At 38.8% G+C, this 57,671-nt stretch carries 52 protein-coding genes, 1 rRNA gene and 1 pseudogene (1 of these 54 running past the window's edge); 33 read left to right on the top strand and 21 right to left on the bottom strand.

Annotation, left to right across the window (positions count from 1 at the left end):
* Positions 1 to 42: 42 nt before the first annotated feature.
* Positions 43 to 158: ribosomal RNA gene (gene rrf / locus E0709_RS10525) — 5S ribosomal RNA — on the top strand.
* Between the two features lie 668 nt (positions 159 to 826).
* Here the strand turns inward: rrf and rhaM are convergent.
* Genes rhaM through rhaB form a run of 6 tightly spaced genes read right to left on the bottom strand, consistent with a single transcriptional unit; the run spans position 827 to position 6,970 of the window.
* The gene (rhaM, locus tag E0709_RS10530) at positions 827 to 1,141 is read right to left on the bottom strand and encodes an L-rhamnose mutarotase (protein ID WP_132302820.1); all 315 of its coding nucleotides are present in this window, start codon (positions 1,139 to 1,141) and stop codon (positions 827 to 829) included.
* Positions 1,142 to 1,150: 9 nt separating this feature from the next.
* Positions 1,151 to 2,302 (bottom strand): lactaldehyde reductase, encoded by a 1,152-nt coding sequence (fucO, locus tag E0709_RS10535; RefSeq protein WP_132302821.1) that lies wholly within the window; start codon positions 2,300 to 2,302, stop codon positions 1,151 to 1,153.
* A 34-nt stretch (positions 2,303 to 2,336) separates the two neighbouring features.
* Positions 2,337 to 3,371, bottom strand: a complete 1,035-nt coding sequence (rhaT, locus tag E0709_RS10540) for an L-rhamnose/proton symporter RhaT (protein WP_132302822.1) — start codon at positions 3,369 to 3,371, stop codon at positions 2,337 to 2,339.
* A 59-nt stretch (positions 3,372 to 3,430) separates the two neighbouring features.
* On the bottom strand, positions 3,431 to 4,249 hold the full coding sequence (gene rhaD, locus E0709_RS10545; RefSeq protein WP_132302823.1) for a rhamnulose-1-phosphate aldolase: 819 nt from the start codon (positions 4,247 to 4,249) through the stop codon (positions 3,431 to 3,433).
* A 10-nt stretch (positions 4,250 to 4,259) separates the two neighbouring features.
* Positions 4,260 to 5,510, bottom strand: a complete 1,251-nt coding sequence (locus E0709_RS10550; protein WP_132302824.1) for an L-rhamnose isomerase — start codon at positions 5,508 to 5,510, stop codon at positions 4,260 to 4,262.
* A gap of 11 nt (positions 5,511 to 5,521) precedes the next feature.
* On the bottom strand, positions 5,522 to 6,970 hold the full coding sequence (rhaB, locus tag E0709_RS10555) for a rhamnulokinase (protein WP_132302825.1): 1,449 nt from the start codon (positions 6,968 to 6,970) through the stop codon (positions 5,522 to 5,524).
* Between the two features lie 204 nt (positions 6,971 to 7,174).
* Between rhaB and E0709_RS10560 the strand changes: the two genes are divergently transcribed.
* On the top strand, positions 7,175 to 7,987 hold the full coding sequence (locus E0709_RS10560) for a helix-turn-helix domain-containing protein (RefSeq protein WP_132302826.1): 813 nt from the start codon (positions 7,175 to 7,177) through the stop codon (positions 7,985 to 7,987).
* Positions 7,988 to 8,041: 54 nt separating this feature from the next.
* Here the strand turns inward: E0709_RS10560 and E0709_RS10565 are convergent, their stop codons facing one another.
* The 5 genes from E0709_RS10565 to E0709_RS10585 all read right to left on the bottom strand — a co-directional run bounded on the left by E0709_RS10565 (position 8,042) and on the right by E0709_RS10585 (position 11,079).
* Complete coding sequence (locus tag E0709_RS10565) at positions 8,042 to 8,476, bottom strand: SoxR reducing system RseC family protein (RefSeq protein WP_132302827.1); 435 nt, start codon at positions 8,474 to 8,476, stop codon at positions 8,042 to 8,044.
* An 11-nt stretch (positions 8,477 to 8,487) separates the two neighbouring features.
* Positions 8,488 to 9,447 (bottom strand): sigma-E factor regulatory protein RseB, encoded by a 960-nt coding sequence (gene rseB / locus E0709_RS10570; protein WP_132302828.1) that lies wholly within the window; start codon positions 9,445 to 9,447, stop codon positions 8,488 to 8,490.
* An 89-nt stretch (positions 9,448 to 9,536) separates the two neighbouring features.
* Positions 9,537 to 10,103: a sigma-E factor negative regulatory protein gene (locus E0709_RS10575; protein ID WP_132302829.1), complete on the bottom strand. Its 567-nt coding sequence runs from the start codon at positions 10,101 to 10,103 to the stop codon at positions 9,537 to 9,539.
* Between the two features lie 44 nt (positions 10,104 to 10,147).
* Positions 10,148 to 10,723: an RNA polymerase sigma factor RpoE gene (gene rpoE, locus E0709_RS10580; RefSeq protein WP_132302830.1), complete on the bottom strand. Its 576-nt coding sequence runs from the start codon at positions 10,721 to 10,723 to the stop codon at positions 10,148 to 10,150.
* Positions 10,724 to 10,824: 101 nt separating this feature from the next.
* A complete protein-coding gene (locus tag E0709_RS10585; protein WP_132302831.1) occupies positions 10,825 to 11,079 on the bottom strand; it encodes an FAD assembly factor SdhE in 255 nt (84 codons plus the stop codon).
* Positions 11,080 to 11,257: 178 nt separating this feature from the next.
* Between E0709_RS10585 and E0709_RS10590 the strand changes: the two genes are divergently transcribed.
* Positions 11,258 to 11,830, top strand: coding sequence for a YggT family protein (locus E0709_RS10590; protein WP_132302832.1), 573 nt, complete (start codon positions 11,258 to 11,260; stop codon positions 11,828 to 11,830).
* A gap of 27 nt (positions 11,831 to 11,857) precedes the next feature.
* Positions 11,858 to 12,145 carry a DUF167 family protein YggU gene (gene yggU, locus E0709_RS10595; RefSeq protein ID WP_132302833.1) on the top strand — a complete coding sequence of 96 codons (288 nt, stop codon included), beginning with the start codon at positions 11,858 to 11,860 and terminating at the stop codon, positions 12,143 to 12,145.
* Here the strand turns inward: yggU and E0709_RS10600 are convergent.
* Entirely contained in the window at positions 12,137 to 12,574 is a 438-nt protein-coding gene (locus tag E0709_RS10600; RefSeq protein WP_132302834.1) for a GNAT family N-acetyltransferase, read from the bottom strand. The genes yggU and E0709_RS10600 overlap by 9 nt on opposite strands.
* A 182-nt stretch (positions 12,575 to 12,756) precedes the next feature.
* Between E0709_RS10600 and tpiA the strand changes: the two genes are divergently transcribed.
* The 7 genes from tpiA (at position 12,757) to galU (ending at position 21,025) form a co-directional block, all read left to right on the top strand.
* Complete coding sequence (tpiA, locus tag E0709_RS10605) at positions 12,757 to 13,527, top strand: triose-phosphate isomerase (RefSeq protein ID WP_132302835.1); 771 nt, start codon at positions 12,757 to 12,759, stop codon at positions 13,525 to 13,527.
* A gap of 124 nt (positions 13,528 to 13,651) precedes the next feature.
* Complete coding sequence (gene waaA, locus E0709_RS10610) at positions 13,652 to 14,944, top strand: lipid IV(A) 3-deoxy-D-manno-octulosonic acid transferase (RefSeq protein ID WP_132302836.1); 1,293 nt, start codon at positions 13,652 to 13,654, stop codon at positions 14,942 to 14,944.
* A gap of 3 nt (positions 14,945 to 14,947) precedes the next feature.
* Positions 14,948 to 15,427, top strand: a complete 480-nt coding sequence (gene coaD / locus E0709_RS10615) for a pantetheine-phosphate adenylyltransferase (RefSeq protein WP_132302837.1) — start codon at positions 14,948 to 14,950, stop codon at positions 15,425 to 15,427.
* 80 nt (positions 15,428 to 15,507) lie between these two features.
* Positions 15,508 to 18,132, top strand: a complete 2,625-nt coding sequence (gene alaS, locus E0709_RS10620) for an alanine--tRNA ligase (RefSeq protein WP_132302838.1) — start codon at positions 15,508 to 15,510, stop codon at positions 18,130 to 18,132.
* Positions 18,133 to 18,295: 163 nt separating this feature from the next.
* The gene (gene csrA, locus E0709_RS10625; protein ID WP_132302839.1) at positions 18,296 to 18,487 is read left to right on the top strand and encodes a carbon storage regulator CsrA; all 192 of its coding nucleotides are present in this window, start codon (positions 18,296 to 18,298) and stop codon (positions 18,485 to 18,487) included.
* 9 nt (positions 18,488 to 18,496) lie between these two features.
* Positions 18,497 to 19,861 carry a phosphohexomutase domain-containing protein gene (locus E0709_RS10630; RefSeq protein WP_132302840.1) on the top strand — a complete coding sequence of 455 codons (1,365 nt, stop codon included), beginning with the start codon at positions 18,497 to 18,499 and terminating at the stop codon, positions 19,859 to 19,861.
* A 276-nt stretch (positions 19,862 to 20,137) separates the two neighbouring features.
* The gene (gene galU, locus E0709_RS10640; protein ID WP_132302841.1) at positions 20,138 to 21,025 is read left to right on the top strand and encodes a UTP--glucose-1-phosphate uridylyltransferase GalU; all 888 of its coding nucleotides are present in this window, start codon (positions 20,138 to 20,140) and stop codon (positions 21,023 to 21,025) included.
* Positions 21,026 to 21,077: 52 nt separating this feature from the next.
* On the opposite strand, the gene E0709_RS10645 is transcribed toward galU, so the two are convergent.
* Positions 21,078 to 22,136: a glycosyltransferase family 9 protein gene (locus E0709_RS10645; RefSeq protein WP_132302885.1), complete on the bottom strand. Its 1,059-nt coding sequence runs from the start codon at positions 22,134 to 22,136 to the stop codon at positions 21,078 to 21,080.
* Positions 22,137 to 22,320: 184 nt separating this feature from the next.
* On the opposite strand from E0709_RS10645, the gene E0709_RS10650 reads away from it, so the two are divergent.
* Complete coding sequence (locus E0709_RS10650; RefSeq protein WP_132302842.1) at positions 22,321 to 23,058, top strand: 3-deoxy-D-manno-octulosonic acid kinase; 738 nt, start codon at positions 22,321 to 22,323, stop codon at positions 23,056 to 23,058.
* A gap of 52 nt (positions 23,059 to 23,110) precedes the next feature.
* Positions 23,111 to 24,826 (top strand): proline--tRNA ligase, encoded by a 1,716-nt coding sequence (gene proS, locus E0709_RS10655; RefSeq protein WP_132302843.1) that lies wholly within the window; start codon positions 23,111 to 23,113, stop codon positions 24,824 to 24,826.
* 56 nt (positions 24,827 to 24,882) lie between these two features.
* On the opposite strand, the pseudogene modC reads toward proS, so the two are convergent.
* The 3 genes and pseudogenes from modC to gpt form a co-directional block, all read right to left on the bottom strand.
* Positions 24,883 to 25,569: pseudogene (gene modC / locus E0709_RS10660) on the bottom strand (molybdenum ABC transporter ATP-binding protein); the annotation flags it as partial.
* On the bottom strand, positions 25,556 to 26,272 hold the full coding sequence (gene modB, locus E0709_RS10665) for a molybdate ABC transporter permease subunit (protein ID WP_132302845.1): 717 nt from the start codon (positions 26,270 to 26,272) through the stop codon (positions 25,556 to 25,558). The pseudogene modC and the gene modB, both read right to left, overlap by 14 nt.
* Before the next feature lie 61 nt (positions 26,273 to 26,333).
* Entirely contained in the window at positions 26,334 to 26,792 is a 459-nt protein-coding gene (gpt, locus tag E0709_RS10670) for a xanthine phosphoribosyltransferase (RefSeq protein WP_132302846.1), read from the bottom strand.
* Between the two features lie 193 nt (positions 26,793 to 26,985).
* Here gpt and E0709_RS10675 point away from each other — a divergent pair, with 193 nt between their 5' ends.
* The 12 genes from E0709_RS10675 to E0709_RS10730 all read left to right on the top strand — a co-directional run bounded on the left by E0709_RS10675 (position 26,986) and on the right by E0709_RS10730 (position 44,281).
* Complete coding sequence (locus E0709_RS10675; RefSeq protein WP_132302847.1) at positions 26,986 to 28,443, top strand: aminoacyl-histidine dipeptidase; 1,458 nt, start codon at positions 26,986 to 26,988, stop codon at positions 28,441 to 28,443.
* A 127-nt stretch (positions 28,444 to 28,570) separates the two neighbouring features.
* Entirely contained in the window at positions 28,571 to 28,984 is a 414-nt protein-coding gene (gene secE, locus E0709_RS10680) for a preprotein translocase subunit SecE (protein ID WP_132302848.1), read from the top strand.
* A 4-nt stretch (positions 28,985 to 28,988) separates the two neighbouring features.
* Positions 28,989 to 29,543 carry a transcription termination/antitermination protein NusG gene (gene nusG, locus E0709_RS10685; RefSeq protein WP_132302849.1) on the top strand — a complete coding sequence of 185 codons (555 nt, stop codon included), beginning with the start codon at positions 28,989 to 28,991 and terminating at the stop codon, positions 29,541 to 29,543.
* Positions 29,544 to 29,734: 191 nt separating this feature from the next.
* Complete coding sequence (rplK, locus tag E0709_RS10690) at positions 29,735 to 30,163, top strand: 50S ribosomal protein L11 (protein WP_132302850.1); 429 nt, start codon at positions 29,735 to 29,737, stop codon at positions 30,161 to 30,163.
* 4 nt (positions 30,164 to 30,167) lie between these two features.
* Entirely contained in the window at positions 30,168 to 30,857 is a 690-nt protein-coding gene (gene rplA, locus E0709_RS10695; protein ID WP_132302851.1) for a 50S ribosomal protein L1, read from the top strand.
* 347 nt (positions 30,858 to 31,204) lie between these two features.
* Entirely contained in the window at positions 31,205 to 31,696 is a 492-nt protein-coding gene (gene rplJ / locus E0709_RS10700; protein WP_132302852.1) for a 50S ribosomal protein L10, read from the top strand.
* Between the two features lie 57 nt (positions 31,697 to 31,753).
* Positions 31,754 to 32,122, top strand: coding sequence for a 50S ribosomal protein L7/L12 (gene rplL, locus E0709_RS10705; RefSeq protein WP_132302853.1), 369 nt, complete (start codon positions 31,754 to 31,756; stop codon positions 32,120 to 32,122).
* A 304-nt stretch (positions 32,123 to 32,426) separates the two neighbouring features.
* Positions 32,427 to 36,455 (top strand): DNA-directed RNA polymerase subunit beta, encoded by a 4,029-nt coding sequence (gene rpoB, locus E0709_RS10710; RefSeq protein WP_132302854.1) that lies wholly within the window; start codon positions 32,427 to 32,429, stop codon positions 36,453 to 36,455.
* Positions 36,456 to 36,550: 95 nt separating this feature from the next.
* Complete coding sequence (rpoC, locus tag E0709_RS10715) at positions 36,551 to 40,816, top strand: DNA-directed RNA polymerase subunit beta' (RefSeq protein WP_132302855.1); 4,266 nt, start codon at positions 36,551 to 36,553, stop codon at positions 40,814 to 40,816.
* 83 nt (positions 40,817 to 40,899) lie between these two features.
* Complete coding sequence (locus E0709_RS10720) at positions 40,900 to 42,096, top strand: phosphoenolpyruvate hydrolase family protein (RefSeq protein ID WP_132302856.1); 1,197 nt, start codon at positions 40,900 to 40,902, stop codon at positions 42,094 to 42,096.
* 113 nt (positions 42,097 to 42,209) lie between these two features.
* Positions 42,210 to 43,433, top strand: a complete 1,224-nt coding sequence (locus tag E0709_RS10725) for a Tm-1-like ATP-binding domain-containing protein (protein ID WP_132302857.1) — start codon at positions 42,210 to 42,212, stop codon at positions 43,431 to 43,433.
* A 17-nt stretch (positions 43,434 to 43,450) separates the two neighbouring features.
* The gene (locus E0709_RS10730; RefSeq protein WP_132302858.1) at positions 43,451 to 44,281 is read left to right on the top strand and encodes a phosphoenolpyruvate hydrolase family protein; all 831 of its coding nucleotides are present in this window, start codon (positions 43,451 to 43,453) and stop codon (positions 44,279 to 44,281) included.
* Positions 44,282 to 44,542: 261 nt separating this feature from the next.
* On the opposite strand, the gene E0709_RS10735 is transcribed toward E0709_RS10730, so the two are convergent.
* The 5 genes from E0709_RS10735 to E0709_RS10755 form a co-directional block, all read right to left on the bottom strand.
* On the bottom strand, positions 44,543 to 45,592 hold the full coding sequence (locus E0709_RS10735; protein ID WP_132302859.1) for a TRAP transporter substrate-binding protein: 1,050 nt from the start codon (positions 45,590 to 45,592) through the stop codon (positions 44,543 to 44,545).
* 66 nt (positions 45,593 to 45,658) lie between these two features.
* On the bottom strand, positions 45,659 to 46,948 hold the full coding sequence (locus E0709_RS10740; protein WP_132302860.1) for a TRAP transporter large permease: 1,290 nt from the start codon (positions 46,946 to 46,948) through the stop codon (positions 45,659 to 45,661).
* Between the two features lie 14 nt (positions 46,949 to 46,962).
* Positions 46,963 to 47,475 carry a TRAP transporter small permease gene (locus tag E0709_RS10745; RefSeq protein WP_207905263.1) on the bottom strand — a complete coding sequence of 171 codons (513 nt, stop codon included), beginning with the start codon at positions 47,473 to 47,475 and terminating at the stop codon, positions 46,963 to 46,965.
* 492 nt (positions 47,476 to 47,967) lie between these two features.
* A complete protein-coding gene (locus E0709_RS10750; protein ID WP_207905264.1) occupies positions 47,968 to 48,768 on the bottom strand; it encodes a DeoR/GlpR family DNA-binding transcription regulator in 801 nt (266 codons plus the stop codon).
* 3 nt (positions 48,769 to 48,771) lie between these two features.
* The gene (locus tag E0709_RS10755) at positions 48,772 to 49,680 is read right to left on the bottom strand and encodes a sugar kinase (RefSeq protein WP_132302861.1); all 909 of its coding nucleotides are present in this window, start codon (positions 49,678 to 49,680) and stop codon (positions 48,772 to 48,774) included.
* 146 nt (positions 49,681 to 49,826) lie between these two features.
* Between E0709_RS10755 and yihU the strand changes: the two genes are divergently transcribed.
* The 8 genes from yihU to rplX all read left to right on the top strand — a co-directional run.
* Positions 49,827 to 50,714 carry a sulfolactaldehyde 3-reductase gene (gene yihU, locus E0709_RS10760; RefSeq protein ID WP_132302862.1) on the top strand — a complete coding sequence of 296 codons (888 nt, stop codon included), beginning with the start codon at positions 49,827 to 49,829 and terminating at the stop codon, positions 50,712 to 50,714.
* Between the two features lie 10 nt (positions 50,715 to 50,724).
* The gene (locus tag E0709_RS10765) at positions 50,725 to 51,600 is read left to right on the top strand and encodes an aldolase (protein WP_132302863.1); all 876 of its coding nucleotides are present in this window, start codon (positions 50,725 to 50,727) and stop codon (positions 51,598 to 51,600) included.
* 54 nt (positions 51,601 to 51,654) lie between these two features.
* Complete coding sequence (locus E0709_RS10770; protein ID WP_132302864.1) at positions 51,655 to 53,670, top strand: alpha-glucosidase; 2,016 nt, start codon at positions 51,655 to 51,657, stop codon at positions 53,668 to 53,670.
* Between the two features lie 78 nt (positions 53,671 to 53,748).
* Positions 53,749 to 54,993, top strand: coding sequence for an AGE family epimerase/isomerase (locus E0709_RS10775; RefSeq protein WP_132302865.1), 1,245 nt, complete (start codon positions 53,749 to 53,751; stop codon positions 54,991 to 54,993).
* A gap of 83 nt (positions 54,994 to 55,076) precedes the next feature.
* The gene (locus E0709_RS10780) at positions 55,077 to 56,144 is read left to right on the top strand and encodes an aldose epimerase family protein (RefSeq protein WP_132302866.1); all 1,068 of its coding nucleotides are present in this window, start codon (positions 55,077 to 55,079) and stop codon (positions 56,142 to 56,144) included.
* Positions 56,145 to 56,150: 6 nt separating this feature from the next.
* Positions 56,151 to 56,882 (top strand): sulfite exporter TauE/SafE family protein, encoded by a 732-nt coding sequence (locus E0709_RS10785; protein WP_132302867.1) that lies wholly within the window; start codon positions 56,151 to 56,153, stop codon positions 56,880 to 56,882.
* Positions 56,883 to 57,121: 239 nt separating this feature from the next.
* Positions 57,122 to 57,493 (top strand): 50S ribosomal protein L14, encoded by a 372-nt coding sequence (gene rplN / locus E0709_RS10790; protein WP_132302868.1) that lies wholly within the window; start codon positions 57,122 to 57,124, stop codon positions 57,491 to 57,493.
* Between the two features lie 13 nt (positions 57,494 to 57,506).
* A protein-coding gene (gene rplX / locus E0709_RS10795) for a 50S ribosomal protein L24 (protein WP_132302869.1) crosses the window boundary here: on the top strand, positions 57,507 to 57,671 show its 5' portion. 147 nt of this gene lie beyond the right edge of the window; only the first 165 of its 312 coding nucleotides appear in the window; its start codon is at positions 57,507 to 57,509; the stop codon falls past the right edge of the window.

Consider the following 57,671-nt stretch of genomic DNA (forward strand, 5'->3'; position numbering starts at 1 on the left):
GCACGGCACTGCCGTCTGAAACCTGTCATCTGAACCCTGATTTCTGATGGTCATAATGCAGTAGCGCCACCTGATTCCATGCCGAACTCAGAAGTGAAATGCTGTGATGCCGATGGTAGTGTTGGGTCTCCCAATGTGAGAGTAGGTCACCATCAGGTTTTAATTTAAAGCGAACCCCAGTTACGAGAGTGACTGGGGTTTTGTCTTTTTATATTTCCTTCAACATCTTCAAAAAATAGGTTGCACGAACAAGATGAGTAGGGGCGTATTGCATACGCCCTAAAACGTGATATTTCCATGATTTGAGAAAAAATAGATCGAGTATGGGCGTATGTAATACGCCCATACGGCAGCTTAATTAGAAGATTAAAAGGCGTTTATGCTAATTAAATTATTTTACAATCCTTTGTTATTTATTATATTGATGCTTGGTGTGAATAGCTTTGTTGTAGCTGAGATGGTTGAAGTAAAGGAAAATTGGATTTCGTCTGAGATAAAAGATATGATTGGCAAGTCATTTACAGGTTCGGGAAAATGTATCTGTAGAGCAGGAAAGAGATAATATATTACTTTTTCGGTATGACGGATATTTGGCGGTAGTTAAGAGTAGAGATAGCGAAATTAATTGGCTACTAACAATAAACTATAAGTCAACGTTATCGGAATTTAATAAGTTCTATCATCAGGCTACACTAGATGATGACGGATGTGTATTGTTTAGTAGCTATATTCTTTGTTTGGGAGATAATTCGTTGTCAGTCTTTGATGTTTCAGTGTTGGAGGATGAGAGCATCTTACAGATGTTCTCATCCTAAACGTATCAGATTTACTCCAAATAAAACACCTGTGCCAATTCTTCAGAAATTGGGCTGTTATCAGGATTAGATGGCATAATATCTTTCATAAAAGCCCACCATTTTTGGCAAGCCGCCGTTTTGGAAACGGCGTTCCAACGATCTTCATCTTCAATTTCTACATACGCAAATAATAAATTGCGTTGTTTATCCAGAAAAATCGAATAATGGTGTGCACCGTGTGATTTTAATTCTTCCACTAATTCAGGAAAAATCTCATCGTGGCGTTTTTTATATTCAGCATGGCAGTCTGGATTGACTTGCATAACAAAACCTTTTCTGAGCATGACTTCCTCCTAATAAATAGCACGATATAAATTTTCGATTTCAGCTAATGTTGCTTTACGAGGATTGCCACCTGTACAAACATCATCCAAGGCAGCTTGTGCCAACGCTGGAATATCATCTTCTTTCACATTTAGCTCACGTAATGTTGCTGGAATATGCACATCTTTGCTCAATTGTCTGACGGCTTCAATGGCAGCCACTCTTGCTTGTTCAATTGTCATATTCTCTGTATTTTTTACCCCCATTGCTTTTGCAATATCACGATATTTATCGCCGGTAAATTCAGCATTGTATTGCATAATATGTGGTAATAATACTGCATTGGCTACGCCGTGAGGTGTGTTATAAAACGCACCTAATGGGTGAGCCATACCATGCACTAAACCCAGCCCAACATTAGAAAATCCCATACCAGCCACATATTGTCCTAATGCCATATCTTCAACCCCTTGCTGCTCACCGTTAACCGAAGCACGCAAAGAACGGGCAATAATTTCAATGGCTTTTAAATGGAACATATCCGAAAGCTCCCACGCTCCCAAAGTGATATAACCTTCAATAGCATGAGTTAACGCATCCACGCCAGTCGCTGCTTTTAGTGACGGTGGCATACTCGCCATCATATCGCTATCAATAATCGCTACTTGTGGAATCGAATGAGGATCGACACAAACGAATTTGCGTTTATTTTCTTCATCAGTAATCACATAGTTAATGGTGACTTCTGCAGCAGTACCTGCCGTGGTGGCTATTGCAATGGTTGGTACCGCTGGTTTTTTAGTCGGAGCAACACCTTCAAGGCTACGAATATCGGCAAATTCAGGATTGTTGATAATAATACCAATCGCCTTTGCCGTATCTTGTGGAGAACCGCCACCGATAGAAATCAAGTAATCTGCCCCACTGGCTTTAAATTTTGCTACACCAAGTTCTACAACCGTCATAGTTGGATTGGGTAATACTTCATCAAAGATTTCATAAACTAAATTAGCTTGATCTAAAAGTGCGGTCACTTTTTCCACAACTTTGAATTGTACTAAAGGTTTATCTGTCACAATTAATGCTTTTTTAAAACCACGTTTTTGTACTTCTGTTACCACGTTAATAATAGAGCCAGCGCCGAAATAAGAGGTTTCGTTTAAAATAAATCTATGAGACATAATGAACTCCTTATTTTGAAAAAATAATGGTAATTTAATTCGCCATACCTAAACCCACGATATTCGCTGCAAGTACAATAATCAAGCAACCAATAACAAGCACTCGAGTTGGTTTTGTGCCTGTGTTGTTCCATTCTTTTAACACTAAGCCCACGATGCCACCGCACAATACATAGAAGCTCATGTGTAACATCCAGCTCATAAAGCCGTATTCCGCTGGCACGTTAGCATGTCCCCAAGCGTAGAAGAAGAATTGGAGATACCACATGATGCCCCCGATAGCGGAGAACAAAATGTTGCTGAACAGTAAACTTTTTACGACACTCATATCAGCTTTGAAAGACAATTCTGGACGAGTTTTTAAGCGGATAATACAGAAACTTAAGTTGATAATCGCACCACCGCCCATAATCACCACATAACTTGGTAAGGCGACATATAGTGGATCAACGCCAAGGCTGGCGGCAGCTTCGTGCATTGGTGTGGCGGCACTCATAGCAAAAGACATACCTGCGGAGAAAATACCGCACATGATGGCAAGGGCTAAACCTTTTTTCAAGTTAAATTCTTCCGTGGTCACACCCAACACTTTTTCTTTGAGCAAGCCTGCGTAAGACACGATAGCCACCCCAATCACGGCAACGACCACGCCGATTAAGGTCATTTGACCGCCACTACTGGCTAATAATTCACCAAAACGACCTTGTAAAATTGGGGTCATTAATGTGCCGATGATTAAGGTGATGCCAATGGCAACACCGATCCCCATGGACATACCAAGATAACGCATGGTTAAACCATAACCCACATTACCGATCCCCCACATTGCCCCAAATAGGAACACAGGCAGTAAAATACTGCTGGAGAACGATCCATAATATGCCCAGAAATCAGGTAATAACCAGTAAGAAATGCTCCATGGTAATAAGATCCAAGAGAAAATCCCTGCCACTGCCCACATGGTTTCCCATGACCAGTTGGTGACTTTTTTCATGGGTGCATAAAAGCACGCCGCAGATGTGGCACCGATAAAGTGCCAGAAGATACCTAATAAAATTGAGCTACCCATAATGAACTCCTTGATAATTGATTTTTGTTAAAAATTGGTTAGATCAGAACTGCACTTTTTCACAACACACCTTGAATCGGCACGACCCCAAAACGTTTCGCTAAGGCATGGAAATTTTCCGTGGTAATGGTTTGTTTTTTGCCTCCCATAGAAATGACTTTGACTGAAATTTCCGATGATTTTTCCACCACGTCGATTAAGCCAAAGGCTTCGTCAAGGCTGGGTCCTGTAGCAAAAACGCCATGGAATGGCCAAATCACCACGGTGTGTTTTGCCATTTTTTCTGCGGTGGCATAGCCGATTTCGTCAATGCCTGGCACCATCCAAGGCAATACGCCCACGCCGTCTGGGAACACCACTAAGGATTCCGTACTCATTTCCCATAATTCACGGGTAAAGGTCACTTCATCGAGCGGTAACACATAGGTTAAGGCGATTAAATTGGTGGGGTGGCAGTGCATAATAACTCTGTCTTGCCCGTTGGATTTTTTGATCCGCACGATATGGGATTGCAAATGGGACGCCAGCTCTGACGTGGCAACGCCACCATTTTTTAATCCCCAAAGAACATAGTAGCCTTTGCCTTGTTCATCTACTTGAATCAAAGCAAGGGTATCTTCAGGATCTAAAATCACGTTACGGAAAAATTTACCTGATCCCGTGACGATAAAATATTGCCCTGCCACTTCTGCAACATCTTGTGTGATCAATTCATGACGTGGATTCGGAGCAAATTGGTTTTTAAACGGCTCCACATCTGAATCCAACAAACGGAAACTCACATTGCCGCCATTGCGTTCGTCCCAACCTTTTAACCACAGGTCATGGGTGGCTTTTACCATACCTTTTACAAACCAAGACTCTAAAATTGCGGTCATTTTTTTCTCCTTAACGTTGACTTAATACGGTTTTTTCATAGCCACGCACATCATCTAACCAACGGCGACCCACTGGCACGTTATGGCGTTCGCAATACATATCCCACACAGCTTGCCATGGTAAGGATTTTTGCTCTTCCAATAAGGCAAGACGAGCCGTGAAATCTCGGGCATTTTCTAATTGGCGTAATTGTGCTGTCGGTTCAAGCAAGGCTTTGAGCAAGGCTTTTTGCATATTACGAGTGCCGATTACCCAAGCGGCAATGCGGTTAATGGACGCATCAAAGAAATCCAAGCCGATATGCACTCGGTCGAATAATTGATTGCGGATAATTTCATTGGCGATGGCTTGGGTTTCATCATCTAACAACACCACATGATCGCTGTCCCAACGCACAGGGCGGCTGACGTGGAGCAATAAATGTTGAATAAAGGGCATCACCGCGGAGATTTTGTCGGCAATGGATTCCGTTGGGTGGAAATGCCCTGCATCTAAGCAAAGTGCCGTGCCACGAGTGGCGGCGTAAGTGGCGTAAAATTCATTTGAACCCACGGTGTAAGATTCCACCCCGATACCGAATAATTTACTTTCGACCGCATCAATGTGGTATTGGGGATCGATTTTTTCGCTAATAATGGCATCTAAGGATTCCACTAAACGTTGGCGTGGGGCGAATTTGTCCACCACGAGATCTTTGCTGCCGTCTGGAATCCAAATATTCATCACCGATGCCGTGCCTAATTCTTTACCAAAATATTTGGAAATCTTGCGACAGGCTTTGCCGTGTTCGATCCAGAAATCCCGAATTTCTTTATTGGCATGGGTGAGCGTGGCTTCTTCACTTAAAGGGTGAGAAAAATAGGTGGGGTTAAAATCTAAACCAAGCTGATTTTGTTTCGCCCAGTCCACCCAGTTGGCAAAATGTTCGGGTTTAATTTCATTGCGTTCAACTTTGTGTTCAGATTCCAAATAAGACGCATGCAAATTCAAGCGTTTTTTACCCGGAATTAAAGACATGGCTTTGTCTAAATCTGCCCGCAATTCCACCGCGGTTCTGGCTTTGCCAGGATAATTCCCTGTGGCTTGAATCCCGCCAGTCAAGCTTCCAGCCCCTTTTTCAAAACCGCCTACATCATCACCTTGCCAACAGTGCATAGAAATAGGCAATTTATCTAATAAATTAAGTGCAGTTTCAGTGTCAACACCAATATCGGCAAATTGTTGTTGAGCGAGTTGATAGGTTTGTTGTACGTTACTCATAGTAATACTCCTTAATTTAATGCACAAAATTCTTGCCATTTTTTCTCAATAAGAGAATCAGACAAAAAGTGCGGTTGTTTTTGGAAATGTTTTAATGGAAAGTTTTTCGCCACAATGTGACGGAATTCTGCTTGGTTTTTAATTTGATCGAGTGCCATTAGTTGACAACCTACATTGCCTAATACTGATGCTTCAATAGGACCAGCCCATACATCAATATCGCATAAATCGGCACAAAGTTGATTTAACAAGGTATTTTGGCTACCACCGCCAACAATGTGCAAGCTACTGATAGGTTTACCTTGTAAGTCAGCCAGTTGTAATGCCACTTGGCGATATAACATGGCAAGACTGTCAAAAATACAACGAGCTAATTGTGCGGTAGTTTCTGGCACAATTTGATTGTGGCTTGCACAATACTGTTGAATGGTTTGCACCATAGACGGTGGGTTTAAGAAACACTCTGCATTCGGGTTAATTAGGCTCGCAAATGCAGGAAGTTGTTCGGCATCATTCACAAGGGCAGCAATATCTTTTACGTCACGCTCAGCACAAAGGCGGTTAAACAACCACAAGCCCATGATGTTTTTGAGAATACGATAATGCCCGTCTACACCGCCTTCGTTGGTAATATTGTTATTCATTGCGGTATCATTGGTACAAGGGGTTAAGCGATCTAAGCCCATTAATGACCAAGTGCCAGAACAAAGATAGGCGGCATTTTCATCAGCAAGCGGCGATGCAATCACCGCACTAGCGGTGTCATGGCTTGCCACGGACATCACAGGAATATGGTTTTGCCAATATCCTACTTGATGCCCTGGATGACGAATTTGTCCAAACCAACTTGGTGGTAAACCAAGATAATCAATTAATTCCAGATCCCAACTGTCGGTATTGACATTGACTAATTGCGTGGTGGTGGCATTGGTATATTCACGATTCATTACGCCAGTCAAGCGGTAGTTTAAATAATCGGGAATCATCAAAAAATCGGTGACTTGATTAAGCCAATCAGGGTTTTCATCCACCGTGGCTTTGAGTTGATAAAGGGTATTGAACGGTAAAAATTGGATGCCTGTTTTATGGTAAATGGTTTCTTTGCCTAGTTCTTGTTGTACTTTTGGCATCACCAAATCAGTGCGGTGATCACGATAAGCATAGGTTGGAGCAATAACATTACCGTTTTTATCTAACAATACGTAGTCCACACCCCAAGTGTCGATACCGATACTATGTAATGCTTTCCCGCTGTTAAGAATTTTATCAAGTCCAGTTTGGATTTCTTTTTCAAGGTAATTTAGATCCCAACAATCGTGGCCATTTTGATGAATAAATTGATTTTTGAAACGATGAATTTCATTGAGTGTAATCTGTTGACTATTTGTGGTATAAGTTGCCAACATCACACGTCCGCTGGATGCGCCAAGATCCACGGCTGCAATATTTAAATTCGTCATAGAACCCCCTTTAGAACAGTAAGTGAAAGGGAGTGTAAGCCGTTTTGTTTGAAGATTCTTTAAGTTAAGCGACAGGAAAAGAAGAGATTTTGGCGGAAAATTAATAGTCGATGTGATCTGTGTCACAAATCGAAAAAATAGTGAGAAAAGAAATTATCACCAACTTGTTAAAGTTTTATACTAGCTTTAAAGAGAGGGCAAAAAATGTTCACTAGACTATCCTATAAAGATTTCTTCCGCTCAAGTCAGCAATTATTAGCCATTGAGCCACGCTTACCACAAGAAAATTACCCTGAACATACCCATGATTTTAATGAGCTTGTGTTGGTAACAAAGGGAAGTGGACGGCATATTCTCAACGGTTATCCCCATGAATTACATCAAGGCATGGTGCTGTATATTAATGCCGATGACCATCATTTATATGAAAATGTAGATAATCTTCATCTCACGAATATTTTACTCAAACCTAAAAATGATTTTAAATTTATTCATAATGTTGATGCAATTTTACAAGATCTTGCTCCCAATCAATCTCAATATAAAATGGTGAAACACCAAGTATTGAGCAACATCAATCAACAAATAGCATTGTTACAGCAAGATCCTTTAAACGCCTTACAGCAAGAAAGCAGTTTTTTACAAATTCTGAATTTAGTACAGCAAAATCAATACTGCGTCAATGTAAATCAAGATTCAAGAGGAGGGAGAGATGAAAATTTATATCAGCTCTTGCGTTATTTAAGTTTTAATTTTAAACAAGAGATTAATTGGCAACAGTTAAGCCAAGATTTTCAACTACCGTTAAGATCATTGCAACGTATGGTAAAGGAGAAATTAGGTATCACGCCACAACAATATGTGAATAAGCTGAGACTATCCTACGCCTATTACCAATTAAAATTCAGTGAGAAAGCGATTATTGATATTGCCTTAGAGAGTGGATATAGTGATAGTAGTTACTTTGCAAGTTGTTTTAAACATGAATTTGGTTTTTGCCCCAGAGAGTTGAGATAAATTTTGGCAGAACTGTTTGTTAACTTATTTCATCATTTTTTTCCATTGCGACTATTATGCTAGTATTCTCAACAAAATCGGCTTAAATGCCGATTTTTTTTGTACGTTTTTTGCATAATAACGCACTGCTACAAAGGAAATTGCGGTACAAAAAAAGATAAAAATCGCATTGATTAATTCGTGTTGGAACAATTTTTCACCAATAAAGGCGGTGACTAAAATCGTTAATAATGGTAAAAAATAAAGCAATAATGCGGAAAATAGGAGTGATCTTTCTTCTAAGCCAATTTCAATGGTTTGCCCTATTTTTAGCGGTGTAATGGTTTCTAAGATAAAAATATGTTCACCGGGTTCGCCCGTTAATTCGGACAGTGCTGATGTGCCACAAACAGATTTCGCAGTGCAACTGCCACATGCTGATTGTGATTGGCATTTCACTGTTGCCACACCTGGTTGATAATCAATTACTACAGCACTTTCTTTAATCATTACTTAATCCTTTATTTAAATTGTAAATCTTGCACAATACGTTTTGCGGTAGCAGATGGAATTTGACCAATTAATGTCACTTCTTTATCTCCGATATTTTCACTATAGATGGTATTCATTCCCTGTCGCCAGAGATTATCTTGATTTCCATTGATAATTTTATCTGCTACATAAATAGTAAAGGAAAATAATCCGTCGCTATATAAGCGGCTTTCAATAATATTGTTACCATCAATATCTTCTGGATCAGCATTTTCACTCACTAAAGTAAAGCCTTTAGGCAACCATTTTGTCTGCCAACTGGTAATCGACGGTTTTTCATTTGATTCATCGGTGAGTAACGGCGGAAAATGAAGCGCATTTAATTGTTCCACTAATGACTTGATTTCATCACCAATATACAAATTCACCACATGGAAACTTTCCAGTAAATTATCATTGCGATCAATCAGATCACTACGTAATAATAAATGGGTTTCTTCATCAATGAACAGTACATATTGATAGCGGAAATCATCTTTTGGCATAATTCTAATCACTTGTACTAAACGATCTGCCACACGATTACGTCCCAAGGCAGAAAAATCATAGTTTTCTGCGAGTTTTTCGATGTTAGCCGATAAGATATTTGGTAAATAATCGATAATATGATTAGATTGAATAGTAAACGGGGTGAAATTGCTTTGGAAATAGCTGACCAAGTTGTCGCGACGAATAATATCTTGTTGACTACTTTCTAAAGTGGTTAATTGAGCGTAGCTTTTATTGTCTAAATTAACGTGTTTATAACGAAAAGCTTGCAAATCTGTTAGATTAGTTTGCACAAAAGAAATTTGATAGTTTAATTCGGTTTGAGCTTTAGTCATTGATGTCACTAATTGCTGTGGGGTAAGATTTTCTTGCGCCAATACGGCACTAGGCAAACTGAATAGTAGTGAAAGTGCGGTTAGATTTTTGATAATTTTTAACATTGAACAACTCCACCGTTTATTTTTATATTATCATTCATTTAAAACAAAATCACCACCGCAAACGGTGGTGATCAGAGAACAAATATAAATTATTTTTGATGTTGACCTAAATTTACACCGTCAGCATGTAAACGGCGTTGCAATTCGTAATTTTGTAACATTGCGCCCATCCGTTTATTTTTCTGTTCGATTTGTTCATTAGTAATGACATCTTTACTTGGTGCATTATAGCTCACTTGTTGCACGCCATTATTAAATGGTAAAGTTTGTAATACGGGGGTATCAGCAGATTTCTCCGTTTGGCTGGCGTTAAAGGTTTGCACACCTAATACGGCGACTAAACACACCCCAGCTGCCACGGCAACTTGTGTTAACGGCACAAACATGGCTTTTAATTTTTGCATAAACGGTGAGGTTTCTACTTCGTCTGGTGTTGGCTGTGACATTTGTAACGGTGCTTCTGCTGCAATTAAGGCATCCATTTTTGCCGTAAAATCAGCCCCTAAGAAGACCGCACTTTCTTCACGAATTACAGAACGGATAGTATGGAAGTTTGCCCAACTTTGTTGTAATTCGCCATCACGACACAATGTAGCAGTGAATTCGTTACTTACTTGTTCACCGTCCATATAGGCGGAAAGTAACTCTTTTTGCATAATAATACCCCAATTAATTGTTTAGTTTGCCGTTGTTACGGATGTTATCGCTGTAACAGCGGATTAATTTTATTTTCAATAATTTCTCTTGCTCGGAAGATTCGAGAACGTACAGTACCCACTGGACAATCCATAATATCGGCAATTTCTTCGTAACTCAACCCTTCTAGCTCACGTAATGTAATGGCGGTTTTCAGTTCTTCTTGCATACTCTCGATCGTATCAAAAACAATCTTTTTTAATTCCGCTGAGAGTAACTCATTCTCTGGCGTATCCACATCACGTAAATTCGTGCCTGAATCGTAACTTTCAGCATCTTCTGCTAAAATATCTTCGTTCGGCGGACGGCGACCTTGTGCCGTCAAATAATTCTTTGCAGTATTCACTGCGATTCGGTAAAGCCAAGTATAAAAAGCACTGTCACCACGAAAAGAATCCATTGAGCGATATGCCTTGATAAAGGATTCTTGCACCACATCGGGAATATCATTGCGTGGTACATAACGTGTTAATAAGCCTGCTACCTTGTTTTGATAACGAGAAACCAACAAATTAAAGGCTTTCTTATCCCCTTGCTGTACTCTTTCTACTAAAGCCTGATCGGTAATCTGTTCAGTCATATTATCTCTTGTGGCTTGCGATAAAACAACAAGCACTGTATTTGGTTAGAGCAACCGTTTTCTAAAAAGTTCAAATATTTTAAAAAAGGTACGAAAAAAAGCTAATTGCTTAACTGCAATGTTTGATGAATATAGTCAACCATTGCTTGCAACTCCGTATCTATCGCTGGTGTGCGATTGAAAAACCAAGAAAAAAGCTGCAAGTCTGTACAAGCCAATAAACGAATAAAACTCTGTTTTTGGCACTCACTTAGTCCATCAAAATGTTGTTGATAAAAGGGCATAATCACCTTGTCTAATTCCAACATCCCACGGCGACAATCCCACTCAATACGAAGTTTATTGTATTTTGTCATAATTTGTTCCTATTTATTATCGAGGTATTATAACGAAAAATAAAAAATAAAGAAAAATAAACCGCACTTTAGTGATCATGAGAGTGGTTAGATTGTAAGGAAAATGTCTTTTCCCTTGATTTTCCTTTAGTTAACCTTTATCTTTAGCTTTAATTAAACGTTATTTCGGGGTCAATCAATGAATTCAATTCAATATTTAGTGAACAGTATTTTAGGCGTGTATCTGCTGGTCGTCATGTTTCGCATGTGGTTACAATATTGTCAAGCAGATTTTTATAATCCCATTTCACAAGCCGTAGTGAAATTGACGGATCCGGTGTTAAATCCAATACGTAAGACTTTTAAACCACGTAAAAATATGGATATTGCAGCGTTGATTTTTGTCTTTGTAGTAGGCTTAGTTAAATATCCTTTATTGGCTATCTTAGGGGGAAAATGGTCATTTGACGGCGTGGTGGAAAATCTCGGTTTATTTACCGTTGTTGGTATATTGACTGTCATAAAAATTTGGGGTGAGATGATTTTATATGTAATTTTTATCGGCGCAATTTTAAGTTGGTTTAGACGGGGCAATGATCCTTTGTCTTATTTATTGTATCAATTAGGCGAGCCGGTTTTACGTCCAATTCGCCGGCTATTACCGAAAACGGGCATGATTGATTTTTCCCCCATGATATTGGCGTTTGTGCTGTTTTGGTTAGATAAAGTGATGTATGACATTATTCCTTATGGTATTTGGAAAATTGTGTAAAGTGCGGCGTAATTTGATGAGATTTTTATGTCCGCAATAGAACAAACAGCAAATGGCTTGCGGTTGCGGATTTTATTGCAACCTAAAGCCAGTCGTGATGCGATCATAGGATTACATGCTGATGAATTAAAAATCAGCATTACAGCACCACCTATTGATGGGGCGGCGAATGTGCATTTGTTGAAATATTTGAGTAAATTATTTAAAGTGCCAAAAAGTATGATTCAGTTAGAAAAAGGCGAATTGAATCGACATAAGCAGGTATTTATTTCTGAACCGAAGACTATTCCGTCTGAGATTATTTCGTTAATTTAAACTTAATTCAAACACTGCCTTTTGCGGATTGCGTTTAAATCCTTCCATTTCTAAAATATATTGCGGGTGTTGATCCTGTTCTACGGTGAGCATTTTTGCTTGAGTAAAACACACAAATTCTTTCGCTTTTTCAATAAGTGCGGTGTAAATTTCGGTTTTTTGAGGATTATTTTGTACAAAAATATCGGTTAATTGCCAGTAGCGTTGTAATTGTAGGGATGATAAACGGGGATAGAGTTGAATAAAGCCGACCGCTTTTTGTTGGTTATCAAGGGCTAAGAAGAAAATACTTTCACTAAAACGAATCCGGTTATTAAGAAATTGATGGGTTCTTTCCGGATTTTCTGCCATGCCGTGTGACAAACGGTATTCTTCAAATAGTGGAAGTAATACGGCGAGATTCCATTGTTCAGCTTTGAAAATACGCATAATGTTAGATGCTTATAGGTTAGGATTGATTAAAAAATAACAAATTTATACAGTAGATTGTACCTTGTAATTTGAGAATAATCACCTGTTAGATCAAAAAAAGATGAAAAAAAACAAAAATTGGGCTAAAAATTTGTTATATTAAGTTTATTCATTTTGATTAATTTATATGGAGAATTCAAATGGCAGTTCGTAAACCACTCGTTATGGGTAACTGGAAATTAAATGGTAGTAAAGCATTTACCAAAGAATTAATTGAAGGTTTGAAAAAAGAACTTCAAGGTGTAACAGGTTGTGGCGTGGCGATTGCACCACCAGTCATGTATTTAGCCGAAGCGGAAGCTGCATTGGCCGGTAGTGAAATTGCGTTAGGTTCACAAAATGTGGATATTAATCTGCAAGGGGCGTTTACCGGTGATATTTCTACTGCGATGTTAAAAGATTTTGGGGCGAAATATATTATTATTGGTCACTCGGAGCGTCGTACATATCACAAAGAAAGTGATGAATTTATTGCGAAAAAATTTGGTGTGTTGAAAGAAGCTGGATTAGTTCCAGTATTATGTATCGGTGAATCCGAAGCCGAAAATGAAGCCGGCAAAACCCAAGAAGTTTGCGCAAGACAAATTGATGCGGTTATTAATGCATTAGGTGTAGAAGCCTTTAATGGTGCGGTGATTGCATATGAACCAATTTGGGCAATTGGAACAGGTAAATCTGCAACCCCAGCTCAAGCTCAAGCAGTGCATAAATTTATTCGTGATCATATTGCAGCAAAATCTCAAGCTGTAGCCGATCAAGTGATTATTCAATACGGTGGTTCTGTAAATGATGCCAATGCAGCAGAGTTATTTACTCAACCAGATATTGATGGTGCATTAGTTGGTGGAGCATCATTAAAAGCACCTGCGTTTGCCGTCATTGTGAAAGCAGCAGCTGTGGCTAAGGCGTAATTGGTCATAAAATATAAATGATAAAAAGCGCTCAGATCGTTGCTCTGAGCGCTTTTTTACTTTCGGTTTATGTTTAAAATCGCTATAATGTCATATTCGTTATATTGAATATTAGGCATTCTTTATGCTAGGTTTTTTTTATACGTTTGTCATGTATTTGTTGCAACCATTTTTGTTGCTCTTTATGTTAGGACGTAGTATTAAATCCCCAGATTACCGTAGGCGTATTAGTGAACGTTACGGTTTGTTCTATGCGGAGTTAGAACGACCACAACCGAATGGGATTATTATTCATGCGGCATCTGTCGGTGAAGTTATTGCAGCCACGCCTTTAGTTCGTCAAATTCAAACGGAATACCCTAATTTACCGATTACGGTGACAACGGTGACGCCAACAGGATCAGCTCGTGTCAAAGCCGCTTTTGGCGATTCTGTTAGCCATTTTTATTTACCCTATGATTTACCTGATGCGATCACTCGGTTTATTAATTTTATTCAGCCCAAAGCCTGTATTGTGATTGAAACGGAAATTTGGCCAACGCTTATCCATCAACTAAAATTGCGTAATATTCCGTTTATTGTGGCGAATGCTCGTTTATCCGCTCGTTCTGCCAAACGTTATGCATGGGCAAAGAATCATATTAAAACGGTGTTAAATGAGATTAGTTTAATTGCCCCGCAAGATAGTATTAGTGGTAAGCGCTACATAGATTTGGGTTATCAAGGTCGGTTAGTGTTAACTGGAAATATTAAATATGATTTAGAAATTTCCGATGAATTATTAAATGATATAATAAGTTTAGAGCAACAATGGATTGGTAATAGACCCGTTTGGATTGCTGGAAGTACCCATGAAGGGGAAGAAGAAATTATACTACAAACGCACCGCACTTTATTGCAGCAATTTCCAAATTTATTGTTGATTTTGGCACCTCGTCATCCGGAGCGTTTTAATTCAGTGGCAAATTTAATTGAAAAAGAGAATTTTAGTTATTGTCGCCGAAGTGAGGATATTGCGCCTAGTGCACAAACTCAAATTTTGTTGGGTGATACTATGGGAGAACTCATGTTAATGTACGGTGTTTCCGATGTGGCTTTTGTGGGAGGAAGTTTAGTGAAACATGGCGGACATAATCCCCTTGAACCACTAGCATTTAAATTGCCTGTTATTAGTGGTAAGTATGTATTTAATTTCCCAGAAGTTTTTTTGAAATTAAGATATGTGCTCGGTGTTTTAACAGTAAAATCCGATGCCAATGCATTGGCGGAGGCAGTGAGCAGATTTTTACATTCAAAAGCATTACGTCAGCGTTTTGGACAGGCTGGTTATGAAGTATTAGTTGAAAATCGTGGAGCATTAAAACGATTAATTGGTTTATTGCGTCCCTATTTAGAAAACGAGCAAGTAGAGAAATAATTTATGACAACGGTGATTTATCCCGGCACATTTGATCCAATTACCAATGGACATTTAGATATTATTACACGAAGTGCGGTGCTTTTTCCCAACGTTATTGTAGCAGTCGCTTCTAGTCCAAGTAAGAAACCTTTATTTGAACTCGCACAACGTGTTGAGTTAATCGGGCAATCGGTTGCTCACTTGGCAAATGTGCGCGTGATTGGCTTTACGGATTTATTAGCAAACGTAATTCAACAGTTTGATGTTAAAGCGATTATTCGCGGGGTACGCACTACCACAGATTTTGAATATGAATTACAATTAGCTCATTTAAATAGAGTGTTAACAGGAGGAGTAGAGAGTCTATTTTTACCGCCGACGGAACAATGGGCTTATGTTTCTTCAACCATTGTTCGTGAAGTTTATTTGCATGGTGGTGATGTCGCAAAATTTGTGCCACCACCGGTATTGGAAGCCTTGTTAAAAAGAGCGAAAAAATAAGCAAGAAAGCCATTCAATAAAAGTGAAATTTGTGTAACAATAGCAGTAATTTATTTACATTAAACAATAATGAATTATTTATGAAAACAACAGCAGAAATTAGACAATCTTTTTTGAATTTTTTCCATAGTAAAGGTCATCAGATTGTGGAAAGTAGTTCTCTTGTGCCTGAAAACGATCCCACTTTACTTTTTACTAACGCAGGGATGAACCAATTTAAAGATGTTTTTCTTGGTTTAGATAAACGAGCTTATACTCGAGCTACCACCGCACAACGTTGTGTGCGAGCAGGGGGAAAACATAACGATTTAGAAAATGTGGGCTATACCGCACGTCATCATACATTCTTTGAAATGATGGGGAATTTCAGTTTCGGTGATTATTTTAAACAAGATGCTATTGCTTTTGGTTGGGAATATTTAACCTCTCCACAATGGTTAGGTTTACCGAAAGAAAAACTGTATGTTACCGTATATGAAACCGATGACGAAGCCTATAATATTTGGCATCAACAAATGGGTGTGCCAGCAGAACATATTATTCGCATTGGCGATAACAAAGGTGGTGCATACAATTCCGATAATTTCTGGGCAATGGGCGATACTGGACCTTGCGGACCTTGTACCGAGATTTTCTACGATCATGGTGAGCAACATTGGGGTGGTTTACCAGGTTCGCCTGAAGAAGACGGCGACCGTTATATTGAAGTGTGGAATATTGTATTTATGCAATTTAACCGTTTGGCTGATGGGACATTAGAAAAATTGCCAAGACCGTCTGTGGATACAGGTATGGGCTTGGAACGCATGACAGCGGTAATGCAGCATGTGAACTCCAACTATGAAATTGATATTTTCCAAACCTTAATTGCCAAAGTAGCAGAAATTGTCGGTACTCAAGATTTAACCAATAAATCTTTACGTGTGATTGCCGATCATATTCGTTCTTGTGCTTATTTAATTGCTGACGGCGTGATTCCGTCTAACGAAGGGCGTGGGTATGTATTACGCCGTATTATTCGCCGTGCAGTTCGTCATGGACATTTGTTAGGTGCGAAAGAAACGTTCTTTTATAAATTGGTGCCTACTTTAATTGAGGTCATGGCTGCTGCAGCGAAAATTGTCAAAGAAAAACAAGCCAACGTAGAAAAACTGTTACGTTTGGAGGAAGAACAATTTGCTCGTACGTTAGCGCGTGGTTTGACTTTATTAGATGATGCCTTGGCAGAGGTTAAAGACGGCGTATTGTCTGGTGAAGTGGCATTTAAATTATATGATACTTACGGTTTCCCATTGGATTTAACCGCTGATGTATGTCGTGAACGTAATATTCAAATTGATGAAGCAGGCTTTGATAAAGAAATGGAAGCGCAACGTTTAAGAGCGCAGTCTGCCAGCCAGTTTGGTATGGATTATAACAATGTTATTCGTGTCGATGGTACAACCCAATTTGAAGGTTATAACAAAGCAGAAAGTCAGGCAAAAGTTACCGCACTTTTCCATGACGGCAAATCAGTGGATAGCATTACCGCAGGACAAAGTGCGGTGGTTATTTTAGAAAATACGCCATTCTATGCGGAGATGGGGGGGCAGATTGGTGATAGCGGAGAGTTGGTCAATAATAATTGTCAATTTGATGTGAAAGATACGCAAAAATATGGTCAAGTGTTTGGACATATTGGTGAATTGACGGTAGGTTCATTGTCGGTAGGTGATAGCGTGGATGCGATTGTGGATAATGAACGTCGTCAGCATACTAGATTAAACCATAGTGCAACTCACTTATTACATTCCGCTCTACGTCAAGTATTAGGCGAACATGTCGCACAGAAAGGATCGTTAGTGTCTGATGTGGGTTTACGTTTTGACTTTGTGCAACCTGAAGCAATCGGTAAACAACAGCTTGCGGAAGTAGAACGTATCGTCAATTTTCATATTCGTGCGAATCACCCTGTATTAACCGAAGAAATGGGGATTGAACAAGCCAAAGCAAAAGGTGCGATGGCGTTATTCGGGGAGAAATATGGTGATGTGGTTCGTGTCGTTACCATGAGTCCATTCTCGATCGAGCTTTGTGGTGGATTACACGTACAACGCACGGGAGATATTGGTTTATTTAAATTAGTGTCAGAAAGTGCGATCGCTGCGGGCATTCGTCGAGTGGAAGCCGTTACAGGTGAGGGTGCGATGGCTTGGCTACATAATCAACAAGCTATTTTAGCGCAAGTCGCGGATGCGTTAAAATCTGATGTCACATCATTACCAGAGAAAATTGATCAGTTGCAAGAAAAAGCCAAGAAAACAGAAAAAGAATTACAACAATTAAAACAAAAAGCTGCCGTACAAGCAGGGGCGAATTTAGTGCAAAGTGCGGTAAAAATTAATGGAATTTCGGTAATCGTACAACAATTGGATGGTGTCGATACCAAAGTATTGCGTGTGATGGTAGATGATTTGAAAAATCAACTTGGTTCTGCTGTGATTGCTTTTGCTTCTGTTGTAGATGAAAAAGTCAATCTCATTGTGGGTATAACAGCAGACATCACAAGTAAAGTAAAAGCAGGTGAATTAGTCAATCTAATGGCTCAACAAGTGGGAGGCAAAGGAGGCGGTCGTCCAGATATGGCGATGGCAGGCGGATCTCAGCCTGAAAATGTAGTTGAAGCATTACATGTTGCTTCAGATTGGTTAAAAGTAAATTTGTAAGTGTTGCATTATGAATGTCTTGTTTTAATGTATAAGACTGGTTATCAATAAGGATGTTGATAGGTCTGTGAATGTTTTATTTTTTCTTTATTGCAAGGCGAAATGAAACATTCACAGACCAATAGCACAAGACAGATATAATCATATAAATAGGGAGAAGTATATGCTGGTTTTGACAAGAAAACTAGGTGAAAGCTTACTCATTGGCGATGATATTGAAATCACAGTGTTAAATGTCCGTGGTAATCAAGTAAAAATCGGTGTGAAAGCACCAAAAAACGTTTCCGTACATCGGGAAGAAATCTATCAACGTATCAAACAATCTCAAGATGACGAACATTTAGAGATTGAATAAGGAGAATCTATGAGTAAATTAACTTGCTTTAAAGCCTATGATATTCGTGGTCGTTTGGGGGATGAACTAAATGTTGATATTGCGTACCGCATTGGTCGTGCATTTGGTCAATACCTAAAACCAAAAAATATTGTGGTGGGGGGGGACGTGCGTTTAACCAGTAAAGAATTGAAAAGTGCCGTAACCAACGGGCTATTAGATTCTGGCGTTGATGTGATTGATCTCGGGGAGGTGGGTACAGAAGAAGTTTACTTTGCTACATCTTTCTTAAACGCTGATGGAGGTATTGAAGTCACTGCAAGCCATAACCCAATGGATTACAATGGCTTAAAACTTGTCCGTGAAGGCTCACGCCCAATTAGTTCTGAAACAGGTTTAGCGGATATTCAACGCTTAGCGGAGGAAAATAATTTCCCAGCGGTAACGCAGCGCGGTCAATATAAACAACAATCGGTAATTGGTGATTATGTTGAACGTTTACTTTCTTATGTAAACTTAGACAATATCAAACCATTAAAATTAGTGATTAACTCAGGTAATGGTGCGGCAGGTCATGTGGTTGATGCCATTGAGGCTCAATTTAAAGCGCGCCGAGTGCCAGTGGAATTTATTAAAGTGCATAATAATCCAGACGGTACATTCCCACACGGAATTCCTAATCCAATTTTACATGAAAACCGTCAAGACACCATTGATGCGGTATTAAAACACAAAGCGGATATGGGAATTGCCTTTGATGGCGACTTCGACCGTTGTTTCTTCTTTGATGAAAACGGTGGCTTTATTGAGGGGTATTATGTGGTTGGTCTGTTAGGTCAAGCCTTTACCCAAAAACAAAAAGGGGCGAAGATTATCTACGATCCACGTTTAATCTGGAATACTGAAAAATTAGTCGCTGAAAATGGTGGTGAAGCCGTGATGTCAAAATCCGGTCACTCATTTATTAAAGAAAAAATGCGTGAAGTGGATGCGGTTTATGGCGGTGAAATGTCGGCTCACCATTATTTCCGTGATTTCTACTATTGCGATAGCGGTATGGTGCCTTGGTTATTAGTGATGGAATTAGTGAGCACAACAGGTAAATCCTTAGGTCAATTAGTGACAGAAAGTATTAACACGTATCCATCACCGGGTGAAATCAACAGCAAATTAACCGATGCCAAAGCGTCCATTGCTCGTGTACGTGCTGCCTATGAAAAAGATGCGGTGAGCGTAAATGAAATTGACGGTATTAGCATTGAATATCCAAACTGGCGTTTCAATTTACGTAGTTCAAATACGGAACCAGTGGTGCGTTTGAACCTTGAAACCCGTGGCGATAAGCAGTTGATGCAAGAGAAGACTGATGAGATTTTGGCGTTATTGCGTCAATAAAAAATCTTGTTAATATTGACCGTACTTTAAAAAAGTGCGGTTATTTTATAATTAATATCGTGTTTCGCCGATGGCGACTTACTTTTTCTTTGCTCGTGCAAAGCAAAAGTAAGCAAAAAGAAACACGCCCCGATTTTGCCTTGTTTCCTGAAAATCATTCAATTTGCTTAACGGAAAAATTGTAAACTCGCTACGCTCAAACAGTACAATTTTTCCTACAAATTAAATGATTTTCAGGCGGCAAAGACGGGGACTACCTTTAGAAAAGGACAAAAAATGAAAGTTATTATTCCTGTAGCAGGTTTAGGGACTCGCATGTTGCCAGCCACGAAAGCCATTCCGAAAGAAATGTTGACTTTGGTGGATAAACCGCTGATTCAATATGTGGTGAATGAATGTGTGAATGCGGGCGTGAAAGAAATTGTGCTGGTCACTCATTCTTCTAAAAATGCCATTGAAAACCATTTCGACACCTCTTTTGAATTAGAAACGATGTTAGAGAAGCGTGTAAAACGCCAGTTATTGGAAGAGGTGCGATCTATTTGTCCGAAAGATGTCACTATTATGCACGTCCGTCAAGGTAACGCCAAAGGGTTGGGGCACGCCGTGTTATGTGGTCGTCCTGTGGTGGGGAATGAACCTTTTGCGGTGGTGTTGCCTGATGTACTATTAGCGGATTTTACCGCTAATCAAAAAACCGAAAATCTTGCTGCCATGATCAAACGCTTTGAACAAACAGGCAATAGCCAAATTATGGTTGCTCCAGTGGATCCAAAAGACGTGAGTAGTTACGGTATCGCAGACTGTGACGGTGTGGATTTTGCGGGTGGTGAAAGTGCCAAAATTGCGCGTATGGTGGAAAAACCGAGTGTAGAAAAAGCACCGTCTAATCTTGCCGTTGTGGGGCGTTATGTATTTTCAGCGGGAATTTGGCGTTTATTAGAAAAAACTCCAGTTGGTGTCGGTGATGAAATTCAATTAACCGATGCCATTGATATGCTGATCGAAAAAGAAACCGTAGAAGCTTTCCACATGACCGGAGAGTCTTTCGACTGCGGTGATAAAATTGGTTATATGCAAGCCTTTGTGGAATATGGGTTACAACATGAAAAATTAGGCAAACCATTTAAAGACTATTTGAAAAAATTAGCTAAAACCTTGTAATAGGCGAGATAAAAACAGGATTAGGGTACGTTCAAACGAACCCTAACTTGCTTTAAAATCCCAGTTTCCGCATTTCATTCACCACATCTTTCACTTCAATTTCTGCCATCAAATTTTTACCCGATAATTTGGTTGCCCATGGTAATTCACTAGATGGCTTATGGAATTCTTTTAACGCATTTTGCTCATAGACCGAAATCACATTATCTAAATTATGGTAAGGACCTGTTCGCCAAGGATTATGATAAGCATACAGACCAATAACAGGCGTTCCCACCATGGTGGCAATATGAGCAGGACCGCTATCAGGGGCGATCACTAAATCCGCTTGTTGAATTAAAGCGGTCAATTCAGCCAAATTGGTTTTTCCACAGGCATTGGTTATCTGATTATCACAAAGTGCGGTGATTTTTTGGCAAATTTCCATTTCTCGTGAAGCAGAAGAACCACATAAAATCACGTTAATGCCTTGTTGAGTAGCAACATTGGCGAGCTCCGCATAGCGTTCAATCAGCCAATCTTTTTCCGCTTTGCTGGAACAAGGGGAAATAATCAGATTGCGTTGGTTTGGCTGAATAAAGGTTTTTGCCTTTTGTTGTGCTGGCAAAGAAAGGTTTAATTGCCAATGAGGGGTAAATTTTGCTACGCCAATTTTTTCGGCAAATACGATGAAACCGTCTAACACATGGGGATTGTCAGGATCATTCACCCGTTGATTAACAAAAAAACATTGTCCTTCTCTTGAGCGTTTTTTACCAAAACCGATTTTATATTTGGCTTTAATACCTAAAGATAAAATAGATGCACGGAAAGCGGTTTGCATATTTAATAAGGCATCAAATGGTTGATTTTTTAGCTGTTTCCATAAAGCAAAAACGCCTTGCCAACCTGTTTTTTTATCAAATATAACTAAATCAATAGGCGAATTTTCAGGCATCACCTGCGATAATAAAGCATACTCCACCTTTCCCACAATCCAAGTGATTTGACAAGCAGGATAAAACCGAGCAATTTCTTGTACCACCGCTAAAGCGTGAGTAATATCACCAATGGCGGAAAGGCGGAGAATACAAAGGGATTTGGGCGGATGCTTTGGGCTAAACAGGGACATAATGGATCCTTTAATTGCTAAATTCATTAACACAGGGGCGTATTGCATACGCCCTTATGCTCGATTGTAGGGTTTTAACAATTTTTGATTATTACATTTATTGGGCGTATGCAATACGCCCCTACAATTGCGAAATACCCCTATTTTAAAGTAGAATGATGCGAACGCCAACAAGGAATATAAAATGATTGAACGACAACATCAAAACCAGTTTTTTTTACTTTCTGATGAACGTTATAGTGAATTGGATTATACCCAATTTTTCCAACCTGACTATTGGCAAAAGCAAGGGCGAGTTTCAGGCACGGCCAAAGGACGTGGTACCACTTATTTTTTACAAACCGCTGATCTATTCGGTGTTAATGCCAGCTTACGTCATTATTATCGTGGCGGTTTGTGGGGTAAAATTATTCGAGATCGCTACCGTTTTACCGTACTTTCACAAACCCGCAGTTTTGCCGAATTACGTTTGTTGCAAAAATTATACTTAGCGGGTTTGCCTGTGCCGAAGCCAATTATGGCGGTCGTTGAAAAAGGTAAGTTAGGTATTTGTTATCGTGCCGATATTTTGATGGAAAAGATCGAAAATGCACAGGATTTAACCGCGGTTTTACAACATCAAACCTTGCCCCCAGAAATTTGGCAACAGATTGGTAGCTTAATTCGTCAGTTACACGATTTGCAAATTTGCCATACGGATTTAAACGCCCATAATATTTTGCTCCAACAGACAGCAACAGGGCAAAAATGTTGGTTGTTAGATTTTGATAAGTGCGGTGAAAAATCAGGGGATTTTTGGAAACAAGGTAATCTTGAACGATTACAGCGTTCTTTTCATAAGGAAATTGAACGGATGAAAATTCAATTTAGCACGCAAAATTGGCAAGATTTATTAACCGGTTATCACAATCACCAGATTTAATGATAGAATACCGCAAATTTTTTTTGAATAGATAAAATAATTAGGAATACCAATGCGTACAAGTCAATATTTATTTTCAACGCTAAAAGAAACCCCGAATGATGCTCAAGTGGTGAGCCATCAGTTAATGCTTCGATCTGGTATGATTCGCCCGATGGCATCTGGCTTATATAACTGGTTGCCAACAGGTGTTAAAGTATTGAAAAAAGTTGAAAATATTATTCGTGAAGAAATGAACAAAGGCGGTGCCATTGAAGTGCTGATGCCTGTGGTACAACCTGCCGAACTTTGGCAAGAATCAGGGCGTTGGCAGGATTATGGTGCAGAGTTATTGCGTTTTACCGATCGTGGCAAACGCGATTTTGTGTTAGGACCGACGCACGAAGAAGTGATCACAGATCTTATTCGCCGTGAAATCAGTTCTTACAAACAGTTACCGCTGAATTTATATCAAATTCAAACTAAATTCCGTGACGAAGTTCGACCACGTTTTGGCGTAATGCGTTCCCGTGAATTTGTGATGAAAGACGCTTATTCTTTCCACACCACGAAAGAAAGTTTACAACAAACCTATGATGTGATGTATCAGGTTTATAGCAATATTTTCAATCGGTTAAACTTAGATTTCCGTGCAGTACAAGCGGATACAGGTTCAATCGGTGGCTCCGCATCACATGAGTTTCAAGTGCTGGCTCAAAGCGGTGAAGATGATGTGGTATTTTCTACCGAAAGTGATTTTGCCGCCAATATTGAATTAGCGGAAGCGGTGGCGGTAGGTGAACGTTCACAACCAACTAAAGCGATGGAATTAGTGGATACGCCAAATGCCAAAACCATTGCAGAGTTAGTAGAACAGTTTAATCTGCCAATTGAGAAAACCGCCAAAACCTTGATTGTAAAAGGGGCAACAGAAGAACAGCCGTTAATCGCCTTAATCTTACGTGGTGATCATGAATTAAATGAAGTGAAAGCTCAAAAACACCCGTTAGTCGCTGATCCATTAGAATTTGCTGATGAAGCCACAATTAAAGCCAAAATTGGGGCGGGTGTGGGATCATTAGGTGTGGTGAATTTACCGATTCCAGCGGTGATTGATCGCTCCGTGGCATTAATGTCTGATTTTACGGTGGGAGCCAATATTGACGGCAAACATTATTTCAATGTGAACTGGGAACGTGATGTGGCGTTGCCTGAAATTTTTGATTTGCGTAACGTCGTCGATGGTGATCCAAGTCCAGACGGAAAAGGCACATTGCAAATTAAACGGGGCATTGAAGTGGGGCATATTTTCCAGTTGGGGACGAAATATTCCGAAGCCATGAAAGCCACCGTGCAAGGCGAAGACGGTAAACCGTTGGTGATCACAATGGGTTGCTATGGTGTTGGTGTCACCCGTGTGGTGGCAGCGGCGATTGAGCAAAATCATGATGAGCGTGGGATTATTTGGTCAAGCGATGAAATTGCCCCATTTACCGTGGCGATTGTGCCAATGAATATGTACAAGTCCGAAAGCGTACAACAATTTGCTGAAGAGTTATACCACACTTTGCAATCGCAAGGTGTCGATGTGATTTTTGATGATCGCAAAGAACGCCCCGGTGTCATGTTTGCGGATATGGAATTGATCGGCGTACCACATATGGTGGTGATCGGTGAGAAAAATCTGGCTAACGGTGAAATTGAATACAAAAACCGCCGTACAGGGGAAAGGCAGATGATTGCAAAAGATGAATTGTTAGCGTTTTTAAAAGAGAATGTGAAAGCTTAAGAACCTAAAAATTGAAATGACCGTCAAAGTGCGGTCATTTTTTTGCCTGTTTATCCTTTCCATCTCTCAAACAAAGATGAACTTACCACATTATCCACCTTATCAAAAGCAATCATTTTGCCATCTTCCATTAAGATCACTTGCTCTGCCAATGTGGTGAGTTCATCTACACTATGGGTGACATATAAAATCGGAATAGCGATTTGTTGGGCGAGGTTTTCTAAATAGCTTAATAACTCTTGTTTACGGGGTAAATCAAGGGCGGATAAAGGTTCGTCCATCAGCAACATTTCAGGTTGACTTAATAACGCTCTTCCAATGGCGACACGTTGTTTTTCCCCGCCAGACAGGCTGATGGGGTAACGATTTAGCAAGTGTTCGATGCCGAGTAGTTGCACAATTCGGTCAAATTCCACCGCATTTTTTCTGCTTTTGGATTGCATGGCGTAACGCAAATTTCCTTTTACAGAATAATGTGGAAATAAACGTCCATCTTGAAAAACATAGCCCATATTACGTTTATTGGGCGGGAGGCAGATACCTTTTTTGGTATCCACTAAAATTTTGTCATTTAATTTAATATAACCTTGATCAGGATGAATTAACCCACTGATTAAATTAATCACGGTGGATTTGCCTGAACCTGACAAGCCAAAAAGTGCGGTGACATTTTGGCTCGGAATTTGAGCGTTAAGTTGTAATTCAAAATTGCCTAAGCGTTTACTTACATTAATGTCTAGCATCAGATTGCCCCAATTTTTGTTGTGTCCGTTTGGCGAGCCACTCGGAAATAATCAGTGAGAGTAACGCAATAATAATGGAAATTAAACAAAGGCGAGCTGCTGCTCCTTCAGCATTTGGAGTTTCGATAAAGGAATACATGGCGAGTGGTATGGTTTGCGTGACATTGGGAATGTTTGACACAAAGGTAATAGTTGCCCCAAATTCACCTAAAGAACGGGCAAAGCCCAAAATCATACCGGCCAAAATACCTGGGAACGCTAAAGGTAAGGTGATGGTATAAAAAGTTCGCCATGGTGAAGATCCGAGTGTTAGGGCAGCTTGTTCAAGACGCATATCAATGCTTTCAATGGCTAAACGGATAGAACGTACCACTAAGGGAAATGCGACCACGGCGGAAGCTAAAATAGCACCGTTAAGGCTGAATCCAAAGGTAAAACCAAACCATTGCGAAATATATTTACCGATGAATCCATTGCGTCCCATGGAAATAAGCAGTAAGTAACCGATCACTACCGGCGGTAGCACAAGCGGTAAATGAACAATACCATTAAGTAAGGCTTTGCCCCAGAATTGTTTGCGAGCTAATAACCACGCAATCGCAATCGCAAAGGGTAACGCCCAAATATTCGCCCACAGAGCGACTTTTAAACTTAAAATAATGGCATTTATTTCAGATGGTGAAAGTTTTATATATTCAATCATATAGCGAATTTTGTTATTAAAAGGGCGGACTCACAAATCCGCTCTACAAGTATTTATACAATTATTTACGCACAATCGGTGGCACAAAGCCTAAGCCTAAATCCCATGGCTGTTCAATCCAAGTATTTTGTGGAATATCTATCACATAATCATCCACTAATGGCGCCCCCGCCGGCTTGGCAAAAACGGTAACAAATTTTGCCTTTGGATACATTTTGCGAATTTCACGCGCGGTATTTCCTGTATCTACTAAATCGTCCACTACGATAAAGCCATCACCGTCAGTTTGAGCTGCATGTAAGACTTTTAATTCGCCTTGTTGATCATGATCGTAACTGGAGATACACACAGTTTCAACATGGCGTAGTCCCAATTCACGTGCTAATACGGCGGCAGGAAATAAACCACCACGGCTGACAGCAATAATGCCTTTCCATTGTGTGGCTGGTAATAAACGCTCAGCCAGTTTGCGAGCGTGCATTTGGAACATATCCCAAGTGACAATATACTTTTCACTCATCATTTTATCCTTAACTTATTTGAGAGAAATTTAAAAATTGTGTAAGCATACCATTTTATCGGCGGTGAATGCTAGAAATTTTGTTTTTTCTATCGTATTTTTTGTGGAAAATCAGCGAAATATCAGGAATATTTGTATAAAACCAGAAATTGATCCATAATGAGACGATCTTTTTATTAAAGGAGGAATTATTATGTCAGATATTCAAACATTACAACCAAAACGTTTATGGCAATGGTTTGATCGCCTTTGTACTATTCCACGTCCATCACATCACGAAGAAAAAGTCGCACAATTTATTGTGGATTGGGCGAAAGAAAAAGGTTTTTTTGTAGAACGAGATCAAATTGGTAACGTATTAATTCGTAAACCAGCCAGTAAAGGCATGGAAAATCGCCAAAAAGTCGCATTGCAAGCCCATATGGATATGGTACCGCAAGCAAATGAGGGATCTACACATGATTTCTTAACGGATCCAATTTTACCTTATGTGGATGGAGAATGGGTAAAAGCGAAAGGGACAACTTTGGGTTCAGATAATGGTATTGGTTTGGCATCAGCCTTAGCGGTGTTAGATGCAGATGATTTAGCCCATCCAGAATTGGAAGTGTTATGTACCATGACGGAAGAAGCTGGTATGGATGGGGCGCACCATTTAAAAACAAATTGGTTACAATCTGATGTGATGATTAATACCGATACGGAAGAAAATGGCGAAATTTATATTGGTTGTGCTGGTGGTGAAGATGCTAAAGTGAGTTTGCCGATTCAACGTGAAAAAAATACTTTTGCACATACGTATCAACTTTCTTTAAAAGGTTTGCGCGGTGGTCACTCTGGCAGTGAAATTAATACAAATCGAGTTAATGCGATTAAATTATTTGCTCGTTTCTTAGCAAATATTGAACAAACTCAAGCCTTTTCATTTGCTTTAGCAGAAATTCGAGGCGGTTCGGTGCGTAATGCCATTCCGCGTGAGGCACATGCGATAGTTTGTGTGAATGATGAAAACGCCTTAAAAACTGCGGTGCAAAATTTCCAACATTTATTACAAGATGAATTAGCCATGGCTGAACCGAATGCTACACTTACCGCTCAACTGATTGAAAAAGCAGAAATGATCTTTGACAAAGTATCTACACATAAAGCTATTCATTTAGTTAATGCATTACCAAATGGCGTAAATCGTTACAGTGATGTTGTTGATGGTGTGGTGGAAACATCAAGCAGTATTGGTGTGTTAAAAACCGAAGACGATGCAGTAACGGGGTTGATTTTAATTCGCTCTTTAGTAGAAAGTGGTAAACAATATGTGGCAAGTTTATTGTCGTCTTTGACATCTTTATGTGATGCAACAGTCACCCTTTCTGGTAATTACCCCGGCTGGCAACCTCACCCAGATACCGATATTTTGCGTTTAACCCAACGCATTTATGCGGAAATATTAGGTGCTGAACCAACCATTAAAGTCATTCATGCAGGGTTGGAATGTGGTTTAATTAAACAGGCTTATCCAGCGATGGAAATTGTGTCTTTTGGACCAACTATTGAAAATGCTCATTCCCCTGATGAAAAAGTGCATATTCCTGCTGTACAAATTTATTGGGCGCTATTGACCAAAGTATTGGCGAATATTCCAGAACAAAAATAAATAGAAAAATTGGGGGCAGCTAAAAATTTGATATGAAAATAGTAAAGAAAGTGATACAATCGCTCGTTCTAATTAGGGTCAATAGATCCTATGTCCCGAATTTTATATTTTATTGATAGGTTAATTTATGGCTCTTGTTACCGAGAAAAAGAAACATGCACCTGAGCAAACAGCAGGGCAAAAATCCGTTGGTTTAAACCGTTTATTATGGTTATTAGCTATCGTTGTCATCATTGTCGCTGCGGTAGGTAATATTTATTTTGCAGAACAATATTCAACCGCTATTCGTGTGGTCGGTATTGTGGTATTAATTGCCGTTGCTTTGGGCTTGGCAGCCATTACTAATCAGGGGGTAAAAGCTCTCGCTTTCTTTAGTGATGCTCGTGTTGAAATGCGTAGAGTGGTGTGGCCAACTCGCTCCGAAACTACACAAACCACATTAATTGTGGCTGGTGTAACAGTAGTTGTTTCATTAATTTTATGGGCGTTTGACAGCATTATTATTAGCGTCCTTGATTTCTTAACCAATTTGAGATTCTAATCCTATGACAGAAACAGTAGCAGCTAAAAAACGTTGGTATGTATTACAGGCTTTCTCTGGTTTTGAAGGTCGAGTAGCGACAACATTGCGTGAATATATTAAATTAAACCACATGGAAGATCAGTTTGGTGAAGTGCTTGTACCTACCGAAGAAGTGATTGAGAATGTGGCGGGTAAACGTCGTAAAAGTGAACGCAAATTTTTTCCGGGCTATGTGTTAGTTCAAATGGAAATGAATGATTATACATGGCAGTTGGTGCGTAGTGTGCCGAGAGTATTGGGTTTCATTGGTGGAACAGCAGATAAGCCGTTGCCAATTAGTCAGCGTGAAGCGGATTTAATTTTAAATCGTGTCGAACAAAATGCGGATAAACCACGTCCGAAGAATACGTTCTTGCCGGGGGAAGAAGTGCGAGTGACGGAGGGACCATTTGCTGACTTTAATGGTACCGTGGAAGAAGTAGATTATGAAAAAGGTCGAGTTAAAGTATCTGTTTCTATTTTTGGTCGTGCGACACCCGTTGAACTTGAGTTTAGTCAAGTAGAAAAAGCCCATTAATGGATGGTATTTTATAAAAAGTAGTAGGGGCGTATTGCATACGCCCTAAAATTTGATTAAAATACAGCCCTTTTAACGTCCTAGCCTTGTGTTAGGGTAAATAGAAATCTTGCATTCGCAAGGAAATAAACAGGGGAGCTGCTTGAGTAAAGCTTGGCGGCGTTATCACCCACATAGAAGGAAACTTAAACATGGCAAAAAAAGTCCAAGCATACGTTAAGTTGCAAGTTGCAGCGGGTATGGCTAATCCATCACCACCAGTTGGTCCAGCATTAGGTCAACAAGGTGTGAACATCATGGAATTTTGTAAAGCATTCAACGCTCGTACTGAGAGCTTAGAAAAAGGTTTACCAATTCCAGTAGTTATTACGGTATATGCAGACCGTTCATTCACGTTCATTACTAAAACTCCACCAGCGGCGGTATTATTGAAAAAAGCAGCGGGTATCAAATCTGGTTCAGGTAAACCGAACAAAGATAAAGTGGGTAAAGTAACCTTAGAGCAAGTTCGTCAAATCGCTGAAACGAAAGCAGCGGATATGACTGGTGCAACTATTGAAACTAAAATGAAATCAATCGCTGGTACAGCTCGTTCAATGGGCTTAGTGGTGGAGGAATAATACGATGGCTAAATTGACTAAAAAAATGAAAGCAATCAAGCAGACCGTAGATTCTACTAAAGCGTATGAAATTAACGAAGCTATTGCAGTGTTAAAACAATTCGCCACCGCTAAATTCAAAGAAAGCGTAGATGTGGCAGTAAATTTAGGTATTGATCCACGTAAATCAGACCAAAACGTACGTGGTGCCACTGTGTTACCACATGGTACAGGTCGTGAAGTGCGTGTGGCTGTGTTTACTCAAGGTGCCAATGCAGACGCAGCCAAAGCCGCTGGTGCAGACTTAGTGGGTATGGAAGATCTTGCCGAGCAAGTGAAAAAAGGCGAAATGAACTTTGACGTTGTAATTGCATCACCAGATGCAATGCGTGTTGTCGGTCAGTTAGGTCAAGTATTAGGTCCACGTGGTTTAATGCCAAACCCGAAAGTAGGTACCGTCACACCAAACGTGGCCGAAGCGGTTAAAAACGCAAAATCTGGTCAGGTTCGTTATCGTAATGATAAAAATGGTATTATCCATTCAACTATCGGTAAAGCTGACTTTGCTCCAGAACAATTAAAAGAAAACTTACAAGCCTTGTTGGCTGCTTTAGTGAAAGCAAAACCAACCAGTGCAAAAGGTATCTTTATCAAGAAAGTGAGCATCTCTACCACTATGGGTGCAGGTGTAGCTGTTGATCAGTCTTCACTTTAATTGATGACTCGGTTTGACAAAAGTGCGGTTTTTTACCGCACTTTTTTATAGAAATGACTTTACCAATAGGAAAAAGTCGTCTATAATTGCCGACCTAATTTTGCAAAATGTATTGCGAAATATATTGTAATATATAGCAAAATATAGCGAAGTATTGATGGTGCTTGCCAAATCAAGCCCCATCCAAGACCGTAGGTGGTGACATAAAATCAGTCGCCTTAATATCCAACGTAGATGGTGAACAGAAAAAGAATTTTCTGCTTCTGTACACCGAAGTCGTCCTAATAAATATTTTATTAGGTAGTTTAATTCCGAGAAATCGGAGTGTATTCAGGAGCTAAAAGCCAATGGCATTAAATCTTCAAGACAAACAAGCAATTGTTGCCGAAGTAAATGAAGCAGCCAAAGGTGCCCTATCAGCTGTTATCGCGGATAGCCGTGGTGTAACAGTTGATAAAATGACTGAGTTACGTAAAACAGCTCGTGAAGCTGGCGTTTCAATGCGTGTGGTTCGTAATACTTTATTACGCCGTGCCGTTGAGGGGACAGAATTCGAATGCTTAAAAGATACGTTTACTGGTCCAACTCTGATTGCATTTTCTAATGAACACCCAGGTGCAGCAGCACGTTTGTTCACTGAATTTGCAAAAACAAATAAAGAGTTTGAATTAAAAGGTGCAGCCTTTGAAGGTAAATTGCAGGATGTAAATTTCTTAGCAACATTACCAACTTACGAAGAAGCGATTGCACGTTTAATGGGTACAATGAAAGAAGCTGCGGCAGGCAAACTTGTTCGCACTTTTGCAGCATTACGCGACAAATTACAAGAAGCCGCTTAATTTTAAAAGCACTTCTTAAATCGTTTATCAACTTATTTACTTTAGGAATTGATTGTTATGTCATTAACTAACGAACAACTAATCGAAGCGATTGCTTCAAAATCAGTATCAGAAATCGTTGAATTAATCGCAGCGATGGAAGAAAAATTCGGCGTTTCAGCAGCAGTAGCGGCAGCAGCTCCAGCAGCAGGTGCAGCGGCAGCAGTTGAAGAAAAAACTGAATTCGATGTAGTATTAGCAGAAGTGGGTGCAAACAAAGTTGCTGTGATCAAAGCAGTACGTGGTGCAACAGGTTTAGGCTTAAAAGAAGCGAAAGACTTAGTTGAATCTGCACCAGCTAACTTAAAAGAAGGCATTGCTAAAGCAGAAGCAGAAGCATTGAAAAAAGAATTAGAAGAAGCGGGTGCAAAAGTAGAGATCAAATAATTTTGATTGACACTTTTTCCACTTCGGAAACCAGATTTTCTGGGAAAGTGGCTGACGGAATACCGTCAGCCATTTTGTGCTATCAAGGTAGCATAAATAAAACCACCGTTTTATTGTCGATAAATTAAGTTAAATCAATCTGTTAGCTTAATGACAATCCGCTCATCAGAAGTAAGGTTCAGAGTGCGGTATCTAACAAACGGATTCAAATCATTGTAACAGGTCGGCAAAAATTTTTATTTTTTTCACCGCACTTTTAAACTGTTGCAATTCGGTCACACTAAAAAATTACAGAGGAACCCCAATGGTTTACTCCTATACCGAGAAAAAACGTATTCGTAAAGACTTCGGCAAACGTCCGCAAGTTTTAAATGTACCTTATTTATTAACAATCCAATTAGATTCTTTCGATAAATTTATCCAAAGAGATCCTGAAGGACAACAAGGCTTAGAAGCGGCATTTCGTTCTGTTTTCCCTATCGTGAGTAATAATGGTAGTACAGAATTACAATATGTCAGTTATCAATTAGGTCAGCCAGTATTTGATGTGCGAGAATGTCAAATTCGAGGTACCACTTTTGCCGCACCATTGCGTGTAAAATTACGTTTAGTCAGCTATGATAGAGATGCGGCACCGGGTACCATCAAAGACATTAAAGAACAAGATGTGTATATGGGTGAAATCCCGCTGATGACTGAAAATGGTACCTTTGTGATCAACGGTACAGAACGGGTTATCGTTTCACAATTACATCGCAGTCCGGGTGTATTCTTTGATTCTGACAAAGGCAAAACCCACTCATCTGGGAAAGTATTATATAACGCCAGAATTATCCCTTATCGTGGTTCTTGGTTAGATTTTGAATTTGATCCGAAAGATAACTTATTTGCACGTATTGACCGCCGCCGTAAATTACCGGCAACCATTATTTTACGCGCCTTAAACTACACCACTGAAGAAATTTTGGATTTATTCTTTGAGAAAGTACAATTTGAAATTCAAGATAATAAATTATTAATGACCTTGGTGCCAGAGCGTTTACGTGGTGAAACCGCCAGCTTTGACATTGAAGCCAATGGCAAAGTTTATGTCGAACGTGGTCGTCGTATCACTGCCCGTCATATTCGCGCTTTAGAAAAAGATAATATCGATAAAGTTGAAGTGCCAACCGAATATATTATCGGTGAAGTGGTCGCCAAAGATTATGTGGATTTAGAAAGTGGTGAGATTATTTGTCCAGCTAATATGGAACTATCGCTAGAGCTATTAGCCAAATTAGCGCAAGCAGGTTACACCACCATTGAAACCTTATTTACCAATGACTTAGACTTTGGTCCTTATATTTCTGAAACCTTGCGTGTCGATCCGTCTTGTGATCGTTTAAGTGCGTTAGTGGAAATCTATCGCATGATGCGTCCAGGTGAGCCACCTACAAAAGAAGCCGCCGAAGGTTTATTTGATAACCTGTTCTTCTCACAAGATCGTTATGATTTATCGGCAGTAGGTCGGATGAAATTCAACCGTTCTTTAGGCATTGAAGAAGAAGCAGGCAGTGGCGTATTAAGCAAAGAAGACATTGTCAATGTAATGAAAAAACTCATTGACATTCGTAATGGTCGTGGCGAAGTGGACGATATTGACCACTTGGGTAACCGCCGTATTCGTTCTGTAGGTGAAATGGCAGAAAACCAATTCCGTATTGGTTTAGTACGTGTTGAGCGTGCCGTGCGTGAGCGTTTATCTTTAGGCGATTTAGATGCAGTCACACCACAAGATTTAATCAATGCCAAACCAATTTCTGCTGCAGTGAAAGAATTCTTTGGTTCATCACAATTATCGCAATTTATGGATCAAAACAACCCATTATCGGAAGTGACCCATAAACGCCGTATTTCAGCTCTTGGCCCAGGTGGTTTAACCCGTGAACGGGCAGGCTTTGAAGTGCGTGACGTACATACCACCCACTATGGTCGTGTGTGTCCAATCGAAACCCCTGAAGGCCCGAATATCGGTTTGATTAACTCCCTTTCTGTGTATGCTCGTACTAACGACTACGGTTTCTTAGAAACCCCATATCGTAAAGTGGTCGATGGTCAAGTGACCGAAGAAATCGAATATTTATCTGCCATTGAAGAAGGTAAATATGTGATCGCACAGGCGAACTCCAATCTTGATGAAAACTTCCGCTTTACTGATGCCTTTGTGACGGCTCGTGGTGAACACGGTGAATCAGGGTTATATCGCCCAGAAGATATTCATTATATGGACGTTTCCACCCAACAAGTGGTGTCGGTGGCGGCTGCGTTAATTCCATTCTTGGAACACGACGATGCGAACCGTGCCTTAATGGGTGCGAACATGCAACGCCAAGCCGTCCCAACGTTACGCTCCGATAAACCATTAGTCGGTACAGGCATGGAAAAACCAATCGCCCTTGATTCAGGTGTGGCTGTGGTTGCTAAACGTGGTGGGACAATCCAATATGTGGATGCCTCTCGTATCGTGGTGAAAGTCAACGAAGACGAAACCATTCCAGGTGAAGCAGGGATTGATATTTATAACTTGATTAAATACACCCGTTCAAACCAAAATACTTGTATCAACCAAATTCCTTGTGTGAATTTAGGTGAGCCAGTGGGGCGTGGTGAAATCTTAGCTGATGGTCCATCAACCGATCTTGGTGAATTGGCGTTAGGTCAAAATATCCGTGTGGCATTTATGCCTTGGAACGGTTATAACTTTGAAGACTCCATGTTAGTGTCTGAGCGTGTGGTGCAACAAGATCGTTTTACCACCATTCATATTCAAGAATTATCTTGTGTGGCACGTGATACCAAACTCGGTTCGGAAGAAATCACCGCAGATATTCCAAATGTGGGTGAAGCGGCGTTAAGCAAACTGGATGAATCAGGGATTGTGTATGTCGGTGCGGAAGTGAAAGGCGGCGATATTCTGGTGGGTAAAGTGACACCAAAAGGTGAAACTCAATTAACTCCAGAAGAAAAATTATTACGTGCGATTTTCGGTGAAAAAGCATCTGATGTAAAAGACAGCTCACTTCGTGTACCAAATGGCACGTCAGGTACGATTATTGACGTGCAAGTCTTTACCCGTGACGGTGTAGAGAAAGACAAACGTGCCTTAGAAATCGAAGAAATGCAACTCAAACAAGCGAAAAAAGACCTTGTGGAAGAGTTGGAAATTTTAGAAGCAGGCTTGTTCTCTCGTGTGCGTAACCTATTAATTGACGGTGGCGTAAGCGAAAAAGAATTGGATAAAATGGATCGTACGAAATGGTTAGAACAAACCTTGAGCGATGAAGCGAAACAAAACCAATTAGAACAACTTGCCGAACAATATGAAGAATTACGCAAAGACTTTGAACACAAACTTGAAGTGAAACGTGGCAAAATCATTCAAGGTGATGATTTAGCCCCAGGCGTGTTAAAAGTGGTTAAAGTCTATCTTGCGGTGAAACGCCATATCCAACCAGGTGATAAAATGGCGGGTCGTCACGGTAATAAAGGGGTTATCTCAAAAATTAACCCTGTGGAAGATATGCCGTACGATGAAAACGGTCAACCTGTGGAAATCGTGTTGAACCCATTGGGCGTACCATCTCGTATGAACATCGGTCAGATTTTGGAAACTCACTTAGGTTTAGCGGCGAAAGGGATTGGTGATCAAATCAATGCAATGCTTAAACAAAAACAAGAAGTGGAAAAATTGCGTGGCTATATTCAAAAAGCCTACGATTTAGGTGGTGGTTCACAAAAAGTGGATCTTAGCACCTTCACTGATGAAGAAGTCTTGCGTTTAGCCGAAAACTTGCGTAAAGGTATGCCATTGGCGACACCAGTATTTGACGGTGCTCACGAGAGTGAAATCAAGGGCTTGCTTGAATTAGGTGGCTTGCCGACTTCAGGTCAAATTACCTTATACGATGGTCGTACAGGGGAAAAATTTGAACGTCCAGTTACGGTCGGCTATATGTATATGCTCAAATTGAACCACTTAGTTGACGACAAAATGCACGCTCGTTCAACAGGTTCTTATAGTCTTGTTACACAACAACCGTTGGGTGGTAAAGCCCAATTCGGTGGTCAGCGTTTCGGTGAAATGGAGGTCTGGGCATTAGAAGCCTATGGTGCTGCTTACACCTTACAAGAAATGTTGACGGTGAAATCCGATGATGTGAACGGTCGTACGAAGATGTATAAAAATATCGTCGGTGGCACCCATTATATGGAACCAGGCACACCAGAATCTTTCAATGTGATTATGAAAGAAATTCGTTCGCTTGGTCTTAACATTGATTTAGACGAAGAGTAAGCCGACAGGCAAATTATCCGCTAAAGTGCGGTTAAAAAAATCTAATTTTTTACACCGCACTTTGAATACGTTTAACTCCGATAGGAGCAAAATCTGTGAAAGATTTAGTTAAATTTTTAAAAGCACAATCAAAAACTGCAGAAGATTTTGATGTGATTAAAATCGGTCTAGCTTCCCCTGATATGATCCGTTCTTGGTCATTTGGTGAAGTGAAAAAACCAGAAACCATTAACTACCGCACATTCAAACCAGAACGTGACGGTCTTTTCTGCGCCCGTATTTTCGGACCAGTGAAAGATTACGAATGTTTATGTGGTAAATATAAACGCTTAAAACACCGTGGCGTGATCTGTGAAAAATGTGGCGTAGAAGTAACACAAACCAAAGTTCGCCGTGAACGTATGGGACATATTGAGTTAGCTTCTCCAGTAGCCCATATTTGGTTCTTAAAATCCCTGCCGTCCCGTATTGGCTTGTTGTTAGATATGCCGTTGCGTGATATTGAGCGTGTGCTTTATTTTGAAAGCTACATCGTGATTGAGCCGGGAATGACCGATCTTGAAAAAGGTCAATTACTCACCGAAGAACAATATTTGGAAGCCGAAGACCGTTTCCAAGATGAATTTGAAGCGAAGATGGGGGCAGAAGCCATTCAAGCGATTTTGCGTGATATGGATCTTCCACATGAATGCGAAGTGTTACGTGAAGAATTGCAAGAAACCAATTCGGAAACCAAACGTAAAAAAATCACCAAACGCTTGAAATTAATCGAGGCTTTCATTCAGTCTGGCAATAAACCAGAATGGATGGTGATGACCGTATTGCCTGTGTTACCACCTGATTTACGTCCGTTAGTACCGTTAGACGGTGGTCGTTTTGCTACGTCTGATTTGAACGATCTCTATCGCCGTGTGATCAACCGTAACAACCGTTTAAAACGTTTATTGGATTTAATTGCGCCAGATATTATCGTGCGTAACGAAAAACGTATGTTACAAGAATCTGTGGATGCCTTATTAGATAACGGTCGCCGTGGTCGTGCGATTACGGGTTCAAACCGCCGTCCGTTGAAATCTTTGGCAGATATGATCAAAGGTAAACAAGGTCGTTTCCGTCAAAACTTATTAGGTAAACGTGTTGACTATTCAGGACGTTCTGTAATCACCGTGGGTCCATACTTACACCTACATCAATGTGGTTTACCGAAAAAAATGGCGTTGGAATTATTCCGTCCATTTATTTACGCTAAATTAGAAAGCCGTGGTTACGCATCAACCATTAAAGCTGCCAAAAAAATGGTGGAGCGTGAAGATGCTATCGTATGGGATATTTTAGCGGACGTGATTCGTGAACACCCAATCTTATTAAACCGTGCGCCAACCTTGCACCGTTTGGGTATTCAAGCCTTTGAACCGTTATTAATTGAAGGGAAAGCCATTCAGTTACACCCATTAGTCTGTGCGGCGTTCAATGCGGACTTTGACGGCGACCAAATGGCGGTTCACGTTCCATTGACATTAGAAGCCCAGCTAGAAGCTCGTGCCTTAATGATGTCCACCAACAACATTTTATCCCCTGCCAGTGGTGATCCGATTATCGTGCCATCACAAGACGTGGTATTGGGTCTATACTACATGACCCGTGACAAAGTGAACGGCAAAGGCGAAGGTATGTTGTTGCAAGACCCGAGAGAAGCGGAAAAAGCCTACCGTACAGGACAGGCGGAATTACATTCTCGTGTTAAAGTGCGTATTACCGAATACACTAAAAATGCGGATGGTGAATTTGAACCACAAACCAACTTAGTGGATACCACCATTGGTCGTGCCATTTTATGGATGATCGCACCAAAAGGGATGCCATTTAGCTTGTTTAACCAAACCTTAGGCAAAAAAGCGATTTCAAAATTGATCAACGAAAGCTATCGCCGTTTGGGGATGAAACCAAGCGTGCTATTCGCTGACCATATTATGTACACCGGCTTTGCTTACGCGGCACGTTCAGGTTCATCTGTTGGTATTGACGATATGGTCATTCCACAGAAAAAATACGAAATTATTTCCGCTGCTGAAGAAGAAGTGGCAGAAATTCAAGAGCAATTCCAATCAGGTTTAGTGACTGCCGGCGAACGTTATAATAAAGTGATCGATATTTGGGCGGCGGCTAACGAACGTGTTGCCAAAGTGATGATGGAAAACTTGTCCACGGAAGAAGTGATCAACCGTGACGGTAATCCTGAAAAACAAGCGTCTTTCAACAGCATCTTTATGATGGCTGACTCTGGTGCGCGTGGTTCTGCCGCACAGATTCGTCAGTTAGCGGGTATGCGTGGTTTGATGGCACGTCCAGACGGTTCAATTATTGAAACCCCAATTACCGCAAATTTCCGTGAAGGCTTGAACGTATTACAATACTTTATTTCCACCCACGGGGCGCGTAAAGGTTTGGCAGATACCGCATTGAAAACTGCAAACTCTGGTTATTTAACTCGTCGTTTAGTGGATGTAGCACAAGACTTAGTGATCACCGAAGATGATTGTGGCACGCACGAAGGTATCGTGATGGCACCATTAATTGAAGGTGGCGATGAAAAAGTCCCATTGCGTGAATTAGTGTTAGGTCGTGTTGCTGCCGAAGATGTGTTAAAACCAGGTACAGACGAAGTGTTAATCGCTCGTAATACTTTATTAGACGAAAAACTCTGTAATGTATTAGATGAAAACTCCGTGGATACGGTAAAAGCACGTTCTGTGGTAACCTGTAACACTGATTTTGGTGTGTGTGCGAAATGTTATGGTCGTGATTTAGCACGTGGTCACTTGATTAACCAAGGGGAAGCTGTCGGTGTTATCGCTGCTCAATCTATCGGTGAACCGGGTACACAGTTAACCATGCGTACGTTCCATATCGGTGGTGCGGCATCTGCAGCAGCCAAAGAATCCAGCGTGCAAGTGAAAAACAACGGTACCATTCGTTTAGCCAACGTGAAATTCGTTAATAACAACGAGGGTAAATTAGTTTTAACTTCTCGTAATACCGAATTAACCGTGATTGACGCATTCGGTCGTACCAAAGAGCATTATAAATTGCCTTACGGTACCATTTTAAACAAAGCAGACGGCAGCGATGTCGAAGCGGGCGAAACCATTGCCAACTGGGATCCGCATACCATGCCGGTTATCTCTGAAGTAGCGGGTTTCGTGAAATTCGTGGATATCGTGGACGGCTTGACCGTGACACGCCAAACCGATGAATTGACAGGTTTATCTTCTATCTTAGTGCAAGATGTGGGTGAACGTGCAACAGCCGGTAAAGACTTACGTCCAGCGATTAAATTAGTGGATGCCAAAGGTAACGATATTTTAATCCCAGGTACGGATGTGGCTGCACAATACTTCTTACCAGGTAAAGCGATTGTGAACCTTGAAGACGGTGCAGAAATCAATATTGGTGATCCGTTAGCGCGTATTCCACAAGAATCCGTCGGAACCAAAGATATTACTGGGGGTCTTCCACGCGTGGCAGACTTATTTGAAGCACGCAAACCGAAAGAGCCAGCGATTTTGGCAGAAATTTCAGGTATCGTGTCCTTCGGGAAAGAAACCAAAGGCAAACGCCGCCTATTGATTACCCCAACAGACGGCTCCGATGCGTACGAAGAAATGATTCCAAAATGGCGTCAACTCAACGTATTTGAAGGCGAAATGGTGGAACGTGGCGACTTAATTTCAGACGGGGCAGAAACCCCACATGATATCTTACGTTTACGTGGTGTTCACGCCGTGACGGAATATATCGTCAACGAAGTGCAAGAAGTTTACCGCTTACAAGGGGTAAAAATCAACGACAAGCACATCGAAGTGATTGTTCGTCAAATGTTGCGCAAAGCCATTATTACCAACGCTTATGACTCTGAATTCTTAGAGGGTGAGCAAGTGGAAGTGGCACGCATTAAAATCGTCAACCGCAAACGGGAAGCCGAGGGCAAACCATTGGTAGAATACCAACGTGAATTACTCGGTATTACCAAAGCATCACTTGCGACTGAATCTTTCATCTCTGCGGCATCGTTCCAAGAAACTACACGTGTGTTGACGGAAGCTGCCGTGGCCGGTAAACGTGATGAATTGCGTGGTTTAAAAGAGAATGTCATCGTTGGTCGCTTAATCCCAGCCGGTACGGGTTTTGCTTATCACCAAAATCGTGTGAAAAACCGTAATGCTGGATTTAAAGTTGAAGAACCTGTGGTTAAATTCTCTGCCGCTGATGAAGCGGAAATTGAAGCGGAATTTAACAATATGGTCGCTGATGATCCAACCGCTAGTTTGACAGAAATGTTGAATAGGGTGGATGATGAGTAATCGTTGATTTAAATTGACGAAAAAGCCCTTTGCTTGTTAAAGTAAAAGGGCTTTTTATTTAGTTTAAGCAGTTAGAGAAAATCATGGACAGAGAATATATCCTACGTTTTTTACAAGCTAAAATCAAAATTAATGAACATATTATTGGTGCTGCAGTAGGTTCAGGAATAACGGCTAAATATACTACTCAGGGCGGAGCCGATTTTTTATTGGCGCTTAGTGCCGGTAAATATCGTATGATGGGAAGAGGTTCTTATGCCAGTTATTTATGTTATAGTAATAATAATGAAATTGTCATGGAGTTAGGTACAAGGGAGTTATTACCTATTATTCAACAAACTCCAGTCTTATTCGGTTTATTTGCCACAGATCCTACGATTCGTCTTAATAAATATCTACAATTAATTAAACAAAATGGTTTTTCAGGTATTATCAATTTTCCTACAATGGCATTAATTGATGGAAAATTTGGTCAAGTTTTAGCAAAAGAAGGGCATTCATTTCAAAAAGAAGTTGAAGCAATAAAACTCGCTCATTCTTTGGATTTATTTACTATTGCTTTTGTGTGTACAGAACAACAAGCTCAGCAGATGTTACAGGCAGGAGCTGATGTTATTTGTGTTCATTTAGGTTTGACTAAGGGGGGAGAACTTGGTGCTAAAAAGTTTATTTCTCTTAATGACGCTAAACGAATAACAGAACGTATCTTTAATATTTGCCAGCAAGAGAATGAAAATATATTAAGAATGATTTATTCAGGAACAGTAAATACTCCTATGGATATGCAATATATTTATCAAAATACTAGTTGTCAAGGGTATATTGGAGGTTCTATTTTTGAACGCATACCAATGGAAAAAGATATTTATAATATGACGAAAATTTTTAAAAGTTATGTAGATGAACAACAAAATGCTCTCTTAATTCAACAACTCAATAAACATAAACAGCGTAATCATACGGAAGAGGTTAAAAAATATATAGAGCAGCATTATATGAAAAATATTCATTTATCTGAGTTGGCGTTATTATTATATATTTCACCATCGTATTTAAGTATTAAATTTAAGAAAGATACGGGTATATCTTTTATTGATTATTTAGTCAGTTATCGAATAAATAAAGCAAAAGAATTATTAAAATCGACTAATATATCTTGTAAGGAAATTGCTCAAGCTGTGGGATATGTGGACGATATTCAATTTTCCAAGATGTTTAAAAAGAAAACAGGAATAACCGCAATTCAATATAGAAAGAGAGAATATAAACACAATAATTAAAAATATAAACACATTTTATTTTTATATAAGAGGGATAAAATCTTAACATCAATAAAAGATTTTATCCCTTTTCTTTTAAGTAAATTAGCTTTCAGCCAAAGGAGAGTTGCTCTATGAAAACTATCGCAATCGCAGGAACTTTTGATACAAAAGGTACAGAATTTTTGTATGTTAAAAGTCTAGTGGAACAATTAGGGTTTAAACCTTTTATGATCCATACAGGGGTATTTGAGCCTGATTTTGAAGTGGATATAACTAATAAGGATATTGCACAGCACGCAGGTTCTGATATTGCAGATATTGTAAGAAAAAAAGATCGAGCATTTGCTACCGAGATATTGTCTAAAGGTATGGAAATTCTTGTGCCTAAACTTTATGCAGCAGGTGAGTTTGATGGTATTATCTCTTTTGGTGGATCGGGTGGTACATCGTTAGTAACACCAGCGATGCGAGCCTTACCTATTGGGGTACCTAAGGTAATGGTTTCAACTATGGCATCGGGTAATGTTGCACAATATGTAGGAGCTAGTGATATTGTTATGATCCCTTCAATTGTAGATGTTGCAGGACTTAATCAAATTTCTAAAACTATTTTTAGAAATGCTATCTTAACTATTGCAGGAATGGTAGGACTTAAAGATCAATTAAAAGGCGATTTAGAACAGAGTAAACCGCTTATTGCTGCAACCATGTTTGGTGTGACCACACCTTGTATCAATTATGCTAAAAATTATCTTGAACAACGTGGTTATGAAGTTTTAGTCTTTCACGCTACTGGCACAGGTGGGAGAACCATGGATAGCTTAATTAGTACTGGTTTTTTTAAAGGTGTATTAGATTTAACTACAACAGAATGGTGTGATGAGATTGTCGGTGGTGTATTAAATGCCGGACCAAATCGTTGTGAAGCGGCAGCTAAACATGGCGTTCCACAAGTGATGTCTGTTGGAGCGTTGGATATGGTTAATTTTGGACCTTTTGATACTATACCGAATTGTTTCAAAGATCGCCTATTTTACCGCCATAATCCAACGGTTACTTTAATGCGAACCACTGAACAAGAAATTATCCAAGTGGGTAACAAATTAGTTGAAAAATTAAATATGTCATCACGCAAAACTATTTTAATGTTACCACTACAAGGTCTTTCATCTATTGATGCCGAAAACCAAATTTTTGAAGGGATTAATGAACGAAAAGCTTTATTTGATACCTTGAAGAATGGCGTAAATCCATCGGTTGTTGAAGTCGTTGAAATGAATAATCACATCAATGATCAAGTTTTTGCTGAAACTGCAGCACAAAAACTTATTGAATTAATAAACTCATCAAATTAAATCTAGGAGATTCCACTATGAATAGAATGACTCGTACAGAAATTATGGCAAAATTCAGAAATGAAGTTGCTAATGGTAAAATTCTTGTTGGTGTAGGTGCGGGCACTGGTATTACTGCTAAGTGTAGTGAAAAAGGTGGTGCAGATATGCTGATTATTTATAACTCTGGTCGTTTTAGAATGGCTGGACGTGGTTCGTTATCTGGTCTTTTAGCATATGGCGATGCTAATAAAATTGTACAAGAAATGGGTGCAGAAGTCCTCCCTATTGTAAAAGATACGCCTGTGCTTGCCGGGGTTTGTGGGACAGATCCATTCCGTGTTATGGATTTATTTTTAAAACAATTAAAAGAGCAAGGCTTCAATGGCGTTCAAAACTTTCCTACGGTCGGTTTAATTGACGGTAAATTTCGTGCTAATTTAGAAGAAACGGGTATGGGCTATGGTTTAGAAGTGGAAATGATCCGTGAAGCTCATAAATTAGATATGCTCACTTGTCCTTACGTTTTTGACGCAGAACAAGCGGCAGCAATGGCAGAAGCAGGGGCAGATATTTTGGTTGCACATTTAGGCTTAACAACAAAAGGTTCAATTGGTGCGGAAACTGCATTAACCCTTGATGATTGTTGTGAAATTATCCGAGAAATTATTAGTGCAGGCAGAAAAGTAAATCCGGAAATTCTTGTAATTTGCCATGGCGGACCTATTGCAGATCCAGAAGATGCGGAATATGTAATTAAAAAAGTCCCTGAAATTGACGGTTTCTTTGGCGCATCATCAATTGAGCGTTTAGCATCTGAGCGTGGAATGACAACTCAAACTGCGGCTTTCAAAGCGATTAAAAAATAAAGTATTGAATTAGCGATAAAGCTAAATATCAATTCGTTAGTAGGTTAATTTCATTAAACTAAAACCACGTAAGTTTTTAAACAAACGTGGTTTTTGATTTTACCTATTAAACTATTTTATCTATTATGCCAAAAAAGAAAAATAGCAAAAACTCACTATCTTTGCTTTAAAATTAAAAGGACTGAGTTCGATATAACATCCACCGTTGTTAGACCTTGAAATAGATGTCTAATTTTTCCGATCCGTTCAAAAGTACTTTTCTTATTTGAGAGCCTCCTGATCTTCTTTGCTTATTTTAGTCTCACAAAAATGAATTTGTTGTTCAAACTTGGTTAACCATTTTTTACCATCTTCATTTGCTTTATTTAGATAATTATCTCGTATTGGCATCGTAGCCTTTTTAAAGGCTTCTTTTTCTTCTGTTGTTGGATTGTATATCTTTCCACCAGCTTTTTTGAATTCTTCATAAGCATTAAATTCTTGCCACTTAGGATAGGATCTTAAATATTGATTTTGTGCAATAACAGCGTCTAGGATCACTTTTTTCAGATTATCTGGTAATGAATTAAATTTGTCATTATTCATTAACCAAGCTCCTCCCATATAAGCATGTCCATCTAATGTTATATGTTTAAGGCTTTCATGAAATTTCATCTGAACAATGTCTACAATACCATTTTTGGTACCATCTACCATCCCTGTTGATAGAGCAGTATAAACTTCGGGCCAAGCAATAGGAGTTGGTGCGCCACCTAATGTTTTTACTAATTCCTGTTGTATTGCAGCTGGAACCGTTCTTAATTTAAGACCTTTTAGATCTTCTGGTTTTTGAATTACTTTTTTGGTTGTAGCAAAATTACGCCATCCTCCCGAGTTTGAAATCATCATTAAACGTAGATTTTGCGTTTTTCCTAATATTCCTTCTCGAACTTCGGCGATAAAATCTTGATTATCATACACACATTCCGCAACACGATCATTCGGTAATAAATAGGGCAAATCGAAGCTTTCTATAGATTGCCAGTAATTAGCTAACTCAGGAACTGTCGTTTGAAAATAATCAAACATTCCTGACTGAACACCCGCCAAACATTCTTTGGCATTACCACAAAGTTGTCCGCTAGGATAAATTTCAACAGAAATCTCACCATTTGAATGAGATTCAGCTATATTTTTAAAAACTAATAATGATTGATAATTATAACTGTCTAAATTTGTCACAATAGGAACAGTCAATTTATATTGTGCTGCCTGAGCTGCTCCGATAGTTAATAAAAATGTACTGATTAAAATTGATTTTTTAATTTTCATAATAATGTCCTCGCGATTGATAAAAATTATTAATTAATGGAAATGGATAATATTTTTTATTTGATATTACATTAATCCTAAAAGTTGTGGTAAACCAGTAACAAAAATAGGAAAGAATGATATTAAGAAAATAATTAAAAATTCAATAAATAAGAACGGTAGAATTGCTTTTGATATTTTCTGCAATGGCACGCCAGATACACCTGATGCGACAAACAATACCAACCCCATTGGAGGCGTTGCTAAACCTATAGATAAATTAGAAACCATAACCACACCAAAGTGAACAGGATCGATTCCTACATTCGTCATAATAGGGGCTAAAATTGGCGCAAAAATTAATATGGCAGGACCCGCGTCTAAAAACATACCAACGATAAATAAAAAGATATTAACGATAAAGAATAAAAGATATTTATTATCAGTGATTGAATACAAGAAAGATGTCACATGGTTTGCAATTCCGGATAAACTTACCGCAGAAGCAAATCCACTTGCCGCGGCAACAATGATCAGTATAGCGGCTGCATTTACACTTACTCTAACAAACATCGGATAAACATCTTTTAGCTTTAAGTTTTTCATAATGAAAACAGATAAAATTAATGCATAGAATACGGCCACAGCAGCGGCTTCTGTCGGAGTAAATATTCCACCATAAATTCCCCCAAGGATAATTACAGGGGTAAGTAATGGTAATATTGCCATTTTAAATCCGGCACGTCTTTCCACACTAGAAGCTCGTGCAAATTGTTGAACTTGTGGGTATTTTCTAATTTGGTATCTATTTACTAGCATTAATCCAATACAAAGGATGATTCCTGGCACTACTCCACCCATAAACATAGCTGCAACAGATGTATTCATTACAAAAGCATAGATCAACATTATTCCACTAGGTGGAATAATTGTTCCTAGAACCGTCGCGGCTGCAGTTAAAGCGGCAGCATAAGTTCTGTCATATTTATAACGTTCCATTTCAGGAATTAACATTTTTCCAATCGCAGACGTTGCTGCAACCGATGATCCTGTTAAGGCGCCAAATAAAGTAGATGCTAATATAACAACATGTCCCAATCCACCCTTTAAGTGCTGAACCATTGTTTGAGAGAAAGTAATAATACGATTTGTTATACCACCATTTACCATAAATTCACCAGCTAGCATAAAAAATGGCAATGCTAGGAGTAAGAAACTATCTAACCCTGAATATAATCTTTGATAAAGCATGTTTATAAACAATACTTTTTCATCTTGAAATAATGCGATTATGGGGGATAATCCTAAGGCAAACAAAACAGGTACACCGATTAACAAAAATATTAAAAAATATAAAATAAAAACTGGAGATACCATAACCAACGCCCTCTTTAATTAATTTTTTGATAATTTATGAAGTTATTTAATTCAGAAATGATTTTTTGCATTACTTGTAATAGGGTTATACAAAATAGTAATGGTGGAACTAGATAAATGTAATACATTTTGAAAGGAAGACTATTAGCCATTACGTTTCCTTTAAGAAAGAAAACCCAACCAAAATAAATCCATACTACTATAGTTAATAATGCAAAAATATGAACAAAAAACATTACCAAGTGAGATATTCTTTTACCTTTAATTTTCTCTACCAAAAAAGTCATCGCTATGTTTTGATCTGTTAAATAGATTAAAGGTAAACATAAATATGTCATATAAATCATCAAATAACTTGATAACTCATCCGTCCAGGTTAAGGGGGAACCCAATAAATAACGGTAGAAAACTTGTAGTAAAACGATAGATGTCATCATTATCAATAGTAATCCAGCTATTCTTTTTCCCGTGTTTGCAATAGGTTCGTTTACTTTTGCAAGTATGTTTTCTATGTTCTTTAATATCATTGACATCTCCTTGTTTAGGTCGTTAAACGAGATTTTGATGTTAGGCATATTACCATTAATTTTGATAAAAAAAAGTGATGGAGATCACAAAAAAACAAATTTGTGTAATTTTTTTTTCTTTTTTTTTCGGTTTTATGCGTTTTTTAGAGGCGATTTGGAGAAAGGATGGAGGAAAGATGTATGGGGGGATAAAAGATCACAAAATCTTGCAGATCTTACATCGCTTGTTTAAATAAACTGTAATATTCCCATTCGAAACGTTTATCAGCCTTATTTCTTGCATGATTAGCAAAATGGTAGTTCTTGATGCCATCAAACTACAAAGGAACAATAAACCAAATTGTTCTTGATAATACAAGGTATTTTACCATCACTTTCAGTACAAAATGAAAGACATTGATGATATATGGTATAAAATAATGCGGATATTTCCAATACAGTTATAAGGTTTATATATTGGGTAATATTTGGTAAAAATTTATTGATTTAATCTTAAATATGTTTTTTTACAGTATGAAGTTCTACTTTTTTTTCTCTTATTATTCGCATTATTTCTGTTGGCGGTTTTTCATCAGTAAATAATACCATGTTGTTTCTCAGTGTGTCTATTTCAACGGCGGCAGATGTATGGAATTTGGAGTGGTCTGCGGCGATTAAAACTTTCTTAGAATTATGTAACATCGCTTTCACAACAGCCACCTCGTTTATATCGAAGTCAAGCAAAGTGCCATCGTTTGCAATTGCGCCAAGACTCGTAATCAGATAGTCAGCTCTAAAGTGATTAATAAAAGAAACAACATTCGGACCAATAATACCACCGTTATGAGAGCGCAACATTCCACCCACCGTGATTACTTCAAAATTTTTGTTTATATATAATAGGTTAGCCACTCTTAAACTGTTCGTAATAATACGTAGATTATTTTTCGATTCTAGCGCTCTTGCTATAAATTCTACAGTGGTACCAATCGTGATAAATAACGTAGAGCCATCTAAAATGTAATTTGATATTTCATTTGCGATCAACGTTTTTTCTTCAGTATGTATCGTTTCCCGTATTGAAAATTCTGTATTCGTAATGCTAGATACTCTACCAGCTCCACCATGATGGCGGGAAATAAAACCATTTTGACTAAGTGTTTTTATGTCTCGTCTAATTGTTTGTGTTGTAACACCCAGAGTGTGAGCTAATTCTTCATTACTTATATAACCATTAGATTGCACTAAAGAAATTAATTTATCGTGTCTGGGGTTGCCAGTTAACTCGGTGTATTTAATAGTATTAATCGTCATATTTCACTTTAGTAAATTGTTATTTTTTGATTCCAGAAAAATATTCACTTGTTCTAAATTAGGAATACCCTCTCTCCCACCTGGTGCTTCACATTTTAACGCTGCTACAGCGCTAGCGAATTCTACTAGTTTATCACTAGAATATCCATTAGCTAATGCAAAAGCAAATGCACCATGAAATACATCTCCAGCTCCTGTCGTATCAATAACTTGGACCTTAAAACCATTATGATGTTTGATTTGATTATTTTCAAGCCAGTTACAGCCTTTTTCACCAAGAGTGACGTACACATTGCCTTTACAAATATTATTTGCATAATCTAGTGCAGTATCAATATTTTTATATTTTGACATCTTTAATAAACCAGGTTCAGAAAATACAGCAAAATCAGCAAGTTTTACAAGAGAAATGATACTTTGTGGTGTTATATCTGCATCTAATACAGTCGTTATATTTAGCTCTTGAGCTTTTTTTAAGCAATACAATGTTCCTTTATGCCAGCGAACATCACATAAAATGATATTATATTGTGAAAAATCTATAGAATTTAACCATTTTGTGTTTTCTAATAAGTCAGGGCTTGGGTAGTTACATATTAATCTTTCCCCCATATTATCAACAAAAATAGCGGATTGTGATGATTTTGCATTTTTGTATATTTTTGTTGTTTTAGTATTCACACCATAGGTTTCTAACTCAGACAGGAGTGACTTTCCCGTAAAATCATCCCCCACTCTACCTATAAAATCCACTTTTCCGCCTAATTTGGCGATAGTGACGGCAGCGGTAGCAGCAGGTCCACCACCGACTTCTTTGTAATGATGGGATACATATTTACCACTCTGGGAAAACATCTTTTCAATATAGTAGATTCTATCTTGTACAGCGATTCCTACACAAGCAATTTTCATGTTACCTCCAATTCTGTTTGATATTTAGTTGTTAAAATGAATTCTACACTAAAAAAAATTTTAAAAATGTGATCTAGATCACTTTACTTAAATAAAAAATACAAATATGATAAAAAAAAGACAAAAATGATCAAAAAGGAAATGATATGGCACATATAGCTTTTATAGGATTAGGGCAAATGGGGACCCCGATGGCAACTAATTTACTCCATAAAGGGCATCATTTGAGAGTTTATGATATAAATCCTACAGCCTCTGAGAAGCTTAATGCTCTGGGTGCTTATGTAGCAACATCACCTAAAGATGCTGTTTTAGGGTGTGAGTTTATAATTACAATGCTACCAAATGGAAAGTTAGTTAATGACGTTATTTTTGGTAATAATGGTGCTATAGAATCTATTAATAGAAATTCTATTGTTATTGATATGTCAACAATTCATCCTTTAGAAAGTGACGATATACGTAACAGGCTACGATCTGAAAATATAGAATTTATGGATGTTCCTGTAGGAAGAACTTCTGATCACGCTATTTCGGGGACATTACTCATTCTAGCAGGGGGAACAAAAGAACAAATAGAAAAAGCATCTCCTATTTTACTATGCATGGGGAATAAAATTGTTAATACTGGGGGACCAGGTAATGGTATTCGAGTGAAATTAATTAACAATTTTATGAGTATAGCATTAAATGCACTCTCTGCTGAAGCCACAGTGTTGTGTGAATCTTTGAATTTACCATTAGAAAAGGCATTGGAAGTAATGGAGGGGACGCCTGCTAATAAAGGACATTTCACCACAACTTGGCCGAATAAAGTATTAAAAGGAGATTTAACGCCTTCCTTTATGATTGATTTAGCCCATAAAGATCTCAGTTTAGCGTTAGATGTGGCTAATCAATTGAATGTTCCTTTGTTTATGGGAGCCGCTTCTAGAGAGATTTATAGTCAAGCGAGAGCTACAGGAAGAGGAAAACAAGATTGGACGGCTATTTTAGAACATTTGCGTAATTGTTCAGGATTAAAAGATGATTAAGGAAAAAATTATGTTAAGTTACACAATTAAAGATATTGCAAGAGCGTCTGGTGGCTTTGCTATGCTAGCGGTGGATCAACGAGAAGCGATGAGAAATATGTTTGCTTCTGCTGGTGTAAAACAGCCTATTGCCGATCAGGTATTAACCGATTTTAAAGTGAAAGCGGCGCAAATCCTGTCACCTTATGCTTCGGCAGTGTTAGTTGACAATCAATTCTGTTATCAACAAATTGTCGCCCAAAAAGCAATATCGCCAGTCTCATCGATGATTGTGGCGATGGATAAATTTATTCCGGGTAATGGTATTCCAGTTGATCAAGTTGAATTAGATAAAGACATTGATCCCTATGAAGTGAGGGCAAATGGTGGTAAAGCCCTTAAATTATTAGTTTTATGGCGAGAGGATGAAGAGGCGGATCAACGTCTTGAGATGGTTAATGATTTTATTAAAAGTTGTCGTTCGGCTGGGTTAGTCAGCATTATTGAACCTGTTGTGAGACCCCCACGCACAGGAGATAAATTTGATCGAGAAAAAGCCATTCTTTGTGCAGCCAAGGAATTAGGTGATTGCGGCGCTGACTTATATAAAGGTGAGATGCCGTTGTTTGGTCAAGGCGAGGCTTCAACGCTATTAAAGGCAACGAAAGCGTTGAATGATCAAATTAATATGCCGTGGGTGATTCTTTCTTCTGGAGTGGATCCTAATTTGTTTTGTCGTTCAGTACGAATTGCTATGCAAGCAGGTGCATCAGGATTTTTGGCAGGGAGAGCGGTTTGGTCTTCGGTGATTGGCTTACCTGATACCGAATTAATGCTTAAAGATATTTCCGCGCCTCGTTTACAACATCTTGGTCGTATAGTTGATGAGATGATGGCTACAAGATAAGCAATAAATATTTTATAAACAGTTACTTATTCATTCTTTCTTGTGAGATGTTATATGAAACTAAATCAAATTGAAAATGGATTTGAATTATTCTATAAGCAAAAAAGTATATTGTGCCATACCACGCAACATCCTGCTTTTTTTGTGGGTATTGGAGAAGAGAAAATAGCCAGTTATCGTGGTAATTTTCAAATAGAAGATAGGATAATTGAAAGATTACCACTCAAATATAGCACAATCAAAGAGAATACTATTTATCTCTCTTATGATGAGAAAACACCTTTTCAATTAAAAATACAGATTTCTCCCCGTTCTGATCGGGATCTTATTTTAACTATTCAGTCAATGAACCCATCACTTAATCGATTTTGGTTGAGACTTGTGGCAGATGAAAATGAGAAAGTTTGGGGCGGTGGGGAGCAGATGTCATATTTCAATATGAAAGGAAGACATTTTCCCTTATGGACATCTGAACCGGGTGTTGGTCGAGATAAAACCACGGAAATAACGTTCTTGTCAGATAAATATCATAAAGCAGGTGGTGATTATTATCATACCAATTATCCACAGCCAACCTTTATTTCTTCTCAACATTATGCTTGCCATATCAATAGTACGGCTTATTCTGAATTTGATTTCCGTCATACGGATTATCATGAATTACACAGTTGGGAAATACCTAAATCGATAGAAATATATACTGGCGATACTTTTTTAACCATCGTTGAGAAATTGAGCTTGCGTTTTGGCAGACAACCTAAATTACCCGAGTGGATTTATAATGGCGTGATACTAGGGTTAAAAGGTGGGGAAAAAAATTCATTTTCTCGATTAGACAATGCCCGAGCTAAAGGTGTTCCAGTGGCAGGAATTTGGTGTGAAGACTGGGCTGGCGTTAGACAAACAAGTTTTGGTAAACGCTTGTTTTGGGATTGGAAATGGAACCCTAAGCGTTATCCCAACTTAGCTAAAAAGATCAAGCAATTAAAACAACAAAATATTCGTTTCTTGGCTTATGTCAGTCCTTATTTATGCGATGATGGTGAACTTTTTCCCATAGCGAAAGAAAAAGGATTATTTGCCTTAAATGCGCAAAAAGAAGTGGCGTTAGTGGATTTTGGTGAATTTTATTGTGGTGTACTGGATTTCACCAATCCAAAAACAAGGGAATGGTTTAAACAGGAAATTATTCAAAAGAATATGCTTGATCTTGGTGTATCTGGCTGGATGGCTGATTTTGGTGAATACCTACCAACAGATGATCTTTACTTAGCAAATGGGATGGATGCCAAAATTATGCACAATGCTTGGCCGCCACTTTGGGCTAGGGTTAATGCTGAAGCCGTTGAAGAAAGGGCGTTGACAGGCGAAATCTTATTCTTTATGCGAGCAGGTTTTACAGGTTCTCAACAGTATTGTCCGATGTTATGGGCAGGTGATCAATGTGTCGATTTTTCACGTCATGATGGATTAAATACGGTTATTTGTGGTGCTTTATCATCTGGATTATTGGGCAATGCCTATCATCACAGTGATATTGGCGGCTATACTAGTTTATTTGGTCATCGGAGAACAAAAGAAGTTTTTGAACGCTGGGTTGATATGGCGGCATTTACCCCAATGATGCGAACCCATGAAGGAAATCGCCCAGATGAAAACTTCCAGTTTGACCAAGATAGTAGTACCATCGCCCATTTAGCCAGAATGACTAAAATTTATTGTCATTTAGTTCCTTACTTAAAATCCTTAGTCGATGAAGCCTATACCAAGGGCTATCCTGTTCAAAGACCCTTATTTGTGCATTTTGAACAGGATATCAATACTTATGATATTCAGGATCAATATATGTATGGTGCTGAGCTTCTGGTGGCACCAGTGCATAAACAAGGGGTAACAGAATGGCGGGTTTATTTACCATCAGGGGAAACGTGGATAAGTGTTTGGACGGCTCAAGAAATTCAAGGTGGACAAACAATTACGGTTCCAGCCCCCATAGGCAAACCGCCATTGTTTTATCGAAAAAATAGTCAGTGGACAGATTTGTTTGCAGCTATTGCTGATATTTCATAACTAAATTGATTGAATTTTGTTTTGTTAAAGTTCAATTAAACTTTGAGAGTTTTATAAATTAAATAGTAGGTGAACATTATGAAATGGATAAACACAAGAACGCATAATCATTGGTTAGAAAATGAAACTGATCGTATTTTTGAGTTCGGCTATAAATCTGTAGTCCCCACAGGTTTTGGTTGGATTGGAAACAACGGTAATATACGTAAGGAGATGGGAACGCAACTTTGGATTACGGCAAGAATGCTGCATGTGTATTCATTAGCGACGTTAATGGGAAGACCTGGGGCATATAAATTAGTAGAACATGGCATCAATTCATTATTAAATGGCGCTTTACATGACCCTATTTATGGTGGTTGGTATGCCAATGTGGATGATACGGGGGTGATTGATAGAACAAAACAAGGGTATCAACATTTTTTTGTCTTATTAGGTGCTGCGAGTGCAACGGCAACAGGGCACCCTAAGGCAAAAAAATTACTTGATAAGGCGATAGACATTATTGAAAAATATTTCTGGAGTGAAAAAGAACAAATGTGTCTTGAGTCTTGGGATGAAACATTTAGCCAGACAGAAGACTACCGCGGTGGCAATGCCAATATGCACGCAGTGGAAGCTTTTCTTATTGTGTATGATATAACAAAAGATAAAAAATGGTTAGATAGGGCACTCAGAATTACGTCTGTCATTATCCATGATGTGGCGAGAAATAATCACTATCGTGTAAATGAACATTTTGATTCTCATTGGCAACCATTACCAGATTATAATAAAGAAAATCCTGCCAGCCATTTCCGAGCTTATGGTGGTACGCCAGGACATTGGGTTGAATGGGGCAGGCTAATTTGTCACCTTAGAGCCACCTTAATATCCATCGGAGAACATGCACCAGAGTGGTTATTGGAGGATGCTAAAAATTTATTTGCCGCTGGAATAAGAGACGCATGGTCGGTGGACGGTGCTGAAGGTTTTGTTTATACCGTGGATTGGAATGGTAAACCGGTTGTTCGGGAAAGAATCCGCTGGGTTATCGTTGAAGCAATCGGCACAGCTTATGCTTTATATACGACAACAGGAGAATCGCAATACGAGGAATATTATCAACGTTTTTGGGATTACAGTCGTTGTTATTTGATGGATTATGAAACAGGATCTTGGTGGCAAGAATTAGACGCTAACAATAAAGTATCCAATAAAGTATGGGACGGTAAACAAGATATTTATCATTTAATGCACTGTTTATTAATTCCGCGCTTGCCTTTAACACCAGGCTTAGCACCAGCACTTGCAGCAGGATTATTAGATAAAAATGTAAAATAAGAAAATATAGGCATTCTAATTGAAACGACGGTAAAAAGAGGAATGCTTTTTTATTTTAGATAGAAATGTTGAGATATACAGTGATGAATATAAAAATTGAGACTTTTGGTCAGGTCAATGGGGAGCGAGTTGATTTAATTCATTTATCTAACCAAAATGGGATGTTAGTTAAAATAACCAATTATGGTTGCATTGTTACATCTATTGAGACTCAAGATTGTCAGGGTCACTTTAAAGACATTGTCTTAGGTTTTGATACCTTAAATGAATATTTACAGGGACACCCTTTTTTTGGTGCTGTGGTCGGAAGGTATGCTAATCGTATTAATCATGGTTTATTTAAAATAAAAGACCAAATATACCAACTTGAAAAGAATGAATTATCGACTTCGCAACATATCCATGGCGGAAGTGTCGGATTTGATAAATATATTTGGAATTACAGTATAGAGAAAAATGAAACGCTAATCATGATTCATTTTTATCGTCTCTCGCCAAATGGCGAATCAGGCTACCCAGGTAATTTAAATATAACTCATAGCATAGGTTTAGATGAACAAAATCAGCTACATTTTTATTTTACTGCCACCACAGATCAAACAACAATTATTAACTTAACTAATCATAGCTATTATAATTTATCAGGCCATGATCAAGGTTACATTTGTCATCATTATTTGAAAATTTTTAGCGATTATTATACCCCTGTTGCTCAGAATATGATCCCTACAGGAGAAATCTTATCCGTTAAACACACCGGTTTAGATTTTAGAAAGGCAATCAAGATTGGGGATAATATGGATAAATTGAAAGATAAAACCCTAGATCATAATTTTATCTTAAATGGCGAAGTTGCCTATGATGAGTATCATAAAGCGGCTGAACTTTATGATCCTGAAAGTGGGCGATTTCTAACGGTCATCACTACTCAGCCAGCCATTCAAGTATATAATGCCGCTAAGTTATCAAATAAGTGCTGGATGGGTAAAAACCAATACAAATATGAATCTTTTGCAGCAATTTGTTTAGAAACGCAACATTTCCCTGATAGTCCTAATCATCGTCATTTTCCCAACACACTACTCGAACCAGATCAAATATACAAACAAAAAACAATTTATCAGTTCAGTGTAAAAGATAATCAGGGATAATATAAAATGGAAATTATTTTAATGATATCAATGGTTATTGGATTAGGTAGTTTTACTCAAGGGCTTACAGGATTTGGATTAGCTTTAGTTTCAGTGCCATTACTATCATTGTTTATAGATGTAAAATTAGCGGTACCTTTGGCAGGCATTCTGGGTTGGTTAGTAACCTTTCCAATAGTATGGAAAATGCGATCTCATATACAATATAAGACGGCTTTAATTTTATTTATAGGTTCTTTACCCGGTTCATTTATTGGTGCGAGTTTATTAAAGCATCTTCCATCAGAAATAATTTTAATTATAATGGGGCTAATATTAATTATTTCAGGCATATATTCTTTCCGCTCAAAAACATCTTTATTTAAATCAACATCACCAGTGGCTAGTGCTGGTATTGGATTTTTCTCTGGTGCTTTAGGTGCGAGTGTAGGGGAACCAGGTCCACCAGTTATCGCATATACATCAATGTTACCATGGACTCATGATCAAACAAAATCTACTTTAGTGTTTTTCTTTATGTTACAGATGATAGGTGCAATTATTGGCTTTTGGTATAAAGGATTACTCACTGATGATGTGTTTTCTTATGTTATTAAAGCTATTCCAGCATTTATTATTGGTATGCTTTTAGGTATGTTTAGCTATCAACTATTGCATAAGTATAATATTAACTATCATAGAGTGATTTATTCGTTATTGATAATCATTGGTTTTGTATTAATAACTAAGAGCTTATAAAATATACTACATGTCCTAGCCTACATTAGGAATACTGATTTTTCCACCGCACTTTTTGTTATTTAAATTATCATTTAAAGCAAAGTATGTCTTATTTCCACAACGTTTCTGATAGTTAATATTTCCTTGAAAATCCAGTTGCTTTTACCTTGCCTTTTTGATAAACTCACCGACCTACTTATCCTAAGGTAAGTAGGTTCGTCCCGCAAGGGTGTTTTTAACTTAAACGGAGCACTAATATGATCCAGACACAGACTATGCTAGACGTTGCTGATAACTCAGGCGCTCGTAGCGTAATGTGTATCAAGGTTCTAGGTGGATCGCACCGTCGTTATGCTGCTATTGGTGACATCATTAAAATTACTGTGAAAGAAGCAATTCCTCGTGGTAAAGTAAAAAAAGGTGATGTATTAAAAGCAGTAGTTGTGCGCACTAGAAAGGGTGTTCGTCGCCCAGACGGATCAGTCATTCGTTTCGATGGTAACGCTTGTGTCATTTTAAATAATAACACGGAGCAACCTATCGGTACCCGTATTTTTGGACCTGTGACGCGTGAACTTCGCTCTGAGAAGTTTATGAAGATCATTTCTTTAGCACCAGAAGTACTGTAAGGGAGAGTGAGAAATGGCTGCAAAAATTCGTCAAAATGATGAAGTCATCGTTCTTGCCGGTAAAGATAAAGGCAAACGTGGCAAGGTAACCCAAGTGTTACCAAACGGAAAAGTGATTGTTGAAGGTATTAAAATCATTACTAAACATGAAAAACCTGTCCCTGCTTTAGGCAAAGAA

This window comes from Lonepinella koalarum, from assembly GCF_004565475.1.
GTDB classification, from domain to species: Bacteria; Pseudomonadota; Gammaproteobacteria; order Enterobacterales; family Pasteurellaceae; genus Lonepinella; species Lonepinella koalarum.

What these genes read in the sequence shown, in the direction of transcription:
- rhaM (WP_132302820.1), bottom strand. Translation starts at nt 1,141, where the DNA reads ATGCTCAGAAAAGGTTTTGTTATGCAAGTCAATCCAGACTGCCATGCT.
- fucO (WP_132302821.1), bottom strand. Translation starts at nt 2,302, where the DNA reads ATGTCTCATAGATTTATTTTAAACGAAACCTCTTATTTCGGCGCTGGC.
- rhaT (WP_132302822.1), bottom strand. Translation starts at nt 3,371, where the DNA reads ATGGGTAGCTCAATTTTATTAGGTATCTTCTGGCACTTTATCGGTGCC.
- rhaD (WP_132302823.1), bottom strand. Translation starts at nt 4,249, where the DNA reads ATGACCGCAATTTTAGAGTCTTGGTTTGTAAAAGGTATGGTAAAAGCC.
- E0709_RS10550 (WP_132302824.1), bottom strand. Translation starts at nt 5,510, where the DNA reads ATGAGTAACGTACAACAAACCTATCAACTCGCTCAACAACAATTTGCC.
- rhaB (WP_132302825.1), bottom strand. Translation starts at nt 6,970, where the DNA reads ATGACGAATTTAAATATTGCAGCCGTGGATCTTGGCGCATCCAGCGGA.
- E0709_RS10560 (WP_132302826.1), top strand. Translation starts at nt 7,175, where the DNA reads ATGTTCACTAGACTATCCTATAAAGATTTCTTCCGCTCAAGTCAGCAA.
- E0709_RS10565 (WP_132302827.1), bottom strand. Translation starts at nt 8,476, where the DNA reads ATGATTAAAGAAAGTGCTGTAGTAATTGATTATCAACCAGGTGTGGCA.
- rseB (WP_132302828.1), bottom strand. Translation starts at nt 9,447, where the DNA reads ATGTTAAAAATTATCAAAAATCTAACCGCACTTTCACTACTATTCAGT.
- E0709_RS10575 (WP_132302829.1), bottom strand. Translation starts at nt 10,103, where the DNA reads ATGCAAAAAGAGTTACTTTCCGCCTATATGGACGGTGAACAAGTAAGT.
- rpoE (WP_132302830.1), bottom strand. Translation starts at nt 10,723, where the DNA reads ATGACTGAACAGATTACCGATCAGGCTTTAGTAGAAAGAGTACAGCAA.
- E0709_RS10585 (WP_132302831.1), bottom strand. Translation starts at nt 11,079, where the DNA reads ATGACAAAATACAATAAACTTCGTATTGAGTGGGATTGTCGCCGTGGG.
- E0709_RS10590 (WP_132302832.1), top strand. Translation starts at nt 11,258, where the DNA reads ATGAATTCAATTCAATATTTAGTGAACAGTATTTTAGGCGTGTATCTG.
- yggU (WP_132302833.1), top strand. Translation starts at nt 11,858, where the DNA reads ATGTCCGCAATAGAACAAACAGCAAATGGCTTGCGGTTGCGGATTTTA.
- E0709_RS10600 (WP_132302834.1), bottom strand. Translation starts at nt 12,574, where the DNA reads ATGCGTATTTTCAAAGCTGAACAATGGAATCTCGCCGTATTACTTCCA.
- tpiA (WP_132302835.1), top strand. Translation starts at nt 12,757, where the DNA reads ATGGCAGTTCGTAAACCACTCGTTATGGGTAACTGGAAATTAAATGGT.
- waaA (WP_132302836.1), top strand. Translation starts at nt 13,652, where the DNA reads ATGCTAGGTTTTTTTTATACGTTTGTCATGTATTTGTTGCAACCATTT.
- coaD (WP_132302837.1), top strand. Translation starts at nt 14,948, where the DNA reads ATGACAACGGTGATTTATCCCGGCACATTTGATCCAATTACCAATGGA.
- alaS (WP_132302838.1), top strand. Translation starts at nt 15,508, where the DNA reads ATGAAAACAACAGCAGAAATTAGACAATCTTTTTTGAATTTTTTCCAT.
- csrA (WP_132302839.1), top strand. Translation starts at nt 18,296, where the DNA reads ATGCTGGTTTTGACAAGAAAACTAGGTGAAAGCTTACTCATTGGCGAT.
- E0709_RS10630 (WP_132302840.1), top strand. Translation starts at nt 18,497, where the DNA reads ATGAGTAAATTAACTTGCTTTAAAGCCTATGATATTCGTGGTCGTTTG.
- galU (WP_132302841.1), top strand. Translation starts at nt 20,138, where the DNA reads ATGAAAGTTATTATTCCTGTAGCAGGTTTAGGGACTCGCATGTTGCCA.
- E0709_RS10645 (WP_132302885.1), bottom strand. Translation starts at nt 22,136, where the DNA reads ATGTCCCTGTTTAGCCCAAAGCATCCGCCCAAATCCCTTTGTATTCTC.
- E0709_RS10650 (WP_132302842.1), top strand. Translation starts at nt 22,321, where the DNA reads ATGATTGAACGACAACATCAAAACCAGTTTTTTTTACTTTCTGATGAA.
- proS (WP_132302843.1), top strand. Translation starts at nt 23,111, where the DNA reads ATGCGTACAAGTCAATATTTATTTTCAACGCTAAAAGAAACCCCGAAT.
- modB (WP_132302845.1), bottom strand. Translation starts at nt 26,272, where the DNA reads ATGATTGAATATATAAAACTTTCACCATCTGAAATAAATGCCATTATT.
- gpt (WP_132302846.1), bottom strand. Translation starts at nt 26,792, where the DNA reads ATGAGTGAAAAGTATATTGTCACTTGGGATATGTTCCAAATGCACGCT.
- E0709_RS10675 (WP_132302847.1), top strand. Translation starts at nt 26,986, where the DNA reads ATGTCAGATATTCAAACATTACAACCAAAACGTTTATGGCAATGGTTT.
- secE (WP_132302848.1), top strand. Translation starts at nt 28,571, where the DNA reads ATGGCTCTTGTTACCGAGAAAAAGAAACATGCACCTGAGCAAACAGCA.
- nusG (WP_132302849.1), top strand. Translation starts at nt 28,989, where the DNA reads ATGACAGAAACAGTAGCAGCTAAAAAACGTTGGTATGTATTACAGGCT.
- rplK (WP_132302850.1), top strand. Translation starts at nt 29,735, where the DNA reads ATGGCAAAAAAAGTCCAAGCATACGTTAAGTTGCAAGTTGCAGCGGGT.
- rplA (WP_132302851.1), top strand. Translation starts at nt 30,168, where the DNA reads ATGGCTAAATTGACTAAAAAAATGAAAGCAATCAAGCAGACCGTAGAT.
- rplJ (WP_132302852.1), top strand. Translation starts at nt 31,205, where the DNA reads ATGGCATTAAATCTTCAAGACAAACAAGCAATTGTTGCCGAAGTAAAT.
- rplL (WP_132302853.1), top strand. Translation starts at nt 31,754, where the DNA reads ATGTCATTAACTAACGAACAACTAATCGAAGCGATTGCTTCAAAATCA.
- rpoB (WP_132302854.1), top strand. Translation starts at nt 32,427, where the DNA reads ATGGTTTACTCCTATACCGAGAAAAAACGTATTCGTAAAGACTTCGGC.
- E0709_RS10720 (WP_132302856.1), top strand. Translation starts at nt 40,900, where the DNA reads ATGGACAGAGAATATATCCTACGTTTTTTACAAGCTAAAATCAAAATT.
- E0709_RS10725 (WP_132302857.1), top strand. Translation starts at nt 42,210, where the DNA reads ATGAAAACTATCGCAATCGCAGGAACTTTTGATACAAAAGGTACAGAA.
- E0709_RS10730 (WP_132302858.1), top strand. Translation starts at nt 43,451, where the DNA reads ATGAATAGAATGACTCGTACAGAAATTATGGCAAAATTCAGAAATGAA.
- E0709_RS10735 (WP_132302859.1), bottom strand. Translation starts at nt 45,592, where the DNA reads ATGAAAATTAAAAAATCAATTTTAATCAGTACATTTTTATTAACTATC.
- E0709_RS10740 (WP_132302860.1), bottom strand. Translation starts at nt 46,948, where the DNA reads ATGGTATCTCCAGTTTTTATTTTATATTTTTTAATATTTTTGTTAATC.
- E0709_RS10745 (WP_207905263.1), bottom strand. Translation starts at nt 47,475, where the DNA reads ATGATATTAAAGAACATAGAAAACATACTTGCAAAAGTAAACGAACCT.
- E0709_RS10750 (WP_207905264.1), bottom strand. Translation starts at nt 48,768, where the DNA reads ATGACGATTAATACTATTAAATACACCGAGTTAACTGGCAACCCCAGA.
- E0709_RS10755 (WP_132302861.1), bottom strand. Translation starts at nt 49,680, where the DNA reads ATGAAAATTGCTTGTGTAGGAATCGCTGTACAAGATAGAATCTACTAT.
- yihU (WP_132302862.1), top strand. Translation starts at nt 49,827, where the DNA reads ATGGCACATATAGCTTTTATAGGATTAGGGCAAATGGGGACCCCGATG.
- E0709_RS10765 (WP_132302863.1), top strand. Translation starts at nt 50,725, where the DNA reads ATGTTAAGTTACACAATTAAAGATATTGCAAGAGCGTCTGGTGGCTTT.
- E0709_RS10770 (WP_132302864.1), top strand. Translation starts at nt 51,655, where the DNA reads ATGAAACTAAATCAAATTGAAAATGGATTTGAATTATTCTATAAGCAA.
- E0709_RS10775 (WP_132302865.1), top strand. Translation starts at nt 53,749, where the DNA reads ATGAAATGGATAAACACAAGAACGCATAATCATTGGTTAGAAAATGAA.
- E0709_RS10780 (WP_132302866.1), top strand. Translation starts at nt 55,077, where the DNA reads ATGAATATAAAAATTGAGACTTTTGGTCAGGTCAATGGGGAGCGAGTT.
- E0709_RS10785 (WP_132302867.1), top strand. Translation starts at nt 56,151, where the DNA reads ATGGAAATTATTTTAATGATATCAATGGTTATTGGATTAGGTAGTTTT.
- rplN (WP_132302868.1), top strand. Translation starts at nt 57,122, where the DNA reads ATGATCCAGACACAGACTATGCTAGACGTTGCTGATAACTCAGGCGCT.